Origin of the sequence: Microlunatus endophyticus (assembly GCF_014646195.1) — a bacterium.
Classification (GTDB): domain Bacteria; phylum Actinomycetota; class Actinomycetes; order Propionibacteriales; family Propionibacteriaceae; genus Microlunatus; species Microlunatus endophyticus.
In genome coordinates this window covers 55,838-112,812 of record NZ_BMMZ01000015.1, presented here as the reverse complement: position 1 = coordinate 112,812, position 56,975 = coordinate 55,838, and the positions used below count along the sequence as shown (strand labels likewise).

Here is a 56,975-nt window from a genome sequence, read left to right as displayed (position 1 = left end):
GTGGTCCACGGCACGCTGTACGAGATCGATGGTCACCGAGGCTCTGCTTCGGCTCGCCCTGGGTTGGTCGTGGAACGAACAGCCCTGGCTCTACCTCCCGGATCTCGAAGCAGCCGTCTCGGAGGGGCTGCCCAACCCGACCCACGATGGCCGGGCACGACTCGCGGAACTCATCGCCCTCATCACCGCTCAGCCGCCCGGGACCACCGCGTCCGGGCTGGGGAAGGCGATGGCCCGCGCAAAGGTCGTCGCCGGAACGGACAAGTACCAGCCTTACGGCACCTTAATCGGGCTGGCAGAGTCGGTATCCTTCCTAGTCGGGCACTCGGCCCCCGTTGGGACCGGTTCGTTCCCATGTCGGGCACAACGACTTCTCGATCTCTGACGAGGTGAGCGCCCGTTTCGCGCCGAGCTCTCCTTGGCTGCCCTAGCACTCGCCGGCGTTCGGGTCGTTGACATCGTCGCCGGCCGGCTGTCCCGGCCTACGGAGCAGACCGTTCACTCGGCAGCCAAGAGGCACCGACCGATTGGGTCCTGTCAGTTCCCAGTGACGTAGGCGTTGCCCGCCTGGATGGCTTCTTCTGTGTCGGGGAAGAACAAGGCGACGCAGAAGTCCACGGCCTCGGTCTGGATTCGTTCGCCAACGACCCGCCCATACCGACGCGATCACCGAGACCGCCCCCGCACTGCACCCCCTCATCGCGCTCACGCACGCCCACGCGCTAGTCGCGATCCTCCAGGCCATCACCGACAGCATCGGCGCAGCAATCCTCGATAACACGAGCCGCGAAACCGTAGCGAAGACGCTACGCACCGACGCCAACCTCGCTCTGACCGACGCCGCCGCGAACTTCCGCGCCACACAATCCCGCGCCAGCCAACACACGTCACCACAGCGAGCGCCCCGCCACTGATCCGTGGAGCAGCGCGGGCTGGTCATGGGCCGAGCGAATCCTCTAATTCCAGGTCTTCCACCGACACGCGAACGCCAGCCCCGTCGATGGGAAAGTCCGAAAACCCTCCCATCGGGCGGAGGCACCGCACGAGGCTCGAACCGCCGTGCACCTTCGTAGAGAGTTTGAGAACTTTTCCCCGGCCCTGAAAACCGTGGGTTCCCGCCTATCTCGAGGTGCGTACCAACGCAACGAGCGGCCCTCGGAGCCCTCGATTACCGATGACCGGGGTCGGCTGATCCGTTCAGTGGGAAAACTCAAACTTTTCTGACAGCCGCTCAGGTGGACGAGCTCGTCGCCCTGTACGGCGCGGGTTTGAGCATCGCCGAGGTCAGCAGGAAGTTCGGCATCTACACCAGGACGGCCGCCGCGCACTTGGTCCGTCGCTCGGTCTCGCTGCGTCAACGAGGACTCGCGCTGGCGGACACTCCTGAAGCCGTGCGTCTGTACGTGAGCGGGCTGACGCTCGTGGAGGTCGGGCTGCGGTTCGGGGTCAGCCAGCAGGCAGTAAGAAGGGCGGTGGCCGCGGCAGGGGTTGAGATTCGCCCGCGCGGACGCCGCGCCAAGGAGCGTCTGACGTAGAGGCGGTGTTTGGGCCTCATTGCCGCGATGGTGCGCGGAGTCCATCGAGGAGGAGGCCGAGCATGCGGGGCGAGCGATCGTCGGGCCCCGGCGCGGCCCGCCACAGTGCGCCGGTGAACTGGAGGAAGTCGCCGGCGTCGGCGTCACCGCGGATGGCTCCGGCATTCTTGCCCGCGTCGAGGATGCCGTCGATCGCGGCGATGACTGGCCCGTAGGTCTGCTCACTGATGGCTTGGTGCGCGCTAGGGCTGAGTGCGTCGCCCAGGCCGTGCTTGCGGCGCATCGCCTCGACCAGCTCGGTCGTCCACTCGCGGAGCGCTTCCAGCGGGGGCTTCTCGGCGAGCAGCACCGGCGCACGGTCGATGATCCGTGCGACCTCTTCCTGGTAGACGGCAAGGACAAGCGCCTCCCGCGTGGGGAAGTTGCGGTACAGAGTGCCCGCGCCGACGCCGGCGCGCTGGGCGACCTGGTTCATCGAGGTGGCGCCGTCCTCTCTGAACGCCTCGTGGGCGGCGGCGAGGATGCGTGCCCGGTTCTCCCGGGCGTCTGACCGGACCATGAAGACCTCACTTGCTATGTGGAGACCTCTCCAATACAGTATCTGGAGAACTCTCCACCTACTGTAGGGGAACCTCATGGACTACATCAAACTCGGCACGACCGGCCTTGACGTCTCGCCCATCGCGATCGGCGCCATGACCTACGGCGAGCCGGACCGCGGCCACCCGGTCTGGTCGAAGGGCGAGGACGAGGCGCGCCCGCTCATCAAGCACGCGCTCGAAGCCGGCATCAACTTCTTCGACACCGCGAACCTGTACTCGCTCGGCTCCAGCGAGGAAATCCTTGGCCGCGCGCTCAAGGACTTCGCCGATCGCGATGCCGTGGTGATCGCCACGAAGCTGCGCCACCCGATGCGCCTCGGCCCCAACGGCCGCGGCCTGTCGCGGAAGGCGATCATGCAGGAGGTGGACCACTCCCTCACGCGACTCGGCACCGACTACATCGACCTGTATCAGATTCACCGCAACGACCACACGACCCCGTGGGAGGAGACCCTCGAAGCCCTGCACGACCTCGTGAAGGCCGGCAAGGTCCGCTATCTCGGCGCCTCATCCATGCACGCCTGGGAGTTCGCGAAGGCGCTGCACCTGCAGAAGCTCAACGGCTGGACGCGGTTCGTGTCGATGCAGAACCACTACAACCTCCTCGCCCGCGAGGAGGAACGCGAGATGATCCCCCTCGCCCTGGACAACGGGGTCAGCACCATCATCTGGTCGCCGCTGGCACGCGGACGTCTGGCCCGCTCCTGGGACGACGCCCGCTCCACGACCCGCTCCGAGACGGACGGCGCCTACGCCGACACGCTCTACTCGCCCGAGCAGGAAGTCTCGAACCACGCCATCATCGACGCGGTCGGCAAGGTCGCCGATGCGCACGGTGTCAGCCGCGCGCAGATCGCGCTGGCTTGGCTGCGCCGCCAGCCCGTCGTGACCGCGCCGCTCGTCGGGGCCGGTTCGAACCAGCAGATCGATGATGCGGCGGCGTCGCTGGACGTCGAGCTCTCCGACGACGAGGTGCGCGCCCTGGAGGCACCGTACACGCCGCGGTACGACTGGCAGGGAGTCTCCGACGAGGCCGAGCTGGAGGCCATCCGTCAGCGCGTCCCCGGAATGGCGCTCCAATGAGCCTCGCCACCACCCGCATCGAAGGAGCACGACCATGATCGAGAAGGTCCTCGTCACCGGCGGCACCGGCTACGTCGGCGGCTGGGCGATCGTCGCCCTCCTCCAGCGCGGATACGACGTGCGCACCACCGTCCGCTCCACCGCTCGGGAGCAGGCAGTGATTGACGCGGTGTCGACCGCAGTCGACCCGGCTGGGAGGATCGATTTCGTGCACGCCGACCTGCTGGCCGACGACGGGTGGGATGCCGCGATGGACGGGATCGACTACGTGCTGCACGTCGCCTCCCCGCTCGGGCACGGCGGCGAGACCGACGCCGACGCGCTCATCGCCCCAGCCCGCGACGGCGCCCTCCGCGTGTTGCGCGCCGCAACCCGCGCTGGCGTCAAGCGTGTGGTGATGACCTCCGCGGCGAACGCGGCAAGCCCGATGTCCTACACGACCGAGGGCGTCACCGACGAGACACTCTGGACGATCGACGACCCGTCGCTGCCCGCCTATCGCCGCTCCAAGACGATCGCCGAGAAGGCCGCATGGGACTTCATCGCCACCACCGACGGCTCCACCGAACTGACAACCGTGCTGCCCGGCGCCGTGCTCGGCCCGATCCTGACGGCCGACAATGTCGGCACCGCGTCGATCGTCCAGCAGATGCTCCGCGGCCAACTCCGCGGCGCCCCCCGGATTGGCCTGGAAGTCGTTGACGTCCGCGACCTCGTCGACCTCCACATCCGCGCCATGACCACCCCCGAAGCCGCCGGCCAGCGGTTTCTCGGCACCGGCCCGTTCATCTGGATGGCCGACATCGCCAAAGCCCTCAAGACCGCTCTCGGCGAGCAGGCGGGTCAGGTTGCCACCCGCCAGTTGCCGAACGTCGTCGTGCGAATCGCCTCGATCTTCAACCCCTCCCTCAAAGCCATCACGATCTCCCTCGGCCGCCGCAACCGCCACACCACCGAGAAGGCACGACGCATCCTCGGCTGGACGCCGCGACCCGCGGAGCAGACCGCGGTCGAATGCGCTCGAAGCCTCATCGAGCACGGCATCAACGAGCAGAAAGCGAGACTCGCATGACCATTCCCGTCCGCCCCTCGGCTCCGAATCACACGGTAGCGGCGCACTCGACGTGGGCGCGATCGGCTACGGGGCGATGAGCTTCGGAAGCCCCTACGGGCAGGGCGACTTCGACAAAGACGCCGCAGCCCGCGACATCCTCGATGCGGCCGAGCAGCTCGGAGTCAGCTTGCTGGACACCTCCGACGGGTACGGCGACAGCGAGCAAGTCCTGGGGCGCGCGATGAGCGGTCGACGCGACCAGTTCGTGATCGCCACCAAGTTCGGGATCGTCGCCGCGCCCTTCGGCGGAGGTCAGGCGCGCATCGACGGCGGCCCCGCATACGCGAGAGAGCGACTCGAACGCTCCCTGCGCAGACTCCGCACGGATCACATCGACCTCTATTACCTGCACCGAGCAGACCCGACGATTCCGATCGAGGACACGATCGGCGCCATGTCCGAGTTCGTTACCGAGGGCAAGGTCCGCCACCTCGGACTCTCCGAGGCCGCACCCGACACCATTCGGCGCGCCCACGCCGTGCACCCCATCACCGCGATCGAGACGGAGTGGTCGCTGTGGGAGCGCACCATCGAGCGCGAGGTCGTCCCTCTCACCCGCGAGCTCGGCATCGGGCTCGTCCCATACAGTCCACTCGGGCGCGGCGCTCTCACTGGCACCGTCACCTCACGCGCTGACCTTGGCGAAACCGACCATCGCCGCGGCATGCCCTGGTACTCCGATCAGAACCTCGCGGCCAACCTCACCGCCATCGAGGTTGTCCAACAGATCGGGACCGAAGTCGACGCGACACCCGGACAGATCGCCCTCGCATGGCTGCTCGCCAAAGCCCCCGACGTGGTCCCCATCCCCGGCACCCGACGAACCGCATACTTCCGTGAGAACACCGCGGCCGCAGGTATCACGCTCAGCAGTCAACAGATCACGGCGCTCGACGCAGTGAGCGCAACGGGCGGGCGGGAGCATGACAGCGCCATAGCAGCCGACAACTGGTTCAACGGCGTCACCCCACGACGCTGACCGAACGGCGGATGGCCCCCTCTCGAACGCGAACAAGCTCACGAGAGCGCCTACTCACCGACGCGGATGATCCGGTTCCTGAGCCTGGACGGATCGGTAGTCTGCTGTTGTGCAGTTGGCTCCTCGTCGAATTCCGGGCGGGGAGGAGCTTGGGCCGTTGATGCGGTACTACGGGTACCGGCGTACCCGCGCGGGTACGGTGACCGGCGCGGAGACGGCACGAGACGCCGAGGTGCTCGCGGAGGCGTCAGGATTCGGATGGCCAGTAGGAACGACCGAGGAATGGGCGCCCTCAGGGGTGCTCGACCGATCGATCGCAGCTGCCGAGGCGCTGGACCCTGATGCTGTGCTCGCCGCGTATGTCGCGGGCTTGGGAAGCTCGCCCCGCGGGCGTCAGACGATCATCTCCTACGGGTGGGCACGGTTCCTCCGCACTGCCTCAGTTGAGGACGGCGAGTTGCCGGACTGCGGGCTGGAGGCGGTCCGCGGCACCAGGCATGAGGTCGATGTCACCGAGGCTCTGCTCCGGCTCGCCCTGGGTTGGTCGTGGAACGAACAGCCCTGGCTCTACCTCCCGGATCTCGAAGCAGCCGTCGCCGAGGGGCTGCCGGCACCGACCGGCGACGACCGGGCGCGGCTCGCGGAACTGATCGCTCTCATCGCCGCCCGGCCGCCCGGGACCACCGCGTCCGGGCTGGAGAAGGCGATGGCCCGCGCCAAGATCGTCGCCGGAACGGACAAGTACCAGCGTTACGGCATCTTGATCGGGCTGGCCGAGTTCGGCGTCCTTCCCAGCCCGGCGCCCGGCCCGAGTTGGGACCGGTTCGTTCCCATGAGCGAGGTGCGCGCGGCCTCGACCGGCGGCAATCCTCGCTCCGATATCACCATGCCCCTCGCCGGATGGCGAGGCGGGGTCGACGAGCGTCGGGCACAACGACTCCTCGATCTCTGACGAGCTCGAGCGACTGCTTCTCGCCGAACTCTCCTGGCCGCACGGCCTACGGAGCAGGCCGTTCACTCGGCAGCCAAGAGGCGCCGACCGGTTGAGTCCGCTCAGTTCCCGGTGATGTAGGCGTTGCGTGTCTGGATGGCTTCTTCGGTGTCGGGGAAGAACATGGCGACACCGAAGTCCACGGCCTCGGTCTGGATTCGCTCGACAGTGGGCCGAAGGAGACGCTCGTAGTCGGCGAACGCGGTCTCGATGTCGCCATCGGCGGCGACGAAGGCGTCGTGGAGGGCGGTCGCGCCGAGGATCGCCAGCGACCCGCCCATCCCTGCCGCGGGCGAGGCGCAGTAGCCGGCGTCGCCGACCAGCGCGATCCGTCCAGTCGTCCAGGCAGGCATCTTGATCTGGCTGAGCTTGTCGAAGTAGAAGTTGTCCGCCGTTTCCGCCTTCTCGACCATGTCGGTGAACGGGGCGCCGGCACCAGCGAACCGGTCGCGCAGGATGCGCTTCTGCTCGTCGGCGTCGTGGTAGTCGTAGGCGATCTCCTCGTCGGCATGGAACGTCAGGACGATGTCGGTGGTGTTCTCGTAGGAGTTCAGCATCAGCGTCCTGCCGGGCAGGCTCAGGATCCGGGTGATGTCGGGGGCGATGAACGTGTCGTCGACGATGGCGACGGTGAAGTAGTTCTTGAGGAAGTGGCTGTAGTCGCTCTCGGGACCGAACCGCAGCCTGCGGACGGCGGAGTGGTTGCCGTCGCAGCCCAAAACGATCTCGAAATCGCGGACCGAGCCGTCGCGGAACGACGCGCGGACGCCGCCTGGGACGTCGGTCAGCTCGACGATGGAGTTGCCGAAGAGCAGCTCGACGTCGTTCTCGACCTCGGCGAACAGGATCGCGAGGAGATCGTCGCGGTGGATCTCATACGAGCGCACCGTCCCGTCCGCGCCCGGGGTCTCGGCCTCCATCCGCGCATCCGTCCCGCCGTCGATGTTCACGAACTCCGTCGCGCGTGGCGGCAGCGCCTTGGCGCGGATCTTGTCGAGGATGCCCATCCGTTCGACGATCCCGATCGTCTCGTCGCGGATGTCGACGGGGGTCCCGCCCTTCTTCAGCCCCGGCCCGGTCTCCACGACCGTGGCCTGGTAGCCGAGCCTGCGCATCCAGAACGCGGTCGTCAGCCCGGCGAAGCCCGCCCCGGAGATCAGCACACGTGGCGACCCGTTCGTCTCATTCGACTGCATCATGTTCCTCCCATCGACATCGCGACTCGCAAATTGGAGTCACTACAACTTCGGATGACCCTAGCACAAAGTTGGAGTAACTCCATATTTTATTGGCATGATGGAGCCCATGGACGCATCGCCGGGAGTGCGAGAGCAGAAGAAGCTGCGGACACGGCACCGGCTCGGGCACGTCGCCGCAGGCCTGTTCGCCGAGCACGGCTACGACGCCGTCTCCGTCTCCGACATCGCCCGCGCCGCCGGGGTCGCGGATCAGACCGTCTACAACTACTTCCCGACCAAGCCCGACCTCGTCCTCGACAGAGCCGAAGAGACGATCGAACGCTCTCGCCGGCTCGTCGTCGAACGGCAGCCGGGCACCACACCGGCCGACGCGATCCGTGTCCTCGTCCAGGAGGACGTCGACCGCTTCCTCGCCGACTCCGCGATCGCGCGCGGCGAGTTTGCAGCGCTCTGCCTGCGCAGCCAGCAGGTGCGCCGCCGCGCCCTGGCCTTCCGTAACGATCAAGCGCACGCGATCGCCGACGCGATCGCCGAGACCGATCCCGCACTGCACCCCCTCATCGCGCTCACGCACGCCCACGGGCTCGTCGCGGTCCTCCAGGCCATCACCGACGGAATCGGCGCAGCCATCCTCAACGACACGAGCCGCGAGACTGTCGCGAAGACGCTGCGCGCCGACGCCAACCTCGCTCTGACCGACGCCGCCGAGAACTTCCGCGCGACACAATCCCGCGCCAGCTAACACACGTCGCCATGATGAGCGCCCGCCACTGATCCGTGGAGCAGCGCGGACTGGTCATGGGCCCAGCGAATCCTCTGACTCCAGGTCTTCCACCGACACGCGAACGTCAGCCCCGTCGACGGGAAAGTTCGAGAACCCTCCCATCGCGCGGAGGCACCGCACGAGGCTCGAACTTTCGTGCCCCCGATGGGATTCGAACCCATACTGTGGCGGGTTTAAGCCGCCTGCCTCTGCCGGTTGGGCTACGGGAGCCGTAGGCGATCTTAACGATCTTGCAGCGGTGGGACCGAAAGTGCGCGACCATACCGAGCGTGCCCCCGACACGTCAGCTCGCCCTGCCCGCGGTCCGTCCACGTCCGGCTGTCCTCGCCGGCCTCATCGCGCTGGTTCTGGTGGTGACGACCTTCGTCGCACCGCCGCCGGCTGAGGCCGCCACAACGCATGTGACACTTTCGGGCCCGTCCACCGGCTTCACCGACAAGTCGACAACCTTCACGATCATGTGGAAGGCCGGTACCGCCGGACACCGCGGCAAAGTCGCGCTGGACCGCAAGTCCGGGTCTAGGTGGAAGCGGGTCATGGGCGCCACGACCAGCGCCAAAGGGACGGTCAAGGTATCGGTCAGGCCGTCGTCGACCACCACCTACCGTGCCCGGACCTCGACCGGCAAGACGTCGGCCTCGGTGAAGCTCAGCGTGCACGCGGCGTACTGGCTCGGCGGGTCCGCGGGCACGACGATCGTGAAAGGCACCTCGACCCGGCTCAGCGCGACCTATCACCATGACGGCAAGGCGATGCCGACCGCGACGATCGCCCTCGAGCGCTACAGCGGGTCGGCATGGGTACGGGTGACCACGCTCAAGATCACCAAGGGCAAGGGCTCGGTCACCGTCACACCGACGGTGACGACGAAATACCGCTTCCACAAGCCCGGTGTCGCGACATCGGCGTCGCACACGATCACTGTCAAACCGCCGTCATCCTTCATGATCAGCGGCTCGGGGTACGGGCACGGCGTCGGGATGTCCCAGTACGGCGCCTACGCGATGGCGCTCGACGGCTACTCGGCGGCGAAGATCCTCAAGACCTACTACCCCGGCGCGACGGTCGGCGCATCAACCAACCCCAGCCGTCGCATCGGCGTGCAGGTGTACGGCCCGGGCTCGGACTCCAAGACCACGACGACGATCACGATCGCGCCGACGACCACCGGCAAGCCGAAGTGGCGTCTGATCAACGCATCCACGTCGACAGTGAAGACGCTCAAATCCGGCAGTGGTCCAGTCTCCATGAAGGTCGCGATCGCCTCCCACAAGCCGAAGATCACGATCGGCGCTGCCAGCTACACCGGGACCAAACTCGAGGTGCAGTGGTCCGGCACGACGCTCTACTCGGCCAGCGGTGTGGCGGCGTACGCGACGGTCAGGGGGGCGCAGGGCACCTACCACAACGGCGAACTGGTGATCACCGGCATCGACGGCAAGTCCCAGCCGAACGTCGTCAACAACGTGCTGCTCAACACCGAATACCTGTACGGCATCGACGAGATGCCGTCGTCGTGGGGAGCATCCGGGTCCGGCAAGGGGTTGCAGGCGCTCGAGGCGCAGGCGATCGTGGCCCGCGGCTACGCGGTCCAGACGATCTTGAGGAGTACCAGCACGGCGTGCAACTGCAACCTGTACGACGACACCCGGTCGCAGAACTACACCGGCTGGTCCAAGCAGGGCGGTTCCTACGGGTCCACCTGGAAGAAGGCCGTCGACGCGACGACGACCAAGACCAGCGACAAGATTCTCACCTACAAGGGCAACTTCATCGAGACGACCTACTTCGCCGCGACCGGTGCCTCAGGTCGTACGGGATCCAATCAGGACGTCTTCGGATCGACCAAGATCGCCTACCTGCAGGGCGTTGCCGACCCGTACACCGCCAAGGCGGCCGGCCTGCCGGCAGCAGACAAGGCCTGGACCGACACGGTCAGCGAGGCGACGCTGTCCAAGATCTTCGATCTTCCGACAGTCAGGTCAGTGACGATCACCGCGAAATACGGCAGTGGACAGGTCAAGACGCTGAAGGCGACGTCGGCGACCGGAACGACGAAGTCGGTGACCAGAGTCGCGGACTCCTGGCGTTCCTCGCTCGGACTGATGTCGGACTGGTTCACCAAGATCACCCCGCACGTCTAGCGCGCCGGGGTCGCGGTCTGTGACGGATCCGGCGACCGCACCGGCGTTCCCGTCGGGCTGGGCGTCGCCGCGCCACCACCCAGCCGGTTGCGGGTCTCGGGCGGCAGATCGGCAAGATCACCGGTCGGGATCTTGTCGTCGACGACCACCGATCCGTTGGGCATGCAGTGCACCGGCTGGACCGCGGTGATCAACCCGGTCGCCCGGTCGCGATAGAAGAAGTAGCCGTCGGCCGACGTTCGGGGCGGACTGAAGGGCGTGCTGAAGGACGTGATGGTCGGCGCCGCAACACCACCCGCCGTGCCCATCTGGAGAGCCACGGTCCAGGAGCCGTCGGGATGGGTGATCACCTCGGGTCCGTACTGGACGTGCAGGTGTCCCCAGGTGATCAACTTCGCCGGCGGTTCGGTCGCCCGCACGATGGGCCAGGCAGCGTCGGGCTGATGGACCGAGATCACGTCGACGTTGCGGCCGGCGGCCTGGTTGATCATCCGCTGACCGAGCTGCGCCTCGGCCTCATTGCGCTCCTGGATCCGCGTAGTGCTGAAGGGCGGGTTGTACTGCGGGTCGTCGTCACCGAGAAAGCGGACGCTGTCGACCTCGGTCACCTTGCCGTCCAGCACCGTCGCCCCGGCATCCTTCATCTGCCGTTCGGTGATCGGCGAGTCGTGATTGCCACCAACGTCGACGAAGGGGCGGTTCGCGGCGATCGCCCGTTCGCGGGTGACACAGGACTTCTCGGTAGCGGTGCCGTTCATGGTGTCGTCGCCGTTGCTGAAGACAAGCTCCGGTTGGGTCATTGTGACCAGCTGGCTCCAGATCCGGATCATCGCCAGATTGCAGTGCAGGTCGCTGATCCCGAAGATCAACTGCTCACTCGGCTGTGGTGGCGACAGCTTGTAGGAGTCCTTGATCAGCTGCGAGGTGACCTGGTCGACGTAGTCGTTCATCGACGCCTGCTGCCGATCGGCCATCTTGCTCACCCCGGCGACTCCGCGATCAAGGAGGTCGGCGAGCACCGCCGAATCCACCGTCAGGCCGGCGAACCGGGTCCCGTCGGCGACGGTGACGTCATAGCGCTCGGTCGGCTGTCGTGCCGGCGGTGCGATCACCACGGCGGAGACGGTGATCATGACCACCAGATAGCCGAGCACGCCGCGCCGGCCGCCACTGATCCGCACCAGCCGCGGGCTGAGGAACCGACGCCGCTGGGTCCAGCCGATCATGATCAGCACCAGCGTGATCTCGGCCCACACGATGTGCCCGACGGCGTTGTCCACCAGTCCCTGCTCGATGCCGGCCATCGCCTGCTGCGGGTCGTAGTAGAGATTCAGATAGGACTTCAGGGTGTTCTCGGACAGGATCGAGCCGTCGGCGCCGTCGGAGAATCCGTGCGCCGTCACGGTCAGACCGACCGGCCCGTACGCCATCGGCAGGTAGGCATTCCCGAGCAGGCCCAGGTCCAACCGGGTCTCGCCGGTGTAGTCGACGGCGATCGTCACCTCATTGGCGCCGAGATAGTCGGTGATCTCGGTCCGACCGATCCCCCACGCGACAGCCAGCGGGGCCGCGAGCACGGCACTCACACACAGCGTCAGAACGGCGCGCAACACTGTCGTCAGCAGCCCGCGATTGAGAACCCCCATCGGCCCCAGACTATGCGGCTCGCAAGATTTTCCTGGTATCTTGACGTCAAGATACTTGCTGGGAGGCGCATGATCACCGGAATCGACCACGTGCAGATCGCGATCCCCCGAGGGCAGGAGGAACTGGCCAGGACCTTCTACGGCGACCTCCTCGGTATGTCCGAGATCGCCAAACCGGCGGCGCTCCGCAGACGGGGCGGCTGCTGGTTCCGATCAGGTGCCGCGTTCCTGCATCTCGGCGTCGAGGAACCCTTCACGGCGGCCGCGAAGGCCCATCCCGCCTTTCTCGTCGACGATCTGGACGGGTTGCAGAGCCGTCTGGTCGAGGCAGGCCACGAGTGCGTACGTTCCGACGGTGAAATCGAAGGCGTCCTGCGCTTCCACACCTACGACGTGTTCGGCAACCGGGTCGAGTTCCAGCAGCTCTGTGAGCTGGGCTGATCGGCTGCCGCGGACCTATTCGACCCGGGAGTCGGCGGCCGGCAGGTAGACCTTTCGCGGATGCAGCGCGTGCGCACCGGCGACCTTGTCGATGAACAGGTGGCCCCCGCAGTGATCGATCTCGTGCTGCAGGGCACGTGCCTCGAATTCATCGGTGCTGATCGAGACCTCCTCACCGGTGACGGGCAGTCTGCCGGACACCGTCAGCCGAGCGGCGCGCTTGACGTCCCCGGTCAGGTCCGGGACCGACATGCAGCCCTCCCGTCCCTTGACATTGCGGCTGGCGGCAGTCACTACGGCGTTCACCAGGACGATCAGACCGTGGCACGTCCGGGTCTTGGCGTGATTGCTGACGTCGACACAGAATGCCTGTCCGCCGACCCCGATCTGTGGTGCAGCAAGCCCGACACACCCGGGCGAGACCCGCATCGTGGCGATCAGGTCGGCACACAGCCGGACGACGTCGGGATCCGTGGGATCCAGTTCGGGGCCGGGTTCCGACAGCACGGCTGCCGGCGCGGTGACGACCTCGCGGACCCGTCCGCCACCCAGTTGCGCGAGCACGGACGTCGGCATCAGGAGCGCGTCAGATCGCGCATCGGATGAGCCCATCAGAGCTCGTCGCGCTCCAGCGGCTGCAGCTCGGCCTCCACACCGAGGGCCGCTGCCGTCACCGTGAGGTGGTCCCGGAGTGCCGTCACGTCAGCATCAGCCGGCAGGTCGATCTCGGCTGCCAGCACGTACAGGCCCCCGGCCAGCCGGGTCGTCAGATCGGTGATGTTGCCGCCGGCTTCGGACACAACGGTGGTCAGTCCGGAGACGATGCCGAGCCGGTCTGCACCATGAACCGTCAGCAGATAGCTCGCACTCGGGACAGTCGGCACGACCTGAGCCCCGACCGGAAGGACGTGGATGATCAGATCATCGCCGGCGGCCTCGCCCAGCGCGTCCCGGACAGCGCCGATCGGGGTCTCGCCGGCGCAGATCAAGGTCATCGCCAACTGCCCGCTGAGGACGGTCATCGACGAGTCCGTGAGATTCATCCGGAGTCCGGACAGTGCCCCCGCTACCCGGGCGATGATCCCGGGCCGATCAGCCGAGATGACCGTGATCGCAAGAGTCGTCATGATGCCATGATCACCGCTCGGTGCCGATCAGCTCCAGCGCGGCGCCATCCAGGATGTCGGCCTCACTGACGGTCAGCGAGCCGACCTGGAGCCTGGCGGCGATCCTGGTCGCGATCAGGGCGCCGGCGCTGATCACGTCCGCCCGCTGCGGATCGACGGCGCCGAGACCGCGGATCTGTTCGGCGGACAGCGCCGAGAGCCGCGCCGAGATCGCGTTGAGGTCGGCGATCCTGATCTGATGACCGTGGACCTTCGACCGGTCGTATTCGGTCAGGTCGAGATCGACGGCGGCCAAGGTGGTGAGGGTGCCGGCGACCCCGATCCAGGTCCGGACCGCAGGCCATTCGATCTGCTCGCCGTCCAGCAGTTGATCAATGTAGGCGGCCGCCCGACCAAGATCATCAGCGCTGGGCGCATCATCGTGCAGGAAGCGTTCGGTCACCCGGACCGAGCCGATGTCCAGCGACACCGCGTGGTCGGCGGTGCCCGCGGCGTTGCCGATGATCAACTCGGTCGACCCGCCGCCGATGTCGGTGACCAGCACGGGTGTGTGCGGGTCGTCGGCACCGGACAGCGCGCCGGCGAAGGACAGCGCTGCTTCTTCGTCGCCGGTGATCACATCGGGGGTGACGCCCAGTCTTTGCCGGATGCCTTCGAGGAATTCGTCCCGGTTGCTGACGTCCCGGCTGGCCGAGGTCGCTATGAATCGGACCCGCTCGGCCGGGATGTCCTGGGACTTGATCAGGTCGGCGTACTGCTCCGCCTGGGCGAAGGTCCGGGCCAGGGCGTCGGGATGGAATTCACCGGTCGCGTCGACGCCTTGTCCGAGCCGTACGATCTTGGTCCGGCGCTCGATCTCGGACAGACCGCCGTTGCCGTCGGGCCCGGTGATCAACAACCGGATCGTGTTGGTGCCGCAATCGACGACCGCGACCGGTCCGTTCATGATGCCTCCCGTCGATCGCCGGGTGTTTCGGGGTCGAATCCGGGCAGGCATGGCGGCCGCCAGAAGTCCCCCATCTCGGCCAGGGCCTGGTCGCCGATCGGGTTCACCCCGGGCCGGGCCAATGCGTGGGCGGCGAGCGCGTGCAGGCACTTGACCCGGTCCGGCATGCCGCCGGCGCTCACCCGGGCGATCTCCGGCACGTCCTGGCCCAGAGCACTCCGGTCAGCGAGATAGGACTCGTGTGCGGACCGGTAGCCGGCGGCGAGTTCGGGATCGGTTCCCAGCTGTTCGGTCAACTCGGCCATCCGTCCAGTGGATTCCAGCCGGGATGCGGCCGCCACCGCGCGTGGACAGGTGAGGTAGTAGGTCGTCGGGAACGGCGTCCCGTCCGGCAGCCGGGGTTCAGTGGCCAGCACGGCAGGTCTACCGCACGGGCACCGGTACGCGACCCCGGCGACTCCCCGCGGTGTGCGGCCGAGTTGGGCGGCGACGGTCGCCTCGTCGATGTCGGTGTAAGGCTCCAGCACCCCGACAGTCTTTCAGGTCCTCGAAGGCCGTCCGACCGTCAGGCCAGCGCGGTGGCGATCCGGGCCATCTGGTCCTCGGTCAGCGCACCGACGGCCAGCACGCCCGCATTGTCAAAGGCCTGGGCAACCGTACGGATACCGGGGATCGGGATGAAATTCGGGCTCCTGGCCAGCAACCAGCCCAGCGCACCCTGCGCCAGGCTCCGGCCGTCCTCGGTGAGGATGCCGCGGATCTTCTCCAGCGCATCCAGTCTGCGGCCGTGCTCGCCCTCCCAGTCGAAGCCGACGGTCCGGGTGTCGTCGGGCGCAAAGACGGTGTCCCGACTCATCTTGCCGGTCAGCAGCCCCATCGACAGCGGACCGCGGACGATGCTGGCCAACCGGTAGCGTTCGCAGACGGCCAGCGTCTCGGCGTTGCCGTTCACGATGCTGAAGGACTGCTGGATGCTGGCGCAATGCGGGCCCTTGGTGAAGGCCTCGGCCCGCTGCGGGTCGTCGGTGCTCCAGCCATACGCCCTGATCTTGCCGGCGGCGACCAGCTCCTCCAGCGTCTCGAGCACGCCGTCGACCTGCTCCAGCGGCAGATCGCCGACATGCAACTGGTAGAGGTCGATGTGGTCGGTCCCCAGTCGGCTCAATGAGCCGTCACACTGCTCGCGGATCTGCTCCGGCGAGGTGTCGTGGCGGACCGCGATCCGCTTCTCCTCGTCAATCACGTTGCCGAACTTGGTAGCGATCACAACATCGTCGCGGACCGCGCCGAGCGCCTTGCTGAGCACGCGTTCGGAGTGCCCGGCGCCGTACACGTTGGCGGTGTCGAAGAAGGTGACGCCCGCGTCCAAGGCGGTGTGCACGGCGGCGATCGACTCCCGGTCGTCGACCTCCCCCCATCCGATCGGCCGGCCGTCGCGACTGGCAGGTCCGCCGATAGCCCAGGCTCCGAACCCGATCGCACTGACCACGGGGCCGTCGGGCCCGAGCCGGCGTCCGGCTGCGGCAGGGGTGGTGCTAGACGAGCTGGACGACGACGTCTCGGTCATGATCACCAGCCTATCGCCAGTGATTATCCGGTCGGTTTGCTGGTGGGCTTGCCGGAGCCGGTGGGGCCCGAGTCGTCCGGCTTGCTGTTCTTGGTGATCGGCGGTGCCTCGCCCGGATCCGGCTTGGCGGGCTGCGGATGGTCGGCTGCGTCGACCGAGCCCATCAGCTTGGAGTACCAGGGCGTCTTGGGAGTCGGCCGCGGTTGGCTGTTGCCGGCGATCTCGGTGTCCCCGGAGATCGGCTTGCCGTTGGCGTCGACGACCCGGTAACCGCGCTCGCCCGGCAGCACCCAGCCCAGCCGGATCCTGGCCTGGGTGCGGACGTAGTCGGGATCGTTCCAGCGCGAGATCTCGTCGCTGAGGCTGTTGATGTCGGCCTGGGATCTGATGATCTGCTGCCGGGTCTGCGCCAGCTGCTGCCGCTGGTTGAAGTAGACCCGCAGGCTGGAGGCGTACGAGATGGTCAGTATCAGCAGTACGACCGCCAGCGCGATCGCCCGGGAGGTGACGCTGGCCCGCTGCCGTGCGGCGCCGGTGACCCGGGACTCCTCCCGGACGATGGTCGGACCGGTCTCCTCCGACGCGGTCGGGGCCGAAGCCGGCTTACGGGTGGCTCCCGGACGACGACTGCCGACCCGGCTCCGCGAGGTGCGCTCACCGGGGCGGGCGCCGGTCCCGCGCAGCCCGCCCTGCCCGGTCGCTGGTCGGCGACCGGGTCCGGAACTGCGCGATCCTCGCGAAGTCGGCATCGCCTGTCTCTGCCTCAGCGAGCCTGGTAGCGCGGGAACGCCGACAGACCGGCGTAGCGGGCGGCGTCGTCCAGATCCTCTTCGATCCGCAGCAGCTGGTTGTACTTGGCCACCCGGTCGGTCCGGGCCGGAGCACCGGACTTGATCTGGCCGACGTTGGTCGCGACCGCCAGGTCGGCGATCGTGGTGTCCTCGGTCTCACCGGAACGGTGGCTCATCATGCAGTGGAACTGGTTGCGATGAGCCAGTTCGACGGCCTCGAATGTCTCGGTCAGCGAACCGATCTGGTTGACCTTCACCAGCAGCGCGTTGGCTGCCTTCTCGTCGATGCCGCGCTGCAGCCGCTCGACGTTGGTGACGAACAGGTCGTCGCCGACGATCTGCACCTTGTCACCGACCTGGCCGACCAGCTTGCTCCAGCCGGCCCAGTCGTCCTCGGCCAGCGGGTCCTCGATCGAGACGATCGGGAAGTCCTGAAGCCACTGCTCGTAGATTGCCACGATCTCGTCGCTGGAGAGCTTCTTGCCCTCGAAGGTGTAGGCACCGTCGGCGTAGAACTCGGTGCTGGCCACGTCCAGGGCCAGCGCGATGTCGGTACCGAGCTTGAGGCCGGCCTGCTCGACGGCTGTGGCGATCAGCTCCAACGCGGCCCGGTTCGCCGGCAGGTTCGGGGCGTAGCCACCCTCGTCACCCAATCCGGTGGCCAAGCCCTGCTTCTTCAGGACCGACTTGAGGGTGTGATAGACCGAAACGCCGCTCTCCAGCGCCTCGGCGTAGGTGGCCGCACCAATCGGAGCGATCATGAATTCCTGGACGTCGACGTCGGAGTCGGCATGCGCGCCGCCGTTCATGATGTTCATCATCGGCACCGGCAGGGTGTGCGCGTTCGGGCCGCCGAGGTAGCGGTAGAGCGGCAGTTCGGCCGACTGGGCGGCCGCATGGGCCACCGCGAGCGAGACGCCGAGGATCGCGTTGGCGCCGAACTTGCCCTTGTTGGGAGTGCCGTCCAGATCGATCATCGTCTGGTCGATCAGCCGCTGCTCGCTGGCGTCGAAGCCGACGACCTCGGGGCCGAGCTGATCGATCACCGCGGCGACGGCCTTGGTCACACCCTTGCCGCCGTAGCGCTTCTCCCCGTCGCGAAGCTCAACCGCTTCGAACGCACCCGTTGAGGCACCGGACGGGACCGCCGCGCGGCCCTCGGAACCGTCGTCGAGGAGGACTTCCACCTCGACTGTCGGGTTGCCTCGGGAGTCGAGAATCTCACGGGCGCCGACGAACTCGATACTGGCCACAGAACTTGCCTTCCTGATCCGCAAAGTCACGGCGGAGGCATACGCCCTGCCGCCGGGTCCCCAGCCTAACGGCGACGGTTGTCGTCCCGGTGAACGCCATGCCGCCCTTCGACAAGCTCAGAGACCTTCGACGAACTCAGGGACCTCAGCGGCGGTGACGGTTGCGTCCGAAATTGAAGATCCCGTTCACCACAGCGATACCGGCCCAGGAGAACCCGACGCCCATCAGCCCGGCGTCGTGGGCCGCGATCGCGGTGATCGGGATACCGACGCCGAGAGAGACGATCGTCAGCGCCAGCCGCTGGCCGCGTTCGAGCTTGGTGTCCTCGAGCTTGGCCAGCTCGATCCGGGTCCGTCCGTCGTCTGCCTGCCGCTGTTGCCAGACGGCGTACTCGACGCGTTCGGCCAGCCCGGCGGCGATCTGCTCCTCGTACTCCAGTCCGAGCTCCCGGCGCGCGTTGATGGCCGCAGCAGCTTCGCGCTGGGACTCGTACGAGGGAACCGGCATGGCTATCAATCTAGCTCTGCGCAGGCGTCGGCGGACTGGGGAAAACCCCCGGTTTCCACCGAGTCGACTAGCGATCTGCCTCGGCCTCGGTGACCTGGCGTTCCAATCGTCGTACGGCATCCCGCGCGGCCTGGTCGGCATCGATCCCGCCGGCTTGGGCCCGGGCGATCAGGCTGATCAGCTGGTCGCCGACCGTCCGGGCGTCCAGCGGCGAGCCAGCTGGTTCGTCCGGCACCGGCAACTCGGCCGGCACCGCCCGGGATCGGGCGCGGCTGATGATCTTGTTGGCCCGGGCGATCGAGCTGAGCTGGTCCGGGATGCCCTCCAGGACCGACCGGCGGCCCTTCTCGGCGGCCTTGCGGTTCTCCCAGGAACCGTCAAGGTCCTCAGGCACGGCTTCGGTGCCGAAGACGTACGGATGCCGTGCGATCAACTTGTCCGCCACTCCGGCCGCGACCGCCGCAAGAGTGAAGTCGGGATCGGTCTCCTGGGCGATGGCGGTGTGGAAGACGATCTGGAACAGCAGGTCGCCGAGTTCCTCGCGGAGATGGTCGTGAGCGGGGATCGGCGTCTCGCCCCCGTCGCGCGTCCCCTCGATGGCCTCGACGACCTCGTAGGTCTCCTCGATCAGGTATTGCACCAGGGACCGGTGCGTCTGCTGGGCGTCCCAGGGGCACTCGGCCCGCAGTCTGCCCATCACCGCGACCAGCCGAGCGACCTCGGCGGCGTCCTGCGTCACTGGGGCCGGTTCTGCGCGACCTGGGAGAGCGAGGCGACGCCCGGAACCACATTCACCGACTGCTTCGGGTCCCAACTGCCCAGCCGGGGGTTGACCCGGACGTCGGCCGCTGCAACCGCTTTGGCCAGCGCGCTCTCGCCGATCGCACCGCTGACCACCTGGATGTCGGCGACGTCGTAGGCGAAGTCGTGGGCATCGGCGATGTCCAGCACGGCCGGATTGAGCTGTTTGTCGCGGTCGGCGTCGGTGATCGTGATGCCGCGCTGCCGCGCCACCTGATCGGCGACGGTGGCCTGGATCATGATCGACAGCACCTGGTCCTTGGTGACCTGCTGCGACGAGCCCAGACTGACCTCCTGGGCTCCGGCGAAGGTCTGGTCGACGTCGCTGGTGCTGATCCGGGTGCCGTCGACGGTCGCCGCGACGGCGCCGGTCTGGGCGCATCCACCGAGCACGGCCGCACCGCTCAGTACGCCGGCCACGGCGATCAACCGCACAGTCCTACCCGGATTCCTCATCGATGTGCTGCTCCTGCTGGTCGTGTCCCGCCCGCGGCGGATTCCCGCCAGATCCTACGTCACGCCCGATCCCGGACCGCCGACGACCAGTGCCCATGACCAGAGCCCCACCAGCAGAGTGACTACTACCAGAGGATGACACCGGCCGGCCGGGAGTTGGTCCCGAGGGTTGAGGACTTCGGCAGCGCAGCCGACAAGAATCGTGCAAGTGTTGGCTGCTCGTCCGTTCGCTCCCCCGGACGCCGTGACCGATCCCCTGGAGATCGGCGAGGCGTTTCCCGAGCGAGCCCGCCGCTACGGTCTGGCCCGGGTCAGTCAGGCGTACGGACTGACCTTGTTGGCCGCGATTCTCGCGCTGCCGGTCGTCGGCGCCGGGCTGATCACCTCCAACAACTGTCAGTTGCGCGGCTATGCCTGCAGCGACCGGCTGGCGTATGGACTGATCGGCGCGATCGTGCTGGCCGTGGTCACCCAGCTGATGCTCGCCCTGCACTTCCGGCTCGGCTGGTCCTTCTGGATCGGCAGTGCACTGGTGATGGCCGGCGCAAGCCTGAACACCGACCATCTACCGGTACTGATCGGACTGGTCGTGCTGGCCCCGGGAGTCGCCGCGTGGTTCTCCGAACCACCGAACCGACGCCGCGACGTCGTGACCCACTGGGTGCCGCGCTGCACGGCCCTACTCGCCCTGGTCCTGGCCGCATTCGGGGCCGGGCTGCTGCTCTGATCGCCGGTGCTGATCTGTTCGGGCCCGGCTGGTTCCGTGATCAGGCTGTGATCCGGAAGTGGCATTGTTTAGCTGAGCAATGCGGTGGTACCCACCCCTCGATCAGGACGATGAAAACATGCTGATGAGGTCACCAGTGCACCCATCGCTGATGAGATGGGTGATTCGCCCGGCGCCGGACGGGCGACGTCGCCTGGCTGCCGCCTATCTGACCGCTGCAGCCGGAGCAGGAGTCGGCCTGTCGATCCTGGCGACCACCGTGTTCGCTCGCGGCTACTGCCGCGCCCCGGACGGAAATGGGATCCTCGCCGGATTGGAATGCCTGTCGTCCTACTTCCACGGCATCGAGTTGTCGATCCTCGGCTGCACAGCCGTCGTCCTCGGGTTGTCGATCCTCACCAAACTGGGTGTCCGCTACGCCGTGACCCTGGTAGCGATCACGGCGCCGGTGCTGTTGATCACCCAGCTGCTGGCGCTCACCGCCGGCGTTCCCGGACCCTTTGCCCTGCTCGCGCTGGTCGCGGTTCCGGCCGCCGCCAGCTGGTTGTCGGCGAGGATGACCCATGGCTGCCCAGAGGAGCAGCCGGTCGTGCTGCCCCGTTCCGAGCCGTCGACCGAGGCCGGCGGCTCACGAACCGAGCTGCTGCACCATTTCGGCCGGATCTTCGTGCGTTAGCTCGGGATCTGCCCACGGCAGGTCAGGCCAGCAACACGCTGTTGATCACTTCCGTGCACCAGAGCAGCAGCTCCGCGTCCTTGATCTGCGGTCCGCCGATCTGCGCCGGGCGGGGCCGCGGCACCAACATCAGGCCGGCCTTCTCCTTGATCACGCTGCCCGGATAGAGTCGCTTCAGCCGCAACTGCTTCGAATCCGGCAGGTCGACCGGGGAGAAGCGGATGAAGTTGCCTTGGGCGACCACATCGGACAGCGCCGCCTTGCGTGCCAGGATCCGGAACGCCGCGACCGACAACAGGTTCTCCACCTCTGCGCCGGGGGCGCCGTAGCGGTCGGTCAGTTCGGCCCGGACGGCGTCGATGTCCTCGGAGCTGCGCACCTCCGCGATCCGCTTGTACATCTCCAGCCGGAGCCGTTCGGATTCGACGTAGTCGGTCGGCAGATGGGCGTCGATCGGTAGTTCGATCTTGACCTCGGGCTCAGCCTCGGGCTGGTCGCCGCGATACTCGGCGACCGCCTCGCCGACCAATCGGACGTACAGATCGAAACCGACATCGGCAATGTGACCGGACTGCTGGCCGCCGAGCAAGTTGCCCGCTCCCCGGATCTCCAGGTCCTTCATCGCCACCGCCATGCCGGCACCCAGATCGGTGTGCGCGGCGATGGTGGCCAGCCGGTCGTGTGCGGTCTCGGTCAGCGGCTTCTCCGGCGGATACAAGAAGTACGCGTACCCCCGCTCCCGGCCACGGCCGACCCGGCCTCGCAGCTGGTGCAGCTGCGACAGGCCCAGCACGTCGGCGCGCTCGACCAGCAGGGTGTTGGCGGACGAGATGTCCAACCCCGCTTCGACGATCGTGGTGGCGACCAGCACATCGGCGCGGCGCTCCCAGAAGTCGACCATGACCTGTTCCAGACGCTGCTCGCTCATCTGGCCGTGGGCGGCCACCACCCGCGCCTCGGGCACCAGCTCGCGGATCCGGCGGGCCACCTTCTCGATCGACTGCACTCGGTTGTGGACGTAGAAGACCTGGCCCTCACGGAGCAGTTCCCGGCGGATCGCGGCGGTCACCTGCGCCTCGTCGTACGGGCCGGCGAAGGTGAGCACCGGATGGCGTTCCTCCGGCGGCGTGGTGATCGTCGACATCTCGCGGATGCCGGTGACCGCCATCTCCAGGGTCCGCGGGATCGGGGTGGCCGACATAGCCAGCACGTCGACGTCCATCCGCAGCCGCTTCAGCGACTCCTTGTGCTCGACGCCGAATCGCTGTTCCTCGTCGATGATCACCAGCCCGAGATCCTTGAATTTGATCTTGTCGCTGATCAGCCGGTGGGTGCCGACCACGACGTCGATCGACCCGTCGGCCAGGCCCTCGACGGTCGCCTTCGCATCGGCGTCGGAGGAGAAGCGGCTGAGCGCGCCGACCTTGACCGGGAAACCGGCGTAGCGATCGGCGAAGGTGTTGTAGTGCTGCTGCACCAGCAATGTGGTCGGCACCAGCAACGCGACCTGCTTGCCGTCCTGGACCGCCTTGAATGCTGCTCGTACGGCGATCTCTGTCTTGCCGTAGCCGACATCACCGCAGATCAGCCGGTCCATCGGCACGATCTGCTCCATGTCGTGTTTGACCTCGTCGATACAGGACAACTGGTCCGGCGTCTCGACGTAGTTGAACGCGTCCTCGAGCTCGCGCTGCCAGGTGGTGTCCGGCGAGAACGCGAATCCCCTGCTGGCCTGGCGGGCGGCGTACAGCTTGATCAACTCGGCCGCGATCTCGCGGACCGCCTTGCGCGCCCGGCCCTTGCGCTTGGACCAGTCCGAGCCGCCCATCCGGTCCAGCGTCGGAGCTTCGCCGCTGACATAGCGGGTGACAAGATCGAGTTGGTCCATCGGTACGTACAGCCGGTCGCCTGGCTGGCCCCGTTTGCTGGCCGCGTACTCGACGACCAGATACTCCCGCGTCGACCCCGCGACCTCGCGCTGCACCATCTCGATGTAGCGACCGACACCGTGCTGCTCGTGCACGATCGGGTCGCCGGGCTGCAATTCCAGCGGGTCGATCTGCTTCTTGCGCCGGGCCGGCATCTTACGCTCCGACCGGTCGACCTGATGCTGGCCGGAAAGATCACCGGTCGTGTAGACGGCGAGTCTGATCTTGTCGATCAGCAACCCGGTGCGCAGCGCCCCGGTGCTGACGGTGACGACCTGCGGCTCTGGGCCGCTGACCAGGTCCTCGATCAGCTTGGCCGGGACGTCGGCCTCGCCGAGCATCTGGACCATCCGCTGGGCGGTGCCCCGGCCCTCGGCGACCAGCACGACGCGCCAGCCGTCGCGGGCATGATCACCGATCTCGGTGATCGACTTCTCGGCATCACCGGGATGGGTGTCGGGAATCTGCGCCGAAACCGTTCGCGACTCCACCCCACGCGTGCTGACCGCGGCGGAGAAGTCAATGATGTCGCCCTCTTCGGTCCGCAACGGAGCCTGAGCCTGTCGAAGGGCCGGAGCATCGTCGGGGCCGGCACTGAACGGCGACAGTGTCCACCACGCCAGCCCCCGCTCGATGGCGTGCGCCCGGATGTCTCCCAGCGGCCGGTAGGCCGACGAGCCGAGGTCGATCGGCGCCTTGCCGCCGCCTGCGGCCGCCGCCCAGGAGGCGGACAGGAATTCCTCACTGGTCTTGACCAGGTCGGCAGACCGGGTGCGCACCAGCTCCGGATCGCAGACCAGCACATGGGTGCCGTCCGGGAGCAGATCGATCAGCAGCTCCATGCCGTCGACCAGCGCCGGCGACAGCGACTCCATGCCTTCGACGGCGTAGCCCTGCGCGATCCGCTCGAGCATCTCCGACAGCTCGGGATGGTCCTCCATCAGCTCCATCGCGCGCAGCTTCACCTGGTCGGTGAGCAACAGCTCTCGGCACGGGGAGGCGGTGACCTCGTCGATCACGTCGTCGGAGGAGCGCTGGTCGGCAACCGCGAAATAGCGGATCTCGTCGACGGTGTCGCCGAAGAAGTCGATCCGGACCGGATGTTCCTCGGTCGGCGGGAAGATGTCGACGATCCCGCCGCGGACGGCGAACTCGCCGCGCCGCTCGACCAGATCGACGCGGACGTAGGCGGCGTCGACCAGCGCCTGGGCCAGGTCACCGATGTCGAAGTCCTGGCCGGTGCGCAGATGCACTGGCTTCAGCTCGGCCAGACCTTTGACCTGGGGTTGCAGCACGCTACGGATCGGCGCGACGACGACCTTGAGTCGCTTGCCGGAATCCTCCGGATGGACCAGCCGGCGCAGCACAGCGAGCCGCCGTCCGACGGTGTCCGAGCGCGGGCTGAGGCGTTCGTGCGGCAGGGTTTCCCAGGCCGGGTAGTACGCGACCTCGTCGGGGTCCAGCAGCGACTGCAGGGTCTCGGTGACGTCCTCGGCCTCCCGGTAGGTCGAGGTGACCAGGAGTACCGGGGAGTCGGCGCCGCCGCGGTCGGCGGGAGTTGCCATGGCCGCGGCGAACAGGGGCCGCAACGGCGGCGGCATGGTCAGGTCGAGCGCGCTGACGGTATGCGAGCGCGCATCACCGAGGCTCTCGGAGATGGTGGGTTCGGAGGTGATGAGATCGATGAGTCCCGCAAGGGTCACCGAGACAGCTTACTCTGTGCGGCCGTGCGGGTGCAGACTGCTCGACTGAGCACCTCGAGCCGGGAATTCTGGAAGGACCCGGGAATTCTGGAAGGACCCGGGAATTCTGGAAGGACCCGGGAATTCTGGAAGGACCCGGAGATGGTGGACGAGAACGGCCCCGGCGGGGCCCTGCAGCCCGCCGGGGCCGCTGTCCCCCAGCGGATCATCGCGTCGGTCGATGATCCGGGTCTGACACAAGAACCTAAGCGCCGTACAGGTCAGTTAACTCACCACGAGGTCACGATCACCTCACGTCCGACTCACTGTTGAGCCAACTGCCGCGATGCGTGACGCCGGTCGAGCGCCTCGATCCAATGCACCGCGACGGCAGCGGTCTGGAGCAGTTCGGCACGCAACCGGACGGGATCGTCCTCGGCCATCGCCTCGCAGAATTCCTCGTACAGGATGTGTTCCCAGGTGCCGGCACCTCGCGCGAAGGCCGCATCACAACGCTGCTTGGCGAAATCGACGTCCAGTTCGGGAACCGCGCTCAACCCGTACGCCATCCCGGTGCCGTCGGGGTGGTTCTGCGGGCCCCACTTCGCGTCTTGACGGGCACGTTCCTCGGCGACCTCGGCCAGCACATCCTGCAATGACATGGCGGCCAGCCTGCCAGGCGACGGCGACAACCCGGCAACGAGATGCCGGCGACAACACGTCAGCAGTTGAAGGAGCTCTGGGTGCGTTCCAGGCCGTTGGTGATCAAGGACTCGACCGCGTCGGCGGCGCGGGAGATCTGCAACTCGACGTCCTCGCGTTCGCGGGCACCGAAGTTGCTCAACAGGAAGTCGGCAGGATCCTGACGCCCGGGCGGCCGGCCGACGCCAACGCGGACCCGGTAGTAGTCGCCGGTGTTGAGCGATTTGCGGATCGACTTCAGCCCGTTGTGGCCGTTGTCGCCGCCACCCAGCTTCACCCGCATCCTGCCAAGATCAAGATCAAGTTCGTCGTGCACGACGATCAGGTGATCCGGTTCGATCTTGTAGTAGCCGGTCGCCCTCACCAGGGCTGCGCCGGTGTCGTTCATGAAGGTGCGCGATTTCAGCAGCACCAGCCGGGTGCTGTCGGCACCTGGTGCGCCGAGTCGGCCTTCGGCGATCTCGGCCCGCATCCGAGCCGGGGCCGAGAACTTGGCACCGATCCGGCTGGAAAGCTCATCGACCACCCGGAATCCGATGTTGTGACGATGCTGGGCGTAACCGGGGCCGGGATTGCCCAGGCCGGCGACGAGCCACATGTCTTCGGATTCCGGATGGTCGGTGGGTTGATCTTGGGAGTGCCCCGGGGATCAGGACTCCGAGTCGGCTTCGCCTGACTCGTCTGCGGCCTCGTCGGCAGCAGCCTCGCCCTCGGCGGCTTCGCCCTCGGCCTCTTCGGCCAGTTCCTCGACGCGGGCGGCGCTGACGCTGATGATCAGGGTCTCCGGATCCACGGCGAGCGTGGTGCCCTCCGGCAGCTGCAGGTCCTGGGCGAGGATCTGGGCACCGGCCTCGAGGCCCTCGACCGAAACGGTGACTCCCTCGGGGATGTGGGTGGCCTCGGCCTCGACCGACAGCTCGTTGCGGTCCACCACGACGACGGTGTCCGGCGCGGACTCGCCCTCGGTGTGGATCGCGATGTCGACGGTCACCTTCTCGCCACGGCGGACGATCAGCAGGTCGACGTGCTCGATGAATCCCTTCAGCGGATCACGCTGGACCTGCTTGGGCAGCGCCAGCTGGGACTTGCCGTCGACGTCGATCGACAGCAGCGCGTTGTGCTCGCGCAGGGCCAGCAGCGTCTCGTGGCCGGGCAGGGTGATGTGTACGGGATCGCTGCCGTGTCCGTAGAGGACAGCGGGGATCTTGGCGGCACGACGAATACGGCGGGCTGCACCCTTGCCGAATTCGGTGCGCAATTCGGCGGTGAGCTTGACCTCGGCCACGGAACTAACTCCTTGAACTCATAGTGTGTGCGTATCTCAGCTGTGCCCGGAAGGACCGTGTCGTGAAAGGGGCGGGCCGCATCGCAGAGCGCAACGCAGCTGAACCCAGTCGATCACGGTCGATGCGACCCTCGCCGAGGCAACCGTCACAGCCTAGCGAACATGCCCCGGCGGGCGCCAATCCGTGACCGGGTGCGTACGGTCCCTGCTCCGATCACCGTCCCGGCTGCGAAGTCGAGTCGTCACGACTTGCGCGGGTCGTACGGCCGTCCAGCGAGCACCAAACCCGCGACAACTCGAGTTTCAGGCAGGAACGGGCATTGATCGAGCGCGAGAGCCACCGGCTCGATGCCGCGAGATCAATCCCCCGAGGAAGGGCACAGACCGCACCGACCCGGGGGATCCAAGGGGGTCGTCCCCCTTGGCGGGGCCGGGGGCGGAGCCCCGAGAACTAGGAATGTCCGTTGAAGAGGCTCGTCACGGAGCCGTCCTCGAAGACCTCCTGGATCGCGCGGGCGATCAGCGGCGCGATCGAGAGCACGGTGAGCTTGCCGAACTGGTGCTCGGGCGGGATCGGGAGAGTGTTGGTCACGATGACCTCTTCGAACAGCGAGTCGTTCAGCCGCTCGGTCGCCGGGCCGGAGAGCACCGGATGCGTCGCGGCGGCAATGACCGACTTCGCGCCACGGGCGATCAGCGCCTCGGCGGCCTGGCAGATCGTGCCGGCGGTGTCGATCATGTCGTCGACCAGCAGGCAGACCCGGCCGCGTACCTCCCCGACGACCTCGTGCACAGCGACGGTGTTGGCGACGTTGGGGTCGCGACGCTTGTGGATGATCGCCAGCGGTGCGCCGAGTTGATCACTCCACATGTCAGCCAGCCGGACCCGGCCGGCGTCCGGGGAGACGATGGTCATCTCGTTGCTGTCGTACTGACTCTTGACGTAGTCGGCGAGCACCGGCAGCGCCCAGAGATGGTCGACCGGACCGTCGAAGAAGCCCTGGATCTGGGCGGCGTGCAGATCGACCGACATGATCCGGTCGGCGCCGGCGGTCTTGTAGAGATCGGCGATCAGCCGGGCCGAGATCGGCTCCCGGCCGGCGTGCTTCTTGTCCTGACGGGCGTACGGATAGAACGGGGCCACGACAGTGATCCGCTTGGCAGAGGCTCGCTTCAATGCGTCGACCATGATCAACTGCTCCATCACCCACTCGTTCACGGGTGCGCAGTGGGACTGGATGACGAAGGCGTCGCTGCCGCGGACGGACTCCTCGAAGCGGACGTAGATCTCGGAGTTGGCATAGGCGAGGGCCCGGGTCGGGACCAATTCGACCTTCATCAGGTCGGCGATCTCGTTCGCCAGTTGGGGGTAGGCCCGTCCGGTGAACAACATCAGATGCTTGTTGTTCGGCTTGAGCACTCCGGTCATCCGATGTTCCCCTGTCGTTCAGCGATCCGTGCCGGTGTCAGTCAACCACGTCGCCGCCGGGTTGCTCATCCCGGACTTCGGTAGCGGCTCGAGGTGCAGCGTCGGTGTTGTCCTCTGTGCTGCTCCCAGTGGTCGACGTCTCTTCGGCGGCACGTGCCGTCCTGGTGCCCGCCCGGTTCCGCAGCACCCATCCGGACGAGTTGTGCTGTCGCCCGCGGGCGATCCCGAGCTCCCCCGCAGCGACGTCATCGGTGATGGTCGAGCCTGCCGCCACATAGGCGCCGTCCGCGACGTGCACCGGGGCGACCAGGACCGAGTCGCTGCCGATGAAGCTGGCCCTTCCCACTGTGCTGTGATGTTTGTCGACCCCGTCGTAGTTGGCGAAGATCGTTCCGGCGCCGATGTTGGCGGCCTCTCCGATCTCGACATCGCCAGCGTAGGTCAGATGGGGCACTTTCGCGCCCCGGCCGATGTGGGCGTTCTTGGCTTCGACAAAGGTGCCGATCTTGCCCTCCGCCTCCAGCACGGTGCCCGGGCGCAGATAGGCGTACGGGCCGACGCTGGCTCCGGCACCGATCACCGCCAGCGACCCATGGGTACGGCTGACGGTTGCGTTCTCACCGACCTCCACGTCCACGAGCGTGGTGTCCGGCCCGATCACCGACCCCGAGCCGATCGTCGTCGCGCCCTCGAGGCTGGTGCCGGGCAGCAACGTGACATCGGGGGCGAGGTCGACGTCGTCGTGGATCCAGGTCGTGTCGGGGTCGAGGATCGTGACTCCGTCGAGCATCCACCGCCGGCAGATCCGCCGGTTCATCTCCTTGGCGATGGCCGCCAGCTGGATCCGGTTGTTGACCCCCTCGACCTCCCAGAGGTCGTCGGTCACATAGGCGCCGACCCGGTGCCCCTGCTGCTGGGCGATCGCCGGCAGGTCAGTGAGGTAGTACTCGCCCTGGGCGTTGTGGGTGGTGAGCCGGGACAGACCGTCAGCGAGCACCACCGCATCGAAGACGAAGACTCCGGAGTTGATCTCGTCGATGGCGCGCTCGTCCGCGCTCGCGTCGTTGTGCTCGACGATCCGTGCCACCGACCCGTCCGCGCCGCGGACGATCCGGCCATAGCCGCTCGGGTCGGGCACGCGTGCGGTGAGCACGGTCAGTGCGTTCTGGTCGGCCCGATGCTGCTCGACGAAGCGCTGCAACGTCTGCCCGGAGAGCATCGGGTCGTCGCCGAGGGTGACCACCACCTCACCGTGCAGCTCGCCCAGCTCGCGGAGCGCGCAGCGGACCGCGTGGCCGGTCCCGTACGCGTCCTGGCTCTGCCGGACGATCCGCACGTTGGGTGCGATCTGCTGCAGTGCCGGCTCCACCTGGTCGGCCAGCACGCCCACGACGACGGCCAGGTGCTGCGAGTGCAAGGTCTCGGCCGCATCGATCGCGTGGGAGACCAGCGGCCGTCCGGCCAGCTCGTGCAACAGCTTCGACTTCGCCGACTTCATCCGGGTGCCCCCACCGGCCGCCAGGACGATCACTGCCGCCACTGGCTCGATCGAACTTTTCGGCTCCGAGGATGTGGTCACCCTGCTCCTCCGTGATCGCTGATACGTCGCCGGCCCGTCGGTGGACCCGCTCCCCGGGTAGGAGTCGAACCTACGTCGCTAATCCTGATTCAAAGTCAGGCGGGCCCTGCCGACAGACCAACCGGGGATCGGCCGATCCGAGAATCGGCCAGGCACCAAGGTTACGCATCCGCGATGCCGTCACGCATCCTGACATGTCCGGGGCCCGAGGACGAACCGGATCGGCCGACGATCTGGTGCGCCGCTTCGACGACGGTCACACCGCGCGCGTCGGCGTACGCGCCGTCCGCCAGGATCGCGCGGATCCCGACCGCACGCGCGCCCTGGACATCAGCAGCCGGGTTGTCCCCCACCATCCAACAGTCTGAGCCGGCATCGGACACGCGCAGAGCGTGCCGGAAGATCCTCGGATTGGGCTTCTCCGCTCCCACCAGCGCCGAGGTGATCACCAGGTCGATCCAGCGGTCCAGGCCCAGCGCCGCGACCAGCTCAGCCAGCTCGGGACCATGGTTGCTGAGGATGACGTTGCGGTAGCCGTTCTCGCGGGTCAGCCCGAGCGCAGCCGTCGCCCCGTCGATCAACTCCCAGGCATCGGCCCGATAGAACTGGGTGGCTACTCGGGCTGCCGCCGCGTGCGCGGATTTCGCTGGCACTCCTGCAGCCCGATACGCGCGAACCAGCACGGGAGCCAGCCGCTGCCACCAGCCCGTCGCATCGGTTACCTCGACGACCTCGTCCGGCCGGTGCCAGGGAAAGCCATCGGCCAGGCCAGGCTTCAGGTCCTCGGCCGTCACAGTGGTCGGCCCCAGCAGTGCGAGGGCGTCGACGAGCGCGCCCGACCACATCCCTCGGCGGCGTGCGAGAGTCCCATCGAAGTCCCAGAACACGACACGGTTCGCGCTGCCCTCGCTCTGCATCACAGCTGCGGCACCCGGCGGATCGCCCCAACCGGCCAGGGCCTGCTCGTCAGCGCCGCGACCGCCTTCGGATCGGCATCGGCGACCACCTGCGCCAGCTGCTGCATCGCCCTATCGAGGTCCTCGGCCAGCTGCCGCTCCGCCTTGGACCGGAACGGATAGCTCGGCGGATTGTCAAGGATCGCTCGGTCCATCAGCGCCCGGCCGCGGCCGTACGAGACCGCCCACGCCGGCAGCACCGACAGCAGGGCTCGATAGCGGACCCATTGGTGGTTGGCCCAGCCGGAGCCGGTGGGCTGCCCGCCAACCTTCGGCGGGTAGTGCGGCTCGATGAACTGACCCATGATCATCTTCGCCGCGAGCTCGCCGCGTTCGGCCAGCCGCTGGATGGTCTCATCGCTCATCGCGAGATTGATGCCGCCCTCCCGCTCGGTCTGCAGCACCCGGACGATCCGGTCCCGGAAGCCCGGGAAGGTCAGCTGCGTGGTGTCCTGCCAGCTGCTCGACGAGGTGTAGATCGCGCTCAGGAAACCCAGCACCGCACCCAGGCCGCGGCCCGGCCAGGTGGCGATTTTCGGAGCAAGGCCGTCCGCGTTGCCGTGTGCCCACTCGACGTTCTCGGCCTCGTCGCCGGCCGGTTTGACGCCCGGCGGGAAGGATTGCAGGTTGATCGCGTACGTCGGCCGGGTGGGCAGTGCGCCGTCGAAGATCTGCAGCGGGAAGTTGTTGGACAGCCCGCCGTCGGAGAACCAGACCTTGACGAACCGGCGCGGTCCGGTCGGATCCAGCCGTCCGTCCGGACCGGAGTCGCTGCGTTCGATCATCCACAGCGGCACTGCCGAGATCACCAGCGGGATGCTCAGCGACATCCGGGCCGCGACGATCACCGGCAGCAGCTCGGCATCGGGCAGCCGGCGCAGTCCGGGCGAGTGGGCGGCCGCTTGGTCGCGGTCGGACGCCCAGGCCTGCGGGTCGTCGGTCTCCGGCGTCCGCGGCTCCGGGATCGCCTCCAACGCCGCCATCACCTCGGCAGGGAAGATCCGACGCCACTCGCCGGGATCGTAGAAGAAGCCGCGCGCCGAGAACGGCAGCTCGTACGGCCTGGCCTGACTGATACAGGTGGTCGTCATCCGCAGATCGATACTCCGCTTGCGCGGATCGGCCAGGGCCGGGGCGGCAAGATCATCCGTCTCATGATCATGCTGATTGTCAGGATCCTGACCAGCCGTCCACAGTTGTCCGAAGGTCAACGGCGGGGCGCCCGCCTCCAGGCCTGCTGCCAGGTTGATCTTGTTCTGCAGCCATTCGGTCAGCGCCGGCGCCGCTCCCCCGCTCGACAGCCCGGTACATATCCCGAACGAGTTCTCCGGTAGATCCCGGCTCAGGTTGATCATCAAGGCACTGATCAAGGCGGCCAGGCCCAGCAGCGCGACCAGGACCGCACCGAACACGATCGCCCACGGCCCCGCGACCGCCACACCAAGGACGATCACGACCGCTCCCGGCAACGCTCCGGCCAGGGCGAACCACGGGTAACCGCGAACCGCAGCAGCCAGGCCGCCGGCGATCCGGCCTGCACCGGTACGGCCGTCGGGCCGGTCTCCGCCGGTCGCCGCCAGCAACACGTCCAGCAGCGTCCCGGTGGCGCCCGCAGGCTGGAACAATCGCCGCAGGCCGCCCCGTCCCAACTCCTCGGGGATGGTCTCGAAGGCGGCAAAGCCGCCGCACCCCGTACGACGGCCGTACTCCGCAGCAGCTGCCACCGCGGCCGCCATCGCACCGGCGGAGGTCCCCCCGATCCCGCGCAACCGGTAGCGGGCGGCCAGCGCCGACAGCGCCCGTGGATAGATCACCCCGGAGGCGGTGCCGCCCTGCAGGATCACATCGCACTCGTCGGTCGGCTCCTGGGTCGGCTCGGTGGTGGAGGGCATGGCCATGCCTCATCCTTGCGCGGGCCGGTCCGGAGCCGGCGCGCGGGCAGCGGCGACCACAACCGGAGAAGAGTCTCGACATCAAGACTCTTGACTAGAATCCTTGCATGCCGGACGACAAGGCTCTGCCCCACGACGAGGTCGACAGCCTGGTCGAGGCCTGGGGGCGCGAGCGGCCGGATCTCGATCCGTCGCCGATGCAGGTGCTGTCCCGGGTGACCCGGCTGGCCCGCTATCTGGACCGCCACCGCCGGACGGCGTTCGCCCGACATGATCTGGAGTCCTGGGAATTCGACGTGTTGGCCGCGCTGCGGCGCTCCGGTGAGCCGTATCAGCTCTCCCCCGGCCAGCTGCTGCGCGAGACGATGGTGACCTCGGGGACGATGACCAACCGGGTGGATCGGCTGGTCGCCCGGGAGCTGGTCACCCGGACCGATCATCCCGAGGACCGCCGCGGGGTGCTGGTGCGACTCACCCCGCTGGGACGGGAGGCCGTCGACTCGGCGATCAGCGACCTGCTCGCGGCCGAGCAGGAGATCCTGGCCGTACTGCCGTCGGCACAACGCGACCAGCTGGCCGAGTCCTTGCGACACCTGATGGCGCCCTACGAGATCTCGGGCTGACCGGACACGGTGACGCCGGTACGCTCTGGGCTCGTGAATCAGACCGGAGTCCAGCTGACCATCGACGGCGACCATTTCCGGCGCAACGGTGAGCCGCACCAGATCATCTCGGGTGCGCTGCACTACTTCCGGATCCCGGCCGAACTCTGGGAGGACCGGCTGCTCAGGTTGAAGGCACTGGGCTGCAACACCGTCGAGACCTACGTCGCCTGGAATTTCCATCTGCCGTACGCCGACCGTCCGGCTGACTTCACCGGGATGCGGGACCTCGGCCGGTTCCTCGATCTGGCGGCCAGTCAGGACCTTGACATCCTGGTCCGGCCGGGCCCCTACATCTGCGCGGAGTGGGACAACGGCGGATTCCCGGCCTGGCTGCTCGATGATCATCGGGCGGTCGCCGCCCTGCGCACCAGCGACCCGGCCTTCCTCGATCATGTCGACGCCTGGTTCGACGAGCTGGCGCCGATCATCGTCCGTCGGCAGGCCGATCGCGGCGGACGGGTGGTCGGCGTCCAGGTGGAGAACGAATACGGCAGCTACGGAAACGATCACGCCTATCTGGAGCACCTGCGCGACGGCTTGATCGAGCGTGGCGTGTCGGTGCTGCTCTTCACCTCCGACGGGCCGAGTGAGCTGATGCTCTCCGGCGGGACGCTGCCGGACACCTTCGCCACGGTCAACTTCGGTTCCCGGCAGCAGGAGGCGTTCGATCTGCTCGGCCGGGTCCGGCCGGACACGCCCGGGATGTGCATGGAGTTCTGGAACGGCTGGTTCGATCACTACGGCGAGCAGCACCACACGCGCAGTGCCGACAGCGCCGCCGACGAGCTGGCAGGGATGCTCGCGGCCGGTCGCTCGGTCAACCTCTACATGGCCCATGGGGGTACCAATTTCGGCCCGTGGTCGGGCGCCAACGCTGCCGACGACGGCGAGCTGCAGCCGACCGTCACAAGTTACGACTATGACTCGCCGATCGCCGAGGACGGGCGGCTGACCGAGAAATTCCACGCCTTCCGCCGGGTGATCGCGGCACACACCGGCAGCACACCGCCGGAGCCCCCGGCCGACCAGGCCGTGCAACCGGAACGCGAGGTCGACGTCGACGGCTTCATCGCCCTGCAGGCCGTCCTTGATCAACTCGAGCCGGTTGCGGCCCCCGCGCCGGACAGCTTCGAGCATCTCGGCCTCAACCACGGGGTGGTCCGCTACCGGACCACGATCCCCGGACCGATCAGCGGGGAGATCTCGATCACCGGTCTTGCTGATCTTGCCGAGCTTCGTCTGGACGGGCAGCTCGTCGGCCGACTGGGCGGCCCCCGGCTCGACCCGGGATTCCCGGCCGCTGTTGATCACAAGATCCCGATCGAGGTCGGTCCCGGTGATCATCGTCTCGACGTCAGCGTCTTCTCCCTGGGCCGGGTCAACTTCGGCCCCCACCTGGGCAGCACCAAGGGCCTGACCCGGGTCCGGCTGGACTACCAGCAGCTCTTCGGCTACGAGCAGTACGCCCTCGAGCTGACCGAGATCCCTGACCTCGGCAGGTCCGATCGTGGCCCATCATGGCAACCGCCGGCCGACGAACCCGGCTTCCACCGGGCGTCGGTGATCATCGACGAACCGGTCGACGCGTATCTGGCGTTGCCGGGCTGGCAGCTCGGCTACCTCTATCTCAACGGCTTCAACCTCGGTCGCTACTGGAATCCGGCCGGCCCGCAGCAGACCTTGTACGCGCCCGCACCGCTGTGGCGGGCGGGTGCGAACGAGTTGATCATCCTCGAATTCGGCGATCCCGGCGGCCGGATCGCGTGGCGTACGGAGCCCGATCTCGGCTGAGGGTCACGCCGACAGGCGTGCTCGTCACACGCCCAGCACGCGGGCGCCCTGGACCGGACCGGTGACATACCGCGCCGACCGGCAGAGCCCCGATCCCGACAGCGCGACGGTCAGGTCGACCGCGTCGGCCTCGCTCTCGACGAGGAAGGCGACCGTCGGGCCGGAGCCGGAGACGACCACACCGAGCGCCTGGTACTCCTCGGCGAGCGCGACCAGCTTGCGCAACGACGGCATCAGGTCCAGCGCCGGCGCCTGCAGGTCGTTGATCAACTCCGGTCCGAGCCGGCGGGCATCGCCGCTGCGCAGGGCGTTCATCAGTCCTGCCGACACCTCGAACGGCTCCGGCGGGGTCGGCCCGAGCTCGTCGTAGCGCCGATAGACAGCGGGAGTCGACAGGCCGCCGTCGGCGAAGGCGAGCACCCAGTGATAGCTGCCGCGCGCCAGCGCGGGTGCGACCGCCTCACCGCGGCCGCTGCCGACCGCGGTCCCGCCGAGCAGTGCGAACGGGACGTCGGAGCCGAGCTCGGCGGCCAGCGGCAGCAGTTCCTCATGATCGAGATCCAGCTCCCACAACACCGAACAGGCCAGCAGGGTGGCCGCGGCATCCGCCGATCCGCCGGCCAGCCCGGCCGCGACCGGGACGGACTTGTTGATCGACAGCCTGACCCCCAACGACATGCCGGTCCGCCGCGCCAGCAGGGCGGCGGCACGATGGGCCAGATTCCGGTCGTCGGCCGGCACCTGGTCGGCGCCCTCCCCCGAGACCCGGATATCGATCACTCCGGGCTCGGCCGGCATCGCGATGACCTCCTCGTACAGCGACACCGCCTGATACACGGTGGCCAACGGATGGAAGCCGTCCGGGCGGGCCGGACCGACGCGCAGGGTCAGATTGATCTTCGCCGGCGCCCGGACCCGGACGGCCAGCGGACCGGGAAGGATCGGCTCAGCCACATCCGCGAGCGTATCGGTGCGGTGGCGTCGCCCGGCGACCTCCCGGCGCAGCGGGTCAGGAGAGCTGCTCGGCGATGGCGGCGAACTGTTCGACGGTGAGCGTCTCGCCGCGGGCGGTCGGGTCGACGCCGGCCGCCTCAAGTGCTGCACTCGCGGCGGACGAGGAACCGACGATCCCGGCCAGCGCGGCACGCAGCATCTTGCGACGCTGGGCGAAGGCGGCGTCGACTACTGCGAAGACCTGCTCGCGGCTCGCCGTCGTGACCGGCGGATCGGTGCGCTCGATCGAGACCAGACCGGACTCGACGTTGGGGACCGGCCAGAAGACACTCGGCGGGACCGACCCGACCCGGGCGGTGGTCGCGTACCAGGCCATCTTCACCGACGGCACACCGTAGATCTTCGACCCCGGCCGGGCTGCCAGCCGGTCGGCGACCTCCGCCTGCACCATCACCAGGCCACGGCGCCAGCTGTCGAAGGTCGCGAGCAGGTGCAACAGGACCGGCACCGACACGTTGTACGGCAGATTGGCCACCACGACCGTCGGATCGGCCGGGAGTTCGGTGATCCGCAGCGCGTCCGCCTCGACGACATCCAGAGCGGCCACCCGGTCGGGAGCGCGCTCGGCGACCGTCTGCGGAAGAGCGACGGCCAGCAGCTCGTCGATCTCGACCGCGACCACCCGATCGGCAGCCTCGAGCAGGGCCAGTGTCAGCGACCCAAGTCCCGGCCCGATCTCGAGCACGATGTCATCGGCGCGGACGCCCGCCAGCTGGACGATCCGCCGGACGGTGTTGGCGTCGGTGACGAAATTCTGTCCGCGCTGTTTGGTCGGCCGCAGGCCGAGTCTGCCGACCAGCCCGCGAACTGCTGTCGGGTCGAGTAACCCGCTCAGACGCCGGCCTTGCCACTGCAGACCGGCCAGGCACCCCAGCCCTGGGCCGCCTGGACCTTCTCGGCGACCGCGATCTGCTCCTCGCGGCTGGCGTTGTTCGGCATCCCGGAGCCGCCGTAGGCGTGCCAGGTCGACAGCGTGAACTGCAGGCCGCCGTAGAAGCCGTTGCCGGTGTTGATGTGCCAGTTGCCGCCGGACTCACACTGGGCGATCCGGTCCCAGACGCTGCCGGAGGCAACCGACTTGGCCTTGCCGCCCGAACCGCCGGAGCTGCTCGAACCACCAGAGCTGCTCGACGAGCCCGACGAGTCCGAGCCGCCCGACGAGTCGCTGGAATCGGTCTTGGGCTTCTTGGTGCCCTGCAGCACGACCTGGGTCACCGGCTTCTTGGTGATCTTGGTGGAGACGAGCTTGGGATGGCCCTCGCGCTTGCCGTTGACCAGGGTGATCTCGTAGGTCTTGGTCCGCTCGCCCTTGGCCCCGTCGACCTTCGTCTTGGACTCTCCGCGCTCCAGCTTCTTGGTCTTCTGGTAGCTGGTGTCGAAGTCGACCGCATTGGTCTTGGTGATCGTCTTGGTCGCGTAGGTGGTGACCGTGATCGTCTTGGACTCGTCCAGTGCATCGTCCAGCTGGGCCGAGATCTTGTCGTCGGCACCGAGCTTGATGTCGGCGGCATCCAGGGCCTGGCCGACGGTGGCCGCCGTGGTGGTGATCGTCTTCTTCTTGCCGGCAACACTGAAGGTGATCGTCTTGGGTGTGTCCACCGTGAAGGTCAGGCCTTTGCGGCCGATCCCCTCACTCCTGCTGGTCGACAGCTTCGCGCCGTCGGCGTCGACGCCGGCGACCGTCATCGCATCCGAGACCGAGCGGGCGGTGGTCCAGAAGGTCTTCTTCTGACCATCGAGATTGACCGTGACCTGGCGGCCGTACCGCACCGCGATCGCCGATCCCTCGGAGAGCTTGCTGTCGGCAGCCGGCGCAACCTGGTCGTGCGGGCCGAGCTTTATGCCGCGGGAGTCGAGCAGGTCGCCGACGGTCCGGGAGAACGTCTGGACACTCTGCTGCTGGCCGTCGACGGAGAGCTCCACCTGCTTGTCAGCGCTGGCATAGGCGAATGTTCCTCCGGAAGCGACCACGGCCACCGCACCGGCGACCACGACAGGGATGATCTTGCGCACGTCTCTCCATAACGATTAGGCGTCTGCAACGTCACGGAACTATAACGGCGACCTCGGACAGATCGCCACCCCGGCGCGAACCCTTGCGCCACATCTGCCTCTGGAGTCACAGACTTCAGCAAAAGCTGGGTCAGCCTTTGGCTGGCGGGCCGTCCCCCGGCTGCCACTGACCGTGGTGGACGAGACTTTCCCGTGACCTACGCCGACGGGTGCGCGGCGACCCGGACTGCCGCTCACCCTCGGCCCGGTAGCCGACGCTGACGACGCCGACGATGTCCTGGCCGCCCGGGACGGCGAAGGCCTGTTTGGTCCGGTCAACACGGTCAGCCGGTACGCCGAAGAAGCAGGCCCCCAGCCGCCCGTCGGGGTCGGCGTCCACGGTCGCGTACAGGATCGCCATCCCGGCCATCCCGGCGTCGACGTACCAGTACGGCGCCGTCCACGGCTCGGTCGACCGGTCGGTCCAGCCCTTGTCGGCCAGCGCATACCGATCGAGGTAGGCATCGGCCGAAGCAAGCACCAGGATCAGCCCGGGCGCCGTCCGCATCCCCCGCAGCCAACTGTCCGGCTTCGCCGCTGCTGTCGTCGGGTCCGAGGTGGTCGGGTCCGAGGTGGTCGCCGACCAGAACCGCTCCCGATCCGCGGCGTCCTCGAGGATCAGGAAGGACACCCCCTGGGTGAAGCCGGCGGTCGGCGCCCGCAGCGCGACGTCGACCAGTCGGTCCAGCAGACCGCCGGGCAGCGGACGGTCGGGGTCGTAGGCGCGGACCATCCGTCGACGCCGGACGACTTCGGAGAATTCCATCTACTGCTCTCCATCCCCACTCTCGGTCGGCCCATTCTCGGTCGGCCCACTCTCGGTCGGCCACGCGCCGCCGAACGCGGCCGAGGCGTTCTCGCCCAGAGCCCGGCAGACCGCCTCCAGATCGCCCCCAAGTACCTCGGCGATCAGCCGCGCCGTGTGCGGGATCAGGTAGGACGCGTTCGGCCGGCCGCGGTAGGGCTCCGGCGTCAGATAGGGCGCGTCGGTCTCGGTGACGATCCGGTCCAGCGGGGTCGCCGCGAGCGCCTCCCGCAGGGTGGCGGCGTTCTTGAAGGTGACGGCGCCGCCGAAGGACAGATAGGCGCCGCGGTCCAGACAGGCGCGCGCGAATTCCGCATCGCCGGAGAATGCGTGGAAGACCGTACGATCCGGTGTGCCCTCGGCGTCCAGCACGTCGAGCACGTCGGCGTGCGCGTCGCGATCATGGATCACCAGGGTGCGGTCGTACGCCTTGGCGAGCGCGATATGTGCGGCGAATGCCTCCCGCTGGATCGCCTGTCCCTCGGGCTCGCGGGTGCGGAAGTAGTCCAGTCCGGTCTCGCCCACCCCTCGGACCTGGTCATCGGCGGCCATCCGCTCGATCTCCGCCAGCGCCCGATCAAGATCATCACGACCGTGATCGGCGACCAGCCGTGCGGCGTCGTTGGGATGGATCGCGACACTCGCAACCACACTCGGCCAGCGATGCGCCGCCTGAACAGCCCACCGGGAACCTTCGACATCGCAGCCGACCTGGACGATCCGGTCGATGCCGACCCGGGCGGCGAATTCGATCGCCTCACCGGGTGACAACTCCGTACGTCCGTCGGCGACGTCGAGGTGGCAATGGGTGTCGGTCACCGGTGCGGGCAACGGCTCCGGCAGCGGCGGTCGCTGGAGGTTGCGCCGCTGCCCTTGTTCATTGGTCGCCGCCCGGCGTTCCCGGGCCTGCAACTCGTTGCCCGGCTCGCGTGCTGCTTCACTCACCCGGACAGCTTAGGGACGCGGATCAGGCGCCGAGCTCAGGCACGGCGATCGTCCAGGGCCGCCTGGTAGAGCGCGTTCTTGGCCAGGCCGCGGCGCTCGGCCACGGCGGCGACCGCCGGTTTGAGTTTCATCCCGCCGGCGACGAGCTCGCCGACCTCAGCCACGGCCGCGCCTTCGTCCTCCTCGCCGGCGCCGGGCGTCGCACCCGAGACGACGATCGTCACCTCACCTCGTACGCCCTCCTCGGCCCAAGCGGCCAGCTCGGACAGGCCGCCGCGGCGTACCTCCTCATAGGTCTTGGTCAGCTCCCGGCAGACCGCACTCGGGCGTACGGCCCCGAACGCATCGGCCAGATCGGCGAGCATGGCGGCTGTGCGGTGCGGTGCCTCGAAGAACACCAGCGTGCGCGGTTCGGTGGCGAGCTCGGCCAGCCGGCGACGCCGCTCGCCCGGTTTGCGGGGCAGGAAACCCTCGAAGCAGAACCGGTCGACCGGCAGCCCCGAGACGGCCAGCGCGGTGAGCACCGCCGACGGGCCGGGCACGGCGGTGACCCGGACACCGGCCTCGACCGCGGCGGCAACCAGCCGATAACCGGGATCCGACACCGAGGGCATGCCCGCATCGGTGACCAGCAGCACCCGCGCGCCGCCGTCTGCGGCCTCGAGCAACTGACCGGTCCGGGCCGCTTCGTTGCCCTCGAAATAGGACACCACTCGCGCTGTGATGGTGACGCCCAGCCGTTCCAGCAGCCGCTGCAGTCGCCGGGTGTCCTCGGCGGCGATCAGATCGGCAGCCCCGAACTCCTCGACCAGCCGCGGACTCGCGTCGCGGACGTCGCCGATCGGGGTCGCTGCCAGCACGATCACTCCGGCCGCAGGATCCTGGACTGTCACCACGACAGCGTCGCACAACCTGAGAGGCGATCCTCCCGGCCACCTAATATTGCGCGGGTGACCGACCAGGCGACCCGGACAAGAGACCCCGAGACCCCGGGTTTCCCGACCGCTGCGACGCCGGTCGCCGCACTGCCCGACCTGCCGGGACCGCAGCCGACGACGGTCCAGCGGCTGCGCTCGGCGATGCCGTCCGACCGGCTGATCGGCTGGGTCACGACCCTGGTGATCACGGCGATCGCCTTTGTGATCCGGCTGATCAACATCGGCCGTCCCGGCTACATCGTCTTCGATGAGACCTACTACGCCAAGGACGCCTGGTCACTGATCCACTTCGGCTACGAGCGCAACTGGGCCGACAATGCCAACACCATCCTGCGCAACGGCGGCATCCCAGTGCCGCAGATCAGCGCCGAATTCATCGTGCATCCGCCGGTCGGCAAGCTGCTGATCGGGATCGGTGAACTGATCTTCGGCTTCGATCCGGTCGGCTGGCGGGTCGCTCCGCTGGTGTTCGGGACGCTGCTGGTCTTCATGACCATCCGACTGGTCCGGCGGGTCAGCCGCTCGACCCTGATCGGCGGACTGGCGGGAGTGCTGCTGACCGTCGACGGCCTGGCGTTCGTGATGTCGCGGATCGCCCTGCTGGACATCTTCCTGGCGTTCTTCGTGGTCGCGGCGGTCGCCTGCCTGGCCGCGGACCGCGACTGGTTCCGCAATCGACTGGCCGACCACATCGAACGCTCGGGCACCAAGGACCTGGCCGGATCGTATGGTCCGCTGCTGCTGGTCCGACCGTGGCAGCTGCTGGCCGGGCTGATGTTCGGACTGGCGCTCGGCAGCAAGTGGGACGCGCTCTATGTGATGGCAGCGTTCTGTCTGCTCAGCCTGTCCTGGGACTTCGGTGCCCGGAAACTGGCCGGCGGCGGTCTCCGCTCCGGACTGTCGCTGATCCGCGACGGCGTGGCCAAATTCATCTCGATCGTGGTCGTCAGCCTGATCGTGTATGCGTTGACCTGGTCGAGCTGGTTCGCCACCGCCGGCGGCTACGACCGGCAGTGGGACGCCGACGGCCCGAAGACCGGGATCGCCAGGATCTTCGGCAGGGCGTTCGCAGCCTGGGTGCACTACCAGCAGGACATCTACGCCTTCCACACCGGCTCCTACATCGACCACCAGACCCACGTCTACAACGCCAACCCCGGCGGCTGGCTGGTGATCGCGCGGACCATCGGAATCGATGCCGTCAACAACATCCAGCCCGGCACCGGCGGTTGCCCGGCCGGCGGCGAGAAGTGCCTGAGCGTGGTCAGCGGGATGGGTACGCCGGTGCTGTGGTGGGGCGCGATCGTGGCACTGGTGATCGCATTGCTGCTCTGGGTCGGTGGCCGGGACTGGCGCTTCGGCATCCCGGTGGTCGGCGTGCTCAGCGCCTGGCTGCCCTGGTTCCAGTACACCGCACGACCGCTTTTCTACTTCTACGCGATCGCGATCATCCCGTTCTCGGTAATGGCGGTCGCGTTGTGCCTGGGCCTGTTGATCGGCCGGTTCCCCCGGAATCCGGCGGCGCGCCGGTCCAGGATGATCGGTGGGATCGTGGCCGGCGCCTTCGTCGCACTGGTCGTGCTGAATTTCGCCTACATCTATCCGATCCTGACCGACAAGGTGCTGCCCTACTCGCAGTGGCTGGCCAGGATGTGGTTCAAGGGCTGGATCTGAGCGAGAATGCTGGGTCGGTAGCCAACCCGGCGCCAGGAAGGAAGGCTGTGCCTGCGCTCGTACGACGTCTGTCCGGGTTGCCGCGACGCCTGCGGACCGCCCTGGTGCTGACCGCGCTGTGCTGTCTCGCGCCGGTCGCACTGTCCGCGTGTACGGGTGGCGGGACCAACCTCCCGAGCACCCCGCCGACGGCCTCGGTTGAGCCGGCATCGGCCGTCAATCCGCAGCCGCGGACCATGCTGGCCGACGGCGGCGAGTTGCGACTGCCGGTCGACGCGATCGGGCACCAGTGGAATCCTCTCTACTCGGACAGTTCGGACAACTCAGACGACTCGGACGGCTCGGACGGCTCGGACGACTCGGACGGTGATGCCGGCGTCGCATTGATGATGGGGCCGATGCTGCCGCAGCTGTTCAACTACGACTCCGACGGTAATCCCTCACCCAATCCGGATTACCTGGCCGGTGTCGACGCCAGCGGTGGCAATCCCCAGGTGGTCACGTACACACTCAGTCCCAACGCCGTGTGGAACAGCGGCCGGGCCATGAGCGCCGACGACTTCATCGCCGAATGGCATGCCTGCAACGGGCAGAACGTCAGCTTCAAGTGCAACGCGACCAGCAAGTTCTCCCAGGTGTCGCAGGTCAGACAGGGCAACGGGCCGAGTCAGGTCATCGTCACCTACAAGGGCTCGTACGCCGACTGGCCGTCCACCTTCGAGGTGCTGTTGCCCAAGGAGTCCGACAGCGATCCCGCGACCTTCAACGAGGGCTGGACATCGCTGACCAAGATCCACGACTGGCTGGCCGGGCCGTTCGAGGTGAGCGCCGTCAGCCGCGACGACGGCGTGCTGATCGAGACGCCCAATCCGCAGTGGTGGGCCGACAAGCCGAAGCTGTCCCAGCTGACCTTCCGAGTGATCGCCACCGACGACCGGTTCGCCGCCCTGCGTGATCATCAGATCGACGCCTACGACCTGGGTTCGGATTCGGGCGCGATCAAGGACGTCGACGCTCTGGCCGGCTGCGAGATCCGCGAAGGCGACGTGCCGCCCGGCAAGCCGCAGATCACGGCGGCCCGCACGACGCTGGCCAACTACGGTTCCTTCGGCAAGCAGAGCATCGTCTGGACCGACGTCGGCTACCTGCCGCCGGCCACCTGAGGGACGCCGATCCCCTGCAGGAGCAGGTCGAGCAGCCGGTTGGCTTCGTCCGGGGCGTCCGGGCGTCGCTCCAGGATGAGGGCGAAGCCGGCCAGCGCCAGCGAGACATCGGCCGGATCGAGGTCGGCCCGGAGCTCGCCGGCTTGCTGCCCTGCCAGGAGCAGCTGTCTGGTCGCGGCCGCGATCCGCGTCCTGGTCTGCAGTTTCAGGTCCTCGTGATCGGTGAGGATGCTGTGCAGCACCTGCGCCATGCCTTCCTTCGTATTCAGATAGTCCAGGAACCGCAGCCCCCACGCCCGGAGCGCTTCGACCGGGCCCATCCGGGTCAGCAACTCCGGTGCGGCGGCGCACAGCCGGTCCGTCTCGGCGCGGTAGACCGCATCGACCAGTGCCTCGCGGGTCGGGAAATGCCGGTAGAGGGTGCCGATGCCGACCCCGGCCTGGTGAGCGATGGACTTCAGTGACACCTGGGCGCCGTCACGGGAGAAAGTAGCGGCAGCGACGGCGATCAGCCGCTCCCGGTTCTGCAGTCCGTCGGCCCGCGGCCGGCGTTGCCGGTCGCCGGACGAGGCAGTGGTTGGCGACATTGCTGGTCGACCCTCCTCGTTCACGCGCTCCCGTTGTTTTCCGGACCCGACTCCGGTTAAGCTAATATCCGGATCCGGCTCCGTTTAAACTCTACCCGGAGCCCAGCACGGAACGAGGCAGTAGGTATGAATGCAGATCCCGTCCGGACGCCGTACGGCGCGACGACCACCGCGGACGAGGTGATCGCCGGGATCGACCTGACCGGTCGACGGGCGATCGTCACCGGCAGTACGTCCGGAATCGGACTCGAAACCGCACGAGCGCTGGCGTCGGCGGGCGCGGAGGTGACTCTGGCCGTGCGCAACGTCGGGGTCGGACGGGGTGTCGCCCGGCAGATCAGCGAGGAAACAGCGAATCCGCACGTCGACGTCGCCGGGCTTGAGCTGGCCGACCGCCGTTCGGTCCGGTCCTTCGTCGCCGGCTGGCGGGGACCGCTGCACGTCCTGGTCAACAACGCTGGGATCATGGCGACCCCGTTGCGCCGGACGGCCGAGGGCTGGGAGTCGCAGTTCGCGATCAACCATCTCGGGCACTTCGGTGTGACGACGGGCCTGCACGACGCGCTGGCGGCCGAGGGGGCCCGGGTCGTCAACGTCAGCTCGGTCGGCCACATCACCGGCGAGGTGCTCTTCGACGACCCGAATTTCGAACAGCATCCGTACGATCCTTGGGCCGCCTACAGCCAGTCCAAGACCGCCAACATCCTCTTCGCGGTCGGGATCGCCCGACGCTGGTCCGATAACGGGATCACGGCCAACGCACTCAATCCGGGCCGCATCACCGCAACCGGGCTGGTCAAGCACGTCGACCCGGATGCGGTGCCGACCGGCCCTACTCCGGGACAGGACTCGGGCGTCTCGGTCAAGGACATCCCGCAGGGCGCCGCCACGTCGGTGCTGCTGGCGGCATCGCCGCTGCTGGACGGCGTCAGCGGCCGCTACTTCGAGGACTGCCAGGAGGCCTGGCCGGTCCGTCCGGGCATCCGGCGCGGAGTCGCCCCGTACGCCCTCGACCCCCAGCAGGCCGACCGGCTGTGGGAGCTTTCGGAGCAGTTGCTCAAGACGCCGCTGCCCTGATCAGCCGAACCGGCCTGCCGCAGCGGATCAGCCGGGGTAGCGGACGTAGGCGAAACGGTCCGAGTCCGGCGCCCAGCTGTTGACGTTGATGGTGCCCTGCCCGCCGCGAAACGCGATCACGTCGGCGGGCCCGGCGCCCCGCGGCACCGAACCGTCGACCAGCGGCAGCGTCCGCAGGATCACATCCTTGTCGGCCGGATGACCTTCGACGCCGGGCGGGTAGCTCAGGTAGAGCAGCATCGTGCCGTCCGGCGACGGATGCGGGAACCAGTTGACCCGCTCGTCGAAGGTCAGCTGCCGGAATTCGCGGCCGTCGCTGCGCTCGGCCGGAAGGGCGATCTCGAAGAGCTGAGCGTGCCCGGGCCGGTCGGCGGCGAGCTCGGAGTTGATCAGCAGGAAGCGGCCGTCCGGGCTGTATTCGCTGCCGTCGTTCTGCACGGTCACGTCGGTGATCTGGACGTCCGGGCCGCCTACGGCGGCAATGGTGAAGACGTTGCTGGTCCGCCCGCCATCGGGACCCGGAGCGACGCCGATGTAGGCCAGCGTCGTCCCGTCCGGCGACACACCGTGCAGGTAGTGCTGGAACCGCGGACCGTGATCGTTGGTGATCCTGCGAGTGCTGCCGCCCTCGGCCGGCACCGCATAGAGATGCCCGTCTCCGTTGGAGAAGTAGATCGTCCGGCCGTCGGGCGCGATGCAGTGGTCGTTGTTGATCTCATTCTGCGCACCGGTCTCGATCGGCTCCGGATCGCCACCGGCCGGCGACAGCCGGTAGAGCAGTCCACCGGAGTTGATCAACAACCAATCGCCGTCGGGCGACCAGTTCGGCGCCTCGAAGACCTCGGCACTGGTGTGGATCACCTCCGACTCGCCGGTCGACAGCCGATGGATGATCAGTTCGCTCGTCATTGTGCGCAGAATTCCTTTTCCGCTGCTACTCGAGAGTCAGCGTGAAGTTCAGGTCCGACCCGTTCAATTGTGCCGGATCCAGAGCGTACGCCGGGAGCACACCCGGACCGCAGGAGGCGGTGCCGATGCCCTGCTGGCGATGGTCGATCGTCAGGTGCAGCCTGCCGTCCGGCTCCAGATCGATGGCGTGCTCGGCCGCAGCCAACACCGCCTGCGACCACGGCCGGGCCGCGAAGGAGAAGTCGTCTCCGCTGAGCGTCAGATCCCTACCGCCACCGGACAGCGTGAGCCGCTTCGCCTGCCGCGACCCGTTCTCCTGGGGCCGGACGTACGGCACCTGAAGCTCATCGACCGACGCCGAGAAGTACCCCAGACGCGCCGCCTGGCCGGTGTCCGGATACTGCTGGCCGGGGCCGAGGCCGGCCCAGGCGAGACGGTCGTAGCCGCCGTCCAGGGCGAAGTCGAGACCGATCCGGGCCAGATTCGGCGGCCACTCCCCCGACAACTCCAGGGCCACCTCGGCCGTCACCCGCCGGCCGTCGCTGCGCCAGGTGACCGTCGTGTCGATGAAGCGATCGAAGGACGGCGCCGCATAGCGGGTGGTGATCACCAGGCCCGGCCCGGCGTCGTCGTGTACCTCGGCGATCGTCGCCAGTCGGCCGGCGAATTTGTCCAGCCGGGCGCGCTCCCAGCCCCCGGAGACGCGGCGCCGTACCGAGTGGTCCATACCGTTGTCATTGTCGGTCGGCGCCCGCCAGATGTTCAGCCGTGGGCCGTCCACCACCGCACCGCCGAAGTCGACCAGTCGTCCGGTCGCTGCGTCGAAAAGCGCGGGCCCCAGCCTCAGCCCGGCATCGGTGTGCTCGACCGGTACGTCCCCGGTGACCGGCGGCGCGGCCGCTGCCGGCGAACCGGCTTGGCCCCAGGTGATCTCGTGGCCCTCGCTCGCCCACGCGGTGTCCTTGGCCAGTCGGGCCGTCACCGTCAGTACGGCGCCGTCGTGGCGGGCGGCAGTCGCCTCGGGTGGCAGTGCGAGGGTCGCCCGGTCACCGGCGCCGACCGCGACGCCGGGCAGCACGCCGGCGGCGTACCGTCCCTCGGCATCCTCGGCCGCCCAGTCGAAGCGCAGATGATCAAGGCCGGAGAAAGCGTACTTGTTGGTCACGGTGAGCGTCGACCAGTCCTCGGCAACCTCGAGCTTGACCGGCTCGTACACCTTCTTCAGGTCGATCAGACCCGGTCGCGGCTCGCGATCGGCACTGACCAGTCCGTCGATCACGAAGTTGCCGTCGTGCACCGGCTCGCCGAAGTCCCCGCCATAGGCGAAATACTCCCGGCCGTCGTCGGTGTGGGTCCGGATACCGTGCTCCAGCCATTCCCAGACGAAGCCGCCGACCAGCCGCGGGTACTTGTCGAAGAGCTCCATGTATTCGGTCATGCCGCCCGGTCCATTGCCCATCGCGTGCACGTATTCGCAGAGGATGAAGGGCAGCGCCCGCCGATGCGCGTCGGCCGCCGGATCGGTGGTTTGATCCTCGACGCCCTGGCCGATCTTCTCGACCTCGTCGACGGCGGCGTACATCCGGGAGTAGAGGTCGACATAGCTGGAGTCCCAGTCGCCCTCGTAGTGGATCAGCCGAGACCCGTCGATCGCCCGGGCGGTCTCGGCCATCGCCTTCAGGTTGTCGCCGGTGCCGCACTCGTTGCCCAGCGACCAGCAGAAGATCGACGGGTGGTTCTTGTCCCGGTTGACCATCCGCGTCATGCGCTCGACCAGCGCGGGGCGCCATTCGGGTTCGGCCACCGGGTTGCGGCGCCACTCGTTCATGCCGAAGCCGTGGGTCTCCAGATCACACTCGTCGATCACGTAGAAACCGAGTTCGTCGGCAAGATCAAGAAGGTCGGGGTGCGGTGGGTAATGCGAGGTACGGATGGCGTTGATGTTGTGCTGCTTCATCAACCGGAGTTCGCTCTCCACCACGCTCCGCGGGATCACCCGACCAAGATCAGGATGATGCTCGTGCCGGTTGACGCCCTTGAAGACCACCGGACGGTCGTTGATCAAGACCTGGGTGTCGACGACACGGACCGTACGAAAGCCGATCTTGGTCGTGATCTGCTCGACGTCGGTGGTGATCGTCGCTGCGTAGAGCTTGGGCTCTTCGGCGCTCCAGCCGGTCACGTGATCAAGCTCGACGGTCTGGCCCGGGGCGATCTCGACGCCGAGCTCGTCAACGGCGATCGTCGCCGGCAGTGAGCTGTCGACCTCGACCCTCAGGGTGCCGGTGCCGTCGGAATAGCCAGCGTGCACGAAGAGGTCGCGGATGGCGCTGTCCGGCCGGGCGATCAGCGTCACGTCGCGGAAGATCCCGGGCAGCCACCACATGTCCTGGTCCTCCAGGTAGCTGGTGGCCGACCACTGCGCGACCCGGGCGACCAGCACATTGCCGGCCGGCCGGAGCAGGTGGCTGACATCGAATTCGCTGGGCAGCCGGCTGCCGCGGGTGGTGCCGAGGAGTTCCCCGTTCAGCCAGATGTCGGCGGTGTTGTCGATGCCGTCGAAGCGCAGCACCGCGCCGGACAGGAATTCCTCGCCGGTGTCGAAGGACAGCCGGTGATCACCGATCGGATTCTCGTCCGGGACGAACGGCGGGTCCAGCGGAAACGGGAACTGCACGTTGGTGTAGATCGGGGCCGCACCATGGCGACGGGCAACGTCGTGCAGCGACCAGCTGGACGGTACGGGGATGCGGTCCCAGTCGCTGTCGTCGTAGTCCTCAGCCTCGATCCCGGCCGGTGCGGCGGCCAGGCTGGGGCTGAGCCGGAATCGCCAGTCCCCGTTGAGCGACTGCTCGCCGAGGCTCGAGCGGAAACGGGCGCGGGGTGGCAGTGTTCCGACACCGGGTTCGACTGAGGACAGATCCATGAAGGATCACGCTAGCGCCCCGCCGACCGCGGAAGAAGCTCAGGGTCGTGAACGTTCACGGCGCCGCTGATCACGACGCGGAGCGGTAGCGTGCGGCGGCCTCGCCACGGCTGGTGACCGCCAGTTTCGCGAGGATGTTGGACACGTGCACGCTGGCTGTCTTGGACGAGATCACCAGCCGTTCGCCGACCTGGCGGTTCGACAGGCCGTCGGCGACCAGCGCCAGCACCTCGAGTTCGCGCGGGGTGAGCCGGGCCAGCGGCGAATCCCCCGCCGGCTCCTGGTGTTCGTCACCGACCGGACCCAGGTGGTCGACCAGCCGTACCAGCAATCTCAGCCCGAGTTGTTCGCCGAGGTCACGTGCCGCCCGACTACTGCGCAAACTCTCCCCGGCGACCCGAATGACCCGAGACGGGCTCCCGACCAGGGGAACGAGTCGGTCGCCTCCTGAACGATGCGCCAGGCAGTCACCGGGTCGTTGCGCGCCAGCGCCAGTTCGGCGCGGACCGAAGAGATGCCTGCGTGGTACTGGGGTCCGTTGACGGCGATCTGGCTGAATCTGCCGAGGTCGGTCAGGATCTCCGCTACCGCGTCGCGATCATCGTCCATCCACAGCTTGATCACGGCGAGCAGCCGACGCTGATGGATCCAGTGATTCCCGGTCGGGTCGTCGCGAAGCGCGGCGGTGACCAACTCCCGTGCGTGTTCCCATTCACCGAGCTCGATGGCCGCTTCGGCTGCATTGCCGGCCATCATGACTGAGCTGTGCCGGGTCAAGCCGACCCTGGCCGCGAATTCCAGCCCTTCGGAGGCGACCGCCGCACCCGCTCGTGGCCGACCGAGCAGCGTCAGGGTGTCGGACAGATTGATCTAATAGCGCGTCCTGGTCATATCAGTGATCGCGAGTTCGCCGGCCCGACCGAGCTGGGCAGGGCCCTCGTCGGGGTCGATGCCCAGGGTCGCCAGGGTGCAGCCCAGCGTGTTCCGCGCACTGGACTCGATATCCGGATCGCCCGCCGCGGCGGCGGTCTCGATCGCGACCCGCGCCGATGCGATCGCCTTCGGCTTGTCCAGCAGCAACTGGATCGAGGCCCGGTAGTCCTGCAACCGGGCCAAGAAGGCCGACGGCTGGTCCGACGGCACCAGGGAGATCGCCTGATCCATCAGATCGAGCACCCCGGGCTGCAGCAGATTCAGCATCCGCCGGGCCTTGCGCGCCAGCCTCAGTGCGGTCGCCTCGGGTCCGGCGTCCGGACCGGCCACCCGCAGTGCCTCGTTGAGCAGGGCCAGCGACCGGTCCCCGTCACCGGCATCGTTGGCGGCCATCGAGGCCTCGTCCAGGAATTCCGGCAGCGGCCCGGCCACCGACTCCGGCTCCGGTACGACTTCCCACAACGCCAGCGCGCGCTCGTAGTGCCTGAGAGCTTCGGCGTAGCCGTAACGCTGGAGCCGCGCCGCCTCGACCGACCAGCAGAATGCTGCCTGGTTGTCCCGGGCGGCGTACCAGTGGTGCGCGAGTTGGACGGCGCGCACCGAATCAGGCATCAGGTCGGGTTGCTCTTCCAACGCCGACGCGTACGCCCGGTGCAGCCTTGTCACCTCGCCCGGCAGCAGATCATCGTGCAGCACTTCGCGCATCAGTGCGTGCCGGAATCCATAGCCCGACTTGTCGGGCACCAGCAGATTCGCCTCGATCGCCTCCCGCAAGACCCGCTCGAGATCGATCGCCTGCAGACCTGCAACGGTCGCGATCACATCGTGCTCGACCCGGTTACCGCCGACCGCCATCAGCCGGAGCAGTCGTTGACAGTCCGCACCGACCCGAGAGATCCGCAGCAGCAAGGTGTCCCGCAACGTCTCCGGCAACTCGCCGCCGGACCGGCTGGCGCGCACCAGCTCGACCACGAAATACGGAATACCGCCGCCGGCCGAGGCGACCCGCTTGATCAACTCCGAACGCTGTTGATCGTGCGACTTTTGTTGATCATGGCTGCTCCGGAGAGCGTGTCCTGGTGCACTCGCCATGATCAACTCCTCGACAGCGGAGTCGGTCAGCGGGCCGATCTCGATCCGCTGCACGGCTGGCACCCGGCCGATCTCGGCCAGGAACGGCCGGAGCGGATGCCGGCGGGTCAGCTCGTCGATGCGGTAGCTGATCATGATCAACACCGGCACCCCGGTGACCGCCCGGACCAGGAAGTCGATCACGTGCCGGCTGGATTCGTCCGCCCAGTGCAGATCCTCCACAACGATGATCAACGGCTGCCGGGCAGCATCCTCGACCAGGCGCAGGATCGTCTCGAACAGACGCAGCCGATTCTCCGGCCTGGTGCCGTCGACCGTCCGGTCAGTGGCACCGAACTCGGGGATCAGCCAGCTCAACTCCGGCGCTCCGGCACCGGCCCGGCGCAGCAGTTCCCGCTCGCCGAAGAGATCGGCAAGATCACGAAGCAGGCCGACGACGGGCGCGTACGGCAGTCCGTCGCCACCCAGCGGCACGCATTCGCCGCGGACGATTCGGACCCGCGGATCTGCTGCCAGCGTTTCCGCGACGAACGCGCTGGTGACGCTGGTCTTGCCGACGCCCGCCTCGCCGGCGATCAGGACGGTGCCCGGCCGGGCGGCGAAGGCCGCGTCCCGCAGCGTACGCAACCGGGCGAGCTCGGCTTCACGACCGACGATCACCGTCGCAGCACCGGACACAAGGCCCGGCGCTGCGGCGGGATCGTCGTCGCGGCGGCCGGGACTGGGGTCAAGGGTCCCGGCCTGGGACACCACGGTCGGCCCGGGATTCATCGTGGGTCGGGAGCCACTCCTCACGAGCGCCACGGTGCCATGTCGGTTTCTGCCATTCGGCCTCAGCGGGCGCCGGCGGACCGCTGTCGGTCCGCCACCGCGACGGCCGGCCCGTCCGATACTCCTCCGGACGCATCGCGGGCCCGGATGGTCTCCGGCTGCGGGTGGGCCTGGGGGAAGCGATCGGTGAAGGCGCCACGCAGCACCCGCCATGGTCCGCGCCGCCGCCCCTCGACCGCATCCCGAAGCAGGCGCACCTCGCGCCGCGCTCTCCGCTCCCGCTTGGCAGCGGTCCGGGCGATCCTGATCAACTGCTGCCGGGCCGCACGCGCCTGGACGTCCGCGGCTTGCTGCTTGACGACTGTCTCGTAGTAGAAATCATCGAGGGCCATTTCTCCTCCTGGTCTCCTCGTGGGCTGCACCGTCTGCCCTGATGACTCAATGCTCGTTCTGAGGCGGGGTCCCGGGCATCGGGCAAGTGCCGTATCTTCGCGACCGTTCCGGGCCCGGCGCTGGTCTGAGGTGCCTCGGACCACGGCCTAAGGTGCCTTACGCCGACAGGAACAAGCGGCAGGTCGGTCCCGGCGCCTAAGCTGGCCGGGATGGACGGCTCGCGGACGCAGTGGCCACAGCAGGAACTCGCGGCCCTACTCGGCGTCGAGGTGCGACGGCTGACGCCGCTCGGCGGCGAGGGTTTCGGGCGGCCGTATCTCGCCGAACTCGGTGACGGCCGGACCGTCTTCGCGAAGGCGCAGCGGAACGCCCCGCCCGGCTTCTTCGATCACGAGGCCTGGGGACTTCGCTGGCTCGGAATGGTCCAGGGCGGGGTCCGGACGGCAGCAGTGCTGGCCGCCGGTCCCGGGCTGCTGGTGCTGGAACGGATCGTGCCGGAAAGACCGTCGCGACGGACCGCCGCCGACTTCGGGCGACGGCTGGCGATCACTCACGACGCCGGCTCCCCCGGCTTCGGACGCGAGGTGGACAGCATGATCGCCTCCGAGCCGCTGCCGGCCGGATCCGTGGCGACGGGCTGGCCGGACTTCTACGCCCGGGCACGGCTGCAACCGTTCCTGGACCGGGCAGTGGCGGCCGAGACGATCGGCGACCATGATCGTCACGCGGTCGAGCAGGTGATCCACCGGCTGCCCGATCTCGCCGGCCCGGCCGAGCCGCCGAGCCGGCTCCACGGTGATCTCTGGTCCGGCAACGTGCTCTGGGCCGGCGGCGAAGCAGTCCTGATCGACCCGGCGGCGTACGGCGGCCATCGCGAGACCGACCTGGCGATGTTGGCTCTCTTCAGTCTGCCGTATCTCTCCGTCGTGCTCGACGGCTATCAGCAGGTGCATCCACTGGCAGCCGGCTGGCAGCACCGGGTGGGCCTGCATCAACTGTTCCCCTTGCTGGTGCACACCGTGATCTTCGGCGGCGGCTACGGCGCACAGGCCGGGGCAACCGCCCGGTCACTGCTCGGGCGGAGTTGATCGCGTAGGTTGGTCCACCATGATCAACTCGCCACAGGCAGGCACCGAGCCGTACCGGGACAACACCCTGGGGATCGAAGCCAGGGTTGACGATCTGCTCGGCCGGCTGACGCTGCGGGAGAAGATCGGCCAGCTCAACCAGCGACCGCTCGGCTGGCAGTTGTGGCAGCGCCGCGGCCCGGAGGTGACGCTGACCGAGACCCTCGATGCCGAGCTCGACCGCTTCGGCGGTCTCGGGGCGATCTACGGGCTGTTGCGCGCCGACGCCTGGTCCGGGCGGGACTGGACCACCGGAGCCGATCCGGCGTTGTCGGCCGAGATCACGGCGATGGTGCAGGAGCAGGTGGTGGCCTCCTCGCGGCTCGGCATCCCGGCGCTGATCGTGGAGGAAGCGCCGCACGGCCACCAGGCGCTGGGCGGCACGCTGCTGCCGACCAACCTGGGCAGCGCCGCGACCTGGCGTCCGGACCTGCTCGCCGAGGCGTTCGCCCACGTCGGTCGCGAACTGCGCGCTCGCGGTGCGCACATCGCCCTGGCGTCGGGACTCGATCTGTTGCGTGACCCGCGGTGGGGCCGGTCCGAGGAGTGTTTCGGTGAGGACCCGTTGCTGGCTTCCCGCTTCACTGCGGCGCAAGTCCGGGGACTGCGGTCCGAGCCCGGCATCGGTGTGGTGCTGAAGCACTTCGCGGGCCAGGGTGCGGCGGTCGGCGGCCGTAACGGCGCCGGTGCGCCGATCGGGCCACGCGAACTCGACGAGCTCCACCTGCCTGCCGTCCGGGCCGGGATCGACGCCGGAGCCGTCGGGGTGATGGCGGCCTACAACGAGATCGACGGGATCCCCTGCGTGGCCAACGAATGGCTGCTGACTGGGCTGCTGCGGGACCAGTGGGGTTTCGGCGGCATCGTGATGGCCGACCTCGGCGCCATTGATCAACTCGGCCGGACCACCTCGTCAGCGGTCGAGACCGCCGCGGTCGCGCTGCGGGCGGGAGTCGATCTGAGCTTGTGTGACGAGGCGTATCTGTCGTTGGAGGAGGCGGTCGGGGCCGGGCTGATCGACGAGGCACTGATCGACCGGGCCTGCATGCGGGTGCTCCGGGTCAAGATCGAACTCGGCCTGCTCGATCCACCCGCTCCGCTGCCGGTCTTCCCCACCCCGCGGTCGGCGGATGATCTTGTGGCGGCGACCCCGGTGCTGCTGATCAACGATGACCGTCTGCTGCCCCTCGGAGCACCGGGACGGATCGCGGTCATCGGCCCCAACGCCGACGACCGGGACTGCCTGCTCGGCGACTACGTGCCCCCGTTGCCGGACGGAGCGGGGACGACCGTGCTGGCCGGACTCCGCGACCGGATCGGCGCCGGCCGGATACGGCACGAGGCCGGGAGCCGGCTGACCGAACCACTCCCGGGCGGACTCGACTGCGCTGTGGCGGCCGCCGAGGATTCGGATCTGGTGATCATGGTGCTGGGTGGAAGCAGCGTGCGGCACTATGCCGATGCCTTTGCCGACAACGGTGCCGCCGAGTTGACCGGAGCGGTCGCCGCCACCGGCGGTGAGGGCGTCGACGTCGCGGAGGTGGCGCTGCCCGCAGCCCAGCAGCAGCTGGTGGAGGCCGTCGCCGCAACCGGAACGCCGATCATCAGCGTGATGATCGCCGGTCGACCACTCGGCCTGCAGGGCGTCGTCGATCACAGTCGGGCGCTGCTGTGGGCGGGCTATCCCGGACCTGACGGGGGTCGGTTGGTCGCCGAGTTGATCATGGGCGACCGGGAACCGGTCGGCCGGCTGCCGGTCTCACTGCCACGGACCAGTGCAAGTCTACCGGTGGCTTACAACGAGCGCCTCGGCGCGAGCCGGCGGTATGCCGACTCCGAGTCGTCGGCGCTGTTCCGCTTCGGCTCGGGTCTCGGCTACACGACCTGGTCGCTCGGCGTGCCACGGAATACCGGTGGACCAGACCTCGCCGGGGCCGTCGTGTCCGCCGACCTGACCAACCACTCCGGCCGGGAAGGCCGGCAGATCGTCCAACTGTACGGCCGGAGCAGGACTCCCGGACTGCTGCCGCGACGGGCGGTGCTGCTCGGCTTCACCGCCGTCGCCCTGGCCGCCGGCGCGACGGCAGAGGTCGACCTACGGATCGATCCGTACGCGATCGCGGCACTAGGGCTGGATGCACCCTCGACCGGCTCGGCGCCGGCGCCGACTGTGGTGCTGTGGCCGAGTCTCGACGGCCCGGGGGAACCGCCGGAGTCGGCGATCACGATGCAAGGGTGAGCGACCAGGACTTCGCCGACCTGGTCCGCGCCGAGTACCCCACCGGCGTCGACGGCCTGGCTGACGGAGCGCTGCTCGGAGCACTGGCGCTGCCGGCCGTCAAGGATGGCGGTGCGGTGGCGACGGTGCGTGGCTACACCGGCGACGGCCGGCGCGGGGTGCGGGTGCAGCCGGTGCTGGTCCGCGAGCCCGCTCGCGACCATGCCGCACTCGACCGGCTGCGCGAGCAGGCCGAGGCGGGCGTCCTGACGTTGCGCGTGGCCGGCACCTACCCGGCCGAGCGGGCAGCCGGGGCACATCGGCGCTTCGAGGCCGGCAGCGTACGCGGCCGGTTGGTGTTGCTCTTCGACTGACGACCGACTGATCCCCCGATGCCGGGAATAACAGTGACCGATCCTCGTTGATACATGCAAATGCATGAAATATGGTGGGTCGCGAACCCGCCGCAGCAAGGGAGACAGTGATGCAGTTCGGAATCTTCTCGGTCAGCGACATCACCCGCGACCCGGTGTCCGGTGTGACGCCGAGCGAAGCGGAACGGATCGACGCGGTGATCAGGATCGCCCAGAAGGCCGAGGAGGTCGGCCTGGACGTGTTCGCGATCGGCGAGCACCACAATCCGCCGTTCTTCTCGTCCTCCCCCACCACCCTGCTGGCCGCGATCGCCGCAACCACCAAGCGCTTGATCGTCACGACGGCGACGACCTTGATCACCACCAACGACCCGGTCCGGATCGCCGAGGAGTACGCGATGCTCCAGCACGTGTCCGACGGCCGAATGGATCTGATGATCGGCCGCGGCAATACCGCACCGGTCTACCCGTGGTTCGGGGCCGACATCCGCCAGGGACTGCCGCTCGCACTGGAGAACTACAACCTGCTGCACCGGCTCTGGCGGGAGGACGTCGTGGACTGGGAAGGCCAGTACCGTACGGCCCTGCAGGGTTTCACCTCCACGCCCCGACCATTGGATGACGTACCGCCCTTCGTCTGGCACGGTTCGATCCGGACCCCGGAGATCGCCGAGCAGGCAGCCTTCTACGGCAACGGT

General features: G+C 68.1%; 54 protein-coding genes and 2 tRNA genes (2 of these 56 running past the window's edge). 20 read left to right on the top strand and 36 right to left on the bottom strand.

The annotated features are described in order from the left end of the window. Both IEY07_RS21785 and IEY07_RS21780 read left to right on the top strand, forming a co-directional pair. Positions 1-385, top strand: partial view of a hypothetical protein gene (locus IEY07_RS21785; protein ID WP_229670505.1) — the 3' portion only. It extends 368 nt beyond the left edge of the window; 385 of the gene's 753 nt are visible here — the last part of the coding sequence; the start codon falls outside the window, past its left edge; the stop codon is at positions 383-385. A gap of 850 nt (positions 386-1,235) precedes the next feature. Beyond that, entirely contained in the window at positions 1,236-1,535 is a 300-nt protein-coding gene (locus IEY07_RS21780; protein WP_229670504.1) for a hypothetical protein, read from the top strand. A 16-nt stretch (positions 1,536-1,551) separates the two neighbouring features. Here the strand turns inward: IEY07_RS21780 and IEY07_RS21775 are convergent, their stop codons facing one another. After that, a complete protein-coding gene (locus tag IEY07_RS21775) occupies positions 1,552-2,172 on the bottom strand; it encodes a TetR/AcrR family transcriptional regulator (protein ID WP_229670502.1) in 621 nt (206 codons plus the stop codon). Between IEY07_RS21775 and IEY07_RS21770 the strand changes: the two genes are divergently transcribed. From IEY07_RS21770 to IEY07_RS21755, 4 genes are all read left to right on the top strand, one after another. Further along, entirely contained in the window at positions 2,171-3,220 is a 1,050-nt protein-coding gene (locus tag IEY07_RS21770; RefSeq protein ID WP_188897843.1) for an aldo/keto reductase, read from the top strand. The genes IEY07_RS21775 and IEY07_RS21770 overlap by 2 nt on opposite strands. A 34-nt stretch (positions 3,221-3,254) precedes the next feature. Then, positions 3,255-4,292: an NAD-dependent epimerase/dehydratase family protein gene (locus IEY07_RS21765; RefSeq protein WP_188897840.1), complete on the top strand. Its 1,038-nt coding sequence runs from the start codon at positions 3,255-3,257 to the stop codon at positions 4,290-4,292. Positions 4,293-4,344: 52 nt separating this feature from the next. Further along, positions 4,345-5,313: an aldo/keto reductase gene (locus tag IEY07_RS21760; RefSeq protein WP_229670500.1), complete on the top strand. Its 969-nt coding sequence runs from the start codon at positions 4,345-4,347 to the stop codon at positions 5,311-5,313. Positions 5,314-5,473: 160 nt separating this feature from the next. Beyond that, a complete protein-coding gene (locus IEY07_RS21755) occupies positions 5,474-6,265 on the top strand; it encodes a hypothetical protein (RefSeq protein ID WP_229670498.1) in 792 nt (263 codons plus the stop codon). Positions 6,266-6,366: 101 nt separating this feature from the next. Here IEY07_RS21755 and IEY07_RS21750 read toward each other — a convergent pair whose 3' ends face one another. Continuing rightward, a complete protein-coding gene (locus IEY07_RS21750; RefSeq protein ID WP_229670496.1) occupies positions 6,367-7,503 on the bottom strand; it encodes an FAD-dependent monooxygenase in 1,137 nt (378 codons plus the stop codon). Between the two features lie 106 nt (positions 7,504-7,609). Here IEY07_RS21750 and IEY07_RS21745 point away from each other — a divergent pair, with 106 nt between their 5' ends. Continuing rightward, on the top strand, positions 7,610-8,245 hold the full coding sequence (locus IEY07_RS21745; RefSeq protein ID WP_188897837.1) for a TetR/AcrR family transcriptional regulator: 636 nt from the start codon (positions 7,610-7,612) through the stop codon (positions 8,243-8,245). A 178-nt stretch (positions 8,246-8,423) separates the two neighbouring features. On the opposite strand, the gene IEY07_RS21740 is transcribed toward IEY07_RS21745, so the two are convergent. Further along, positions 8,424-8,497, bottom strand: a tRNA-Leu gene (locus IEY07_RS21740). Between the two features lie 59 nt (positions 8,498-8,556). Here IEY07_RS21740 and IEY07_RS21735 point away from each other — a divergent pair. After that, a complete protein-coding gene (locus IEY07_RS21735) occupies positions 8,557-10,431 on the top strand; it encodes a SpoIID/LytB domain-containing protein (RefSeq protein WP_188897834.1) in 1,875 nt (624 codons plus the stop codon). Here the strand turns inward: IEY07_RS21735 and IEY07_RS21730 are convergent. Next, positions 10,428-12,077 (bottom strand): metallophosphoesterase family protein, encoded by a 1,650-nt coding sequence (locus tag IEY07_RS21730; RefSeq protein WP_188897832.1) that lies wholly within the window; start codon positions 12,075-12,077, stop codon positions 10,428-10,430. The genes IEY07_RS21735 and IEY07_RS21730 overlap by 4 nt on opposite strands. A gap of 69 nt (positions 12,078-12,146) precedes the next feature. Here IEY07_RS21730 and IEY07_RS21725 point away from each other — a divergent pair, with 69 nt between their 5' ends. After that, positions 12,147-12,518, top strand: coding sequence for a VOC family protein (locus IEY07_RS21725; protein WP_188897831.1), 372 nt, complete (start codon positions 12,147-12,149; stop codon positions 12,516-12,518). Between the two features lie 15 nt (positions 12,519-12,533). Here IEY07_RS21725 and IEY07_RS21720 read toward each other — a convergent pair whose 3' ends face one another. The 10 genes from IEY07_RS21720 to IEY07_RS21675 all read right to left on the bottom strand — a co-directional run bounded on the left by IEY07_RS21720 (position 12,534) and on the right by IEY07_RS21675 (position 19,967). Next, positions 12,534-13,094 carry a peptide deformylase gene (locus IEY07_RS21720; RefSeq protein ID WP_188897829.1) on the bottom strand — a complete coding sequence of 187 codons (561 nt, stop codon included), beginning with the start codon at positions 13,092-13,094 and terminating at the stop codon, positions 12,534-12,536. A gap of 35 nt (positions 13,095-13,129) precedes the next feature. Then, on the bottom strand, positions 13,130-13,645 hold the full coding sequence (locus IEY07_RS21715) for a glycine cleavage system transcriptional repressor (protein ID WP_188897827.1): 516 nt from the start codon (positions 13,643-13,645) through the stop codon (positions 13,130-13,132). Positions 13,646-13,655: 10 nt separating this feature from the next. Further along, positions 13,656-14,591, bottom strand: a complete 936-nt coding sequence (locus IEY07_RS21710) for a Ppx/GppA phosphatase family protein (RefSeq protein WP_188897825.1) — start codon at positions 14,589-14,591, stop codon at positions 13,656-13,658. Next, on the bottom strand, positions 14,588-15,118 hold the full coding sequence (locus tag IEY07_RS21705; protein ID WP_188897823.1) for a DUF501 domain-containing protein: 531 nt from the start codon (positions 15,116-15,118) through the stop codon (positions 14,588-14,590). The genes IEY07_RS21710 and IEY07_RS21705 overlap by 4 nt, the downstream gene beginning before the upstream one ends. A 38-nt stretch (positions 15,119-15,156) precedes the next feature. After that, positions 15,157-16,158: an aldo/keto reductase gene (locus tag IEY07_RS21700; RefSeq protein WP_188897821.1), complete on the bottom strand. Its 1,002-nt coding sequence runs from the start codon at positions 16,156-16,158 to the stop codon at positions 15,157-15,159. A gap of 23 nt (positions 16,159-16,181) precedes the next feature. Beyond that, positions 16,182-16,907 (bottom strand): FtsB family cell division protein, encoded by a 726-nt coding sequence (locus IEY07_RS21695; RefSeq protein WP_188897819.1) that lies wholly within the window; start codon positions 16,905-16,907, stop codon positions 16,182-16,184. Between the two features lie 14 nt (positions 16,908-16,921). Continuing rightward, complete coding sequence (gene eno, locus IEY07_RS21690) at positions 16,922-18,202, bottom strand: phosphopyruvate hydratase (protein ID WP_188897817.1); 1,281 nt, start codon at positions 18,200-18,202, stop codon at positions 16,922-16,924. 145 nt (positions 18,203-18,347) lie between these two features. After that, positions 18,348-18,710 carry a hypothetical protein gene (locus IEY07_RS21685; protein ID WP_188897815.1) on the bottom strand — a complete coding sequence of 121 codons (363 nt, stop codon included), beginning with the start codon at positions 18,708-18,710 and terminating at the stop codon, positions 18,348-18,350. 67 nt (positions 18,711-18,777) lie between these two features. Beyond that, a complete protein-coding gene (locus tag IEY07_RS21680; RefSeq protein WP_188897888.1) occupies positions 18,778-19,407 on the bottom strand; it encodes a nucleoside triphosphate pyrophosphohydrolase in 630 nt (209 codons plus the stop codon). A 38-nt stretch (positions 19,408-19,445) separates the two neighbouring features. Then, positions 19,446-19,967, bottom strand: coding sequence for a SurA N-terminal domain-containing protein (locus IEY07_RS21675; RefSeq protein WP_188897813.1), 522 nt, complete (start codon positions 19,965-19,967; stop codon positions 19,446-19,448). A gap of 208 nt (positions 19,968-20,175) precedes the next feature. On the opposite strand from IEY07_RS21675, the gene IEY07_RS21670 reads away from it, so the two are divergent. Further along, positions 20,176-20,694, top strand: a complete 519-nt coding sequence (locus IEY07_RS21670) for a hypothetical protein (protein ID WP_188897811.1) — start codon at positions 20,176-20,178, stop codon at positions 20,692-20,694. Positions 20,695-20,845: 151 nt separating this feature from the next. Then, a complete protein-coding gene (locus tag IEY07_RS21665; RefSeq protein ID WP_188897808.1) occupies positions 20,846-21,370 on the top strand; it encodes a hypothetical protein in 525 nt (174 codons plus the stop codon). A gap of 22 nt (positions 21,371-21,392) precedes the next feature. Here IEY07_RS21665 and mfd read toward each other — a convergent pair whose 3' ends face one another. The 9 genes from mfd to IEY07_RS21620 all read right to left on the bottom strand — a co-directional run bounded on the left by mfd (position 21,393) and on the right by IEY07_RS21620 (position 32,829). Then, positions 21,393-25,001: a transcription-repair coupling factor gene (mfd, locus tag IEY07_RS21660; protein ID WP_188897806.1), complete on the bottom strand. Its 3,609-nt coding sequence runs from the start codon at positions 24,999-25,001 to the stop codon at positions 21,393-21,395. 302 nt (positions 25,002-25,303) lie between these two features. Continuing rightward, a complete protein-coding gene (locus tag IEY07_RS21655) occupies positions 25,304-25,642 on the bottom strand; it encodes a hypothetical protein (protein ID WP_188897804.1) in 339 nt (112 codons plus the stop codon). A gap of 59 nt (positions 25,643-25,701) precedes the next feature. Next, positions 25,702-26,280: an aminoacyl-tRNA hydrolase gene (gene pth, locus IEY07_RS21650; protein WP_188897802.1), complete on the bottom strand. Its 579-nt coding sequence runs from the start codon at positions 26,278-26,280 to the stop codon at positions 25,702-25,704. A gap of 51 nt (positions 26,281-26,331) precedes the next feature. Beyond that, positions 26,332-26,967 carry a 50S ribosomal protein L25/general stress protein Ctc gene (locus IEY07_RS21645; RefSeq protein ID WP_188897801.1) on the bottom strand — a complete coding sequence of 212 codons (636 nt, stop codon included), beginning with the start codon at positions 26,965-26,967 and terminating at the stop codon, positions 26,332-26,334. A 451-nt stretch (positions 26,968-27,418) separates the two neighbouring features. Continuing rightward, complete coding sequence (locus tag IEY07_RS21640; protein WP_188897799.1) at positions 27,419-28,396, bottom strand: ribose-phosphate diphosphokinase; 978 nt, start codon at positions 28,394-28,396, stop codon at positions 27,419-27,421. A gap of 37 nt (positions 28,397-28,433) precedes the next feature. Then, on the bottom strand, positions 28,434-29,975 hold the full coding sequence (gene glmU, locus IEY07_RS21635; protein WP_268239254.1) for a bifunctional UDP-N-acetylglucosamine diphosphorylase/glucosamine-1-phosphate N-acetyltransferase GlmU: 1,542 nt from the start codon (positions 29,973-29,975) through the stop codon (positions 28,434-28,436). Positions 29,976-30,024: 49 nt separating this feature from the next. Continuing rightward, positions 30,025-30,103 (bottom strand) — tRNA-Gln (locus tag IEY07_RS21630). Between the two features lie 33 nt (positions 30,104-30,136). Next, positions 30,137-30,892 carry an HAD family hydrolase gene (locus IEY07_RS21625; RefSeq protein WP_229670510.1) on the bottom strand — a complete coding sequence of 252 codons (756 nt, stop codon included), beginning with the start codon at positions 30,890-30,892 and terminating at the stop codon, positions 30,137-30,139. Further along, entirely contained in the window at positions 30,892-32,829 is a 1,938-nt protein-coding gene (locus IEY07_RS21620; RefSeq protein WP_188897795.1) for a patatin-like phospholipase family protein, read from the bottom strand. The genes IEY07_RS21625 and IEY07_RS21620 overlap by 1 nt, the downstream gene beginning before the upstream one ends. Positions 32,830-32,930: 101 nt before the next feature. On the opposite strand from IEY07_RS21620, the gene IEY07_RS21615 reads away from it, so the two are divergent. Both IEY07_RS21615 and IEY07_RS21610 read left to right on the top strand, forming a co-directional pair. Then, positions 32,931-33,446 (top strand): MarR family winged helix-turn-helix transcriptional regulator, encoded by a 516-nt coding sequence (locus IEY07_RS21615; protein WP_188897793.1) that lies wholly within the window; start codon positions 32,931-32,933, stop codon positions 33,444-33,446. Positions 33,447-33,479: 33 nt separating this feature from the next. Further along, positions 33,480-35,279 carry a glycoside hydrolase family 35 protein gene (locus IEY07_RS21610; RefSeq protein ID WP_188897791.1) on the top strand — a complete coding sequence of 600 codons (1,800 nt, stop codon included), beginning with the start codon at positions 33,480-33,482 and terminating at the stop codon, positions 35,277-35,279. A gap of 24 nt (positions 35,280-35,303) precedes the next feature. Here IEY07_RS21610 and IEY07_RS21605 read toward each other — a convergent pair whose 3' ends face one another. The 6 genes from IEY07_RS21605 to rsmI form a co-directional block, all read right to left on the bottom strand. Next, the gene (locus IEY07_RS21605) at positions 35,304-36,233 is read right to left on the bottom strand and encodes a 4-(cytidine 5'-diphospho)-2-C-methyl-D-erythritol kinase (protein ID WP_188897789.1); all 930 of its coding nucleotides are present in this window, start codon (positions 36,231-36,233) and stop codon (positions 35,304-35,306) included. Positions 36,234-36,288: 55 nt separating this feature from the next. After that, a complete protein-coding gene (rsmA, locus tag IEY07_RS21600; RefSeq protein ID WP_188897884.1) occupies positions 36,289-37,128 on the bottom strand; it encodes a 16S rRNA (adenine(1518)-N(6)/adenine(1519)-N(6))-dimethyltransferase RsmA in 840 nt (279 codons plus the stop codon). Next, positions 37,125-38,306, bottom strand: coding sequence for a resuscitation-promoting factor (locus IEY07_RS24605; protein WP_188897787.1), 1,182 nt, complete (start codon positions 38,304-38,306; stop codon positions 37,125-37,127). Before IEY07_RS24605 ends, rsmA begins: the two co-directional genes overlap by 4 nt. Positions 38,307-38,436: 130 nt before the next feature. Further along, positions 38,437-39,111, bottom strand: a complete 675-nt coding sequence (locus tag IEY07_RS21590; RefSeq protein WP_188897785.1) for a nitroreductase family protein — start codon at positions 39,109-39,111, stop codon at positions 38,437-38,439. Further along, on the bottom strand, positions 39,112-40,095 hold the full coding sequence (locus IEY07_RS21585) for a TatD family hydrolase (RefSeq protein WP_229670493.1): 984 nt from the start codon (positions 40,093-40,095) through the stop codon (positions 39,112-39,114). It lies immediately after the preceding gene. Positions 40,096-40,130: 35 nt separating this feature from the next. Further along, positions 40,131-40,991 carry a 16S rRNA (cytidine(1402)-2'-O)-methyltransferase gene (rsmI, locus tag IEY07_RS21580; protein ID WP_373288906.1) on the bottom strand — a complete coding sequence of 287 codons (861 nt, stop codon included), beginning with the start codon at positions 40,989-40,991 and terminating at the stop codon, positions 40,131-40,133. A gap of 183 nt (positions 40,992-41,174) precedes the next feature. Here rsmI and IEY07_RS21575 point away from each other — a divergent pair, with 183 nt between their 5' ends. Together IEY07_RS21575 and IEY07_RS21570 are read left to right on the top strand one after the other, a co-directional pair. Then, on the top strand, positions 41,175-42,707 hold the full coding sequence (locus tag IEY07_RS21575; RefSeq protein ID WP_188897878.1) for a dolichyl-phosphate-mannose--protein mannosyltransferase: 1,533 nt from the start codon (positions 41,175-41,177) through the stop codon (positions 42,705-42,707). 47 nt (positions 42,708-42,754) lie between these two features. Further along, on the top strand, positions 42,755-43,870 hold the full coding sequence (locus IEY07_RS21570) for an ABC transporter substrate-binding protein (RefSeq protein WP_188897783.1): 1,116 nt from the start codon (positions 42,755-42,757) through the stop codon (positions 43,868-43,870). Here the strand turns inward: IEY07_RS21570 and IEY07_RS21565 are convergent. Further along, positions 43,849-44,457, bottom strand: coding sequence for a TetR/AcrR family transcriptional regulator (locus IEY07_RS21565; protein WP_188897781.1), 609 nt, complete (start codon positions 44,455-44,457; stop codon positions 43,849-43,851). The genes IEY07_RS21570 and IEY07_RS21565 overlap by 22 nt on opposite strands. Before the next feature lie 126 nt (positions 44,458-44,583). On the opposite strand from IEY07_RS21565, the gene IEY07_RS21560 reads away from it, so the two are divergent. Further along, positions 44,584-45,534 (top strand): SDR family NAD(P)-dependent oxidoreductase, encoded by a 951-nt coding sequence (locus IEY07_RS21560; protein ID WP_188897779.1) that lies wholly within the window; start codon positions 44,584-44,586, stop codon positions 45,532-45,534. 27 nt (positions 45,535-45,561) lie between these two features. On the opposite strand, the gene IEY07_RS21555 is transcribed toward IEY07_RS21560, so the two are convergent. The 6 genes from IEY07_RS21555 to IEY07_RS21535 all read right to left on the bottom strand — a co-directional run bounded on the left by IEY07_RS21555 (position 45,562) and on the right by IEY07_RS21535 (position 52,557). Then, positions 45,562-46,443 carry a TolB family protein gene (locus IEY07_RS21555; RefSeq protein WP_188897777.1) on the bottom strand — a complete coding sequence of 294 codons (882 nt, stop codon included), beginning with the start codon at positions 46,441-46,443 and terminating at the stop codon, positions 45,562-45,564. A 25-nt stretch (positions 46,444-46,468) separates the two neighbouring features. Then, positions 46,469-49,369: a glycoside hydrolase family 2 TIM barrel-domain containing protein gene (locus IEY07_RS21550; RefSeq protein WP_188897776.1), complete on the bottom strand. Its 2,901-nt coding sequence runs from the start codon at positions 49,367-49,369 to the stop codon at positions 46,469-46,471. A 70-nt stretch (positions 49,370-49,439) separates the two neighbouring features. Then, positions 49,440-49,700, bottom strand: coding sequence for a helix-turn-helix domain-containing protein (locus tag IEY07_RS24385; RefSeq protein WP_229670489.1), 261 nt, complete (start codon positions 49,698-49,700; stop codon positions 49,440-49,442). 2 nt (positions 49,701-49,702) lie between these two features. Further along, entirely contained in the window at positions 49,703-50,125 is a 423-nt protein-coding gene (locus IEY07_RS24380; RefSeq protein WP_229670487.1) for a hypothetical protein, read from the bottom strand. A gap of 114 nt (positions 50,126-50,239) precedes the next feature. Beyond that, positions 50,240-52,189, bottom strand: coding sequence for an ATP-binding protein (locus tag IEY07_RS21540; protein WP_188897774.1), 1,950 nt, complete (start codon positions 52,187-52,189; stop codon positions 50,240-50,242). Between the two features lie 38 nt (positions 52,190-52,227). Next, positions 52,228-52,557, bottom strand: coding sequence for a hypothetical protein (locus IEY07_RS21535; RefSeq protein ID WP_188897772.1), 330 nt, complete (start codon positions 52,555-52,557; stop codon positions 52,228-52,230). A gap of 210 nt (positions 52,558-52,767) precedes the next feature. Here IEY07_RS21535 and IEY07_RS21530 point away from each other — a divergent pair, with 210 nt between their 5' ends. The 4 genes from IEY07_RS21530 to IEY07_RS21515 form a co-directional block, all read left to right on the top strand. Next, a complete protein-coding gene (locus IEY07_RS21530) occupies positions 52,768-53,646 on the top strand; it encodes a fructosamine kinase family protein (RefSeq protein ID WP_188897770.1) in 879 nt (292 codons plus the stop codon). A 19-nt stretch (positions 53,647-53,665) separates the two neighbouring features. After that, a complete protein-coding gene (locus IEY07_RS21525) occupies positions 53,666-55,924 on the top strand; it encodes a glycoside hydrolase family 3 N-terminal domain-containing protein (RefSeq protein ID WP_188897768.1) in 2,259 nt (752 codons plus the stop codon). Next, positions 55,921-56,277 (top strand): zinc-binding dehydrogenase, encoded by a 357-nt coding sequence (locus IEY07_RS21520; RefSeq protein ID WP_188897766.1) that lies wholly within the window; start codon positions 55,921-55,923, stop codon positions 56,275-56,277. The genes IEY07_RS21525 and IEY07_RS21520 overlap by 4 nt, the downstream gene beginning before the upstream one ends. Positions 56,278-56,387: 110 nt before the next feature. Beyond that, positions 56,388-56,975 carry the start of an LLM class flavin-dependent oxidoreductase gene (locus tag IEY07_RS21515; protein WP_188897764.1) on the top strand. It continues 600 nt past the right edge of the window, so the window shows 588 of its 1,188 coding nt (coding positions 1-588); the start codon lies at positions 56,388-56,390; its stop codon lies beyond the right edge, outside the window.

Excerpts from the sequence above, each read along its gene's own strand:
- IEY07_RS21770 (WP_188897843.1), top strand. The coding sequence starts at position 2,171 with ATGGACTACATCAAACTCGGCACGACCGGCCTTGACGTCTCGCCCATC.
- IEY07_RS21775 (WP_229670502.1), bottom strand. The coding sequence starts at position 2,172 with ATGAGGTTCCCCTACAGTAGGTGGAGAGTTCTCCAGATACTGTATTGG.
- IEY07_RS21765 (WP_188897840.1), top strand. The coding sequence starts at position 3,255 with ATGATCGAGAAGGTCCTCGTCACCGGCGGCACCGGCTACGTCGGCGGC.
- IEY07_RS21755 (WP_229670498.1), top strand. The coding sequence starts at position 5,474 with ATGCGGTACTACGGGTACCGGCGTACCCGCGCGGGTACGGTGACCGGC.
- IEY07_RS21750 (WP_229670496.1), bottom strand. The coding sequence starts at position 7,503 with ATGATGCAGTCGAATGAGACGAACGGGTCGCCACGTGTGCTGATCTCC.
- IEY07_RS21745 (WP_188897837.1), top strand. The coding sequence starts at position 7,610 with ATGGACGCATCGCCGGGAGTGCGAGAGCAGAAGAAGCTGCGGACACGG.
- IEY07_RS21730 (WP_188897832.1), bottom strand. The coding sequence starts at position 12,077 with ATGGGGGTTCTCAATCGCGGGCTGCTGACGACAGTGTTGCGCGCCGTT.
- IEY07_RS21725 (WP_188897831.1), top strand. The coding sequence starts at position 12,147 with ATGATCACCGGAATCGACCACGTGCAGATCGCGATCCCCCGAGGGCAG.
- IEY07_RS21720 (WP_188897829.1), bottom strand. The coding sequence starts at position 13,094 with ATGCCGACGTCCGTGCTCGCGCAACTGGGTGGCGGACGGGTCCGCGAG.
- IEY07_RS21715 (WP_188897827.1), bottom strand. The coding sequence starts at position 13,645 with ATGACGACTCTTGCGATCACGGTCATCTCGGCTGATCGGCCCGGGATC.
- IEY07_RS21710 (WP_188897825.1), bottom strand. The coding sequence starts at position 14,591 with ATGAACGGACCGGTCGCGGTCGTCGATTGCGGCACCAACACGATCCGG.
- IEY07_RS21700 (WP_188897821.1), bottom strand. The coding sequence starts at position 16,158 with ATGACCGAGACGTCGTCGTCCAGCTCGTCTAGCACCACCCCTGCCGCA.
- IEY07_RS21695 (WP_188897819.1), bottom strand. The coding sequence starts at position 16,907 with ATGCCGACTTCGCGAGGATCGCGCAGTTCCGGACCCGGTCGCCGACCA.
- IEY07_RS21685 (WP_188897815.1), bottom strand. The coding sequence starts at position 18,710 with ATGCCGGTTCCCTCGTACGAGTCCCAGCGCGAAGCTGCTGCGGCCATC.
- IEY07_RS21680 (WP_188897888.1), bottom strand. The coding sequence starts at position 19,407 with ATGGGCAGACTGCGGGCCGAGTGCCCCTGGGACGCCCAGCAGACGCAC.
- IEY07_RS21675 (WP_188897813.1), bottom strand. The coding sequence starts at position 19,967 with ATGAGGAATCCGGGTAGGACTGTGCGGTTGATCGCCGTGGCCGGCGTA.
- IEY07_RS21665 (WP_188897808.1), top strand. The coding sequence starts at position 20,846 with ATGAGATGGGTGATTCGCCCGGCGCCGGACGGGCGACGTCGCCTGGCT.
- IEY07_RS21655 (WP_188897804.1), bottom strand. The coding sequence starts at position 25,642 with ATGTCATTGCAGGATGTGCTGGCCGAGGTCGCCGAGGAACGTGCCCGT.
- pth (WP_188897802.1), bottom strand. The coding sequence starts at position 26,280 with ATGTGGCTCGTCGCCGGCCTGGGCAATCCCGGCCCCGGTTACGCCCAG.
- IEY07_RS21640 (WP_188897799.1), bottom strand. The coding sequence starts at position 28,396 with ATGACCGGAGTGCTCAAGCCGAACAACAAGCATCTGATGTTGTTCACC.
- IEY07_RS21625 (WP_229670510.1), bottom strand. The coding sequence starts at position 30,892 with ATGCAGAGCGAGGGCAGCGCGAACCGTGTCGTGTTCTGGGACTTCGAT.
- IEY07_RS21620 (WP_188897795.1), bottom strand. The coding sequence starts at position 32,829 with ATGGCCATGCCCTCCACCACCGAGCCGACCCAGGAGCCGACCGACGAG.
- IEY07_RS21615 (WP_188897793.1), top strand. The coding sequence starts at position 32,931 with ATGCCGGACGACAAGGCTCTGCCCCACGACGAGGTCGACAGCCTGGTC.
- IEY07_RS21590 (WP_188897785.1), bottom strand. The coding sequence starts at position 39,111 with ATGGAATTCTCCGAAGTCGTCCGGCGTCGACGGATGGTCCGCGCCTAC.
- IEY07_RS21575 (WP_188897878.1), top strand. The coding sequence starts at position 41,175 with ATGCCGTCCGACCGGCTGATCGGCTGGGTCACGACCCTGGTGATCACG.
- IEY07_RS21565 (WP_188897781.1), bottom strand. The coding sequence starts at position 44,457 with ATGTCGCCAACCACTGCCTCGTCCGGCGACCGGCAACGCCGGCCGCGG.
- IEY07_RS21560 (WP_188897779.1), top strand. The coding sequence starts at position 44,584 with ATGAATGCAGATCCCGTCCGGACGCCGTACGGCGCGACGACCACCGCG.
- IEY07_RS21555 (WP_188897777.1), bottom strand. The coding sequence starts at position 46,443 with ATGACGAGCGAACTGATCATCCATCGGCTGTCGACCGGCGAGTCGGAG.
- IEY07_RS21550 (WP_188897776.1), bottom strand. The coding sequence starts at position 49,369 with ATGGATCTGTCCTCAGTCGAACCCGGTGTCGGAACACTGCCACCCCGC.
- IEY07_RS24380 (WP_229670487.1), bottom strand. The coding sequence starts at position 50,125 with ATGATGGCCGGCAATGCAGCCGAAGCGGCCATCGAGCTCGGTGAATGG.
- IEY07_RS21535 (WP_188897772.1), bottom strand. The coding sequence starts at position 52,557 with ATGGCCCTCGATGATTTCTACTACGAGACAGTCGTCAAGCAGCAAGCC.
- IEY07_RS21530 (WP_188897770.1), top strand. The coding sequence starts at position 52,768 with ATGGACGGCTCGCGGACGCAGTGGCCACAGCAGGAACTCGCGGCCCTA.
- IEY07_RS21525 (WP_188897768.1), top strand. The coding sequence starts at position 53,666 with ATGATCAACTCGCCACAGGCAGGCACCGAGCCGTACCGGGACAACACC.